Raw genomic sequence first — 55955 nt, 5'->3', positions numbered from 1 at the left:
ACCGGGAGCCGTATGGACGAGGTGATCTTCGAAGAGTTCAAGGGTACTGGTAACAGCGAGATCGTGCTTGATCGCAAGGTGGCGGACAAGCGTGTCTTCCCCGCGATGGATATTCTGAAGTCCGGTACGCGAAAGGAGGATCTTCTGGTCAATCCCAAGAACCTCCAGAAGACTTTTGTCCTACGTCGTATTTTGAACCCGATGGGAACGACGGACGCGATCGAGTTCCTGATCGGCAAGTTGAAGCAGACGAAGACGAATTCGGACTTCTTCGAATCCATGAATTCCTGACGGCACGGTCGTGTCGGAGACGATCTACGCACCTGCCACCGCGCCGGGGAAATCGGGCGTCGCAATTGTACGGATATCCGGGCCGGCGAGCATTGATGTCCTCAAGGCTCTAGGAGGCCAACCCCCCGAGCCGAGGATGTCGCGGCTCTGTCGTCTTCACGGCTCAGACGGTGAGGTGTTGGACCAAGCGCTTGTCCTGTACTTCGCTGAACGGGCAAGTTTCACAGGTGAAGACGTCGTGGAATTGCAGTGTCATGGCAGCATGGCTGTCGTGAAGGCGATCCTGACCGCCATTGGACAGACAGGCCTAGCACGCCTTGCAGAACCAGGCGAGTTCACGCGTCGGGCCCTACTCAATGATCAGCTCGACTTGACGCAGGTTCGAGGTCTGGCTGACCTGATCGACTCAGATACAGAAGCGCAGCGGCGTCACGCAATGCGCGTTTTTGACGGCGAACTGACTCGCACGGTTCAAGGATGGCGCCGCGATCTCATTCGCGCACGCGCTCTTCTCGAGGCAACGATTGACTTTGCGGATGAAGATGTTTCCGAGGATGTCCGACCGGAGGTCAAAGAGCTGATACGCGGCGTCAAGGAGTCTTTAAAGAACCAGGTACTCGCCTCCGGCGCTGCAGAACAAATACGGAACGGATTTGATGTTGCAATCATCGGAGCACCAAACGTCGGGAAGAGCACGCTACTGAATGCGCTGACGAGAAGTGACGCAGCAATTGTTTCGGAAGTTGCCGGGACAACCCGCGATTTGATCGAAGTCAGACTCGACATTGACGGGTGCCAGATTAACTTAATTGACACCGCAGGACTGAGGAAAACAGACGACCCAGTAGAGAGGATCGGGGTCGAGAAGGCACGCAACCGAGCGGAGAAGGCGGACCTCCGTGTCTTTCTATACACCTCTGACGGCGACAGCGATCCTACTCTGGCATTGCGCGATTGCGATGTCCGGCTTCGATCCAAAGTTGATCTCGCTGATGGGAATAGCGGAATTTCCGCGCTAACGGGTCAGGGTATCCCGGAACTTCTTAATTTGATATCTGAACGGGCTTCGTCCCTCTCCCGAGAAGCAGGCTTGGTAACAAGATCGCGCGATCTACAGACCGTCGACGCTGCAATCGTTGAACTCAATCGAATAGAACGTTGTGTCTCTGACGACGAGGCGGAACTCCTTGCGAGTGATGTAGGGTTCGTCACGGATCGGTTAGCTGGTATAATCGGGGGGGTTGATGTCGAAGGGATTTTAGACGAGATATTCTCGTCGTTCTGTTTAGGAAAGTGACGATGTTTCACGTGAAACAATTGGATCATGACGTCATCGTTGTGGGTGGGGGGCATGCAGGCTGTGAAGCTGCGCATGCAGCAGCGCGGTCTGGTTCAAAGACGTGTCTCATAACCTTTCGGAAGATGGACCTGGGTGCGATGTCATGTAATCCTGCAATTGGCGGGCTTGGCAAAGGTCATCTCGTTCGGGAGATTGACGCTTTTGACGGGATCATGGGGAAGATTGCTGATCGAGCAGGCATACAATTCCGTCTTCTGAATCGCAGGAAAGGTCCAGCCGTTCAGGGACCGAGGGCGCAAATGGATCGGAAGCTGTATGCTCAAGCGATGCGCGCAACGATGGAAAAGTGCCCTCGTCTGAACATCGTAGAGGGGGAGGTTGTTGATCTATCTGTACACCATAACGTCGTTTCTGGTGTGGAACTGGCGGACGGTACGGAGATTTCCGGTCGGGCAGTGATACTAACGACTGGAACTTTTCTAGGTGGAGTTATCCATATTGGAAAGGAATCCCGCGAGGGTGGGCGGATCGGTGGTGTCGCATCTAATCGCCTAGCCGCTCGGATCGGCGATTTCGGCCTTCGCATAGGGCGCCTGAAAACAGGCACGCCGCCACGTTTGAAGCGCCAAACGATAGACTTCGACTCCCTCCTGGCTCAGCCCGGTGACGAGGAACCGACGATGTTCTCGTTCGGCTGTAGGCGACCGACGGCGCGGCAAGTTCCATGCCACATCACGCATACAAATACGGATACCCACGCTATAATCAGAGAGAACATCCAAGCCTCGGCTATGTTCGGCGGGAGTATCGACGGTGTTGGTCCGCGATACTGTCCGTCTATTGAAGACAAAGTTACGCGGTTCGCGGATAAGAATTCGCATCAGGTCTTTCTTGAGCCCGAAGGACTGAGCACCGATTGGGTGTATCCTAATGGGGTATCGACATCTCTACCCGTTGAGGTTCAAGAGAGGTATATCCGTACGATAGTGGGCTTAGAGACTGCGGAAATCGTCCAGCCTGGCTATGCCATTGAGTATAGCTATATTGATCCTCGTTCTTTGGATGTCACATTCAATGTTCCAGAGTTACCAGGTCTATATTTAGCTGGACAGATCAACGGGACGACAGGCTATGAGGAAGCCGCTGCACAAGGTCTCATGGCTGGTCTAAACGCAGCGAGATACGTTCAGTTACAGGATCCTGTTCTATTCAGTCGAGCGACGTCGTATTTCGGGGTCTTGGCAGATGACCTCACGACGCGAGGTGTTACTGAACCATATCGAATGTTCACCTCACGTGCTGAGTATCGTTTGTCTCTACGTGCGGATAATGCCGATACGCGTTTAACACCCCTAGGCATAAAACTCGGTTGTGTATCGGAGTCGCGCGCGCATGCCTTCTCCAAACGGCAGGAAGAACTCGAGGCGTATCGAGCGATGCTACAGACGGAATCCGTCGAAGTTGCCGAAGTTCGACTTGGATCAACCAAATCCCTTGGGGTCTCAGCTACCAAAACGGCGTATGCTCTTATGTCGCGATACAATGTTGCACCCGAAACCATAGAGAGCGCTATACCGAAGGCGAAGGGATATTCGTTGGACGTCCGTCGGGAAATCTCGGCTGACGCGCAATATGAGCCTTATCTCGAACGACAGCAAAGGGACATTGCGGGATTCAGGCAGAACGAAAGTATCTTGATACCAGACTGGATGGACTTCGATGCCGTTGATGGTCTTTCCAACGAAATAAAGCAGAAGCTTAACCTCACGAAACCTAGGACGCTTGGGCAGGCTTCTAGATTAGAAGGTATGACACCGGCCGCATTGCTACTGCTCCTGTCAGTGGTCCGACGATCGTCTAGCCATGCCGCATGATATGTCCTGCTTGAATGTTTCACGTGAAACAACTATAAAAATTGCTCAGTACGTAAAAATTCTATTCAAGTGGAACGAAGCGATAAACTTGGTTGGATCAAGTGCGATCGAGGACGTCTGGCAGCGTCATGTTTACGAAGGAGTTCACACGTCAGGACTATCACGCAAGAACGGCGATTGGTATGATGTCGGATCCGGTGCTGGATTTCCTGGGATTGTCGTGTCGATCATCGGGGGTAGTACAAGGAAAGTAATCCTGATCGAAAGTGATTCACGGAAGTGTTCCTTTCTGCGGAGTGTTCGTCGGGAGTTGGACCTGAATATTGAAGTCATAAACGCTCGCGCAGAATGCTTGAGGGGGTATACAGCGGATACCATCAGCGCCCGTGCCCTTGCGCCCCTCAGGGACCTACTCTCCCTCACCGCGTCGTTTAGAACGTTGGATACGGAGCATGTATTTCCGAAAGGCAGAAACTGGCTTAATGAGGTTAATGAAGCTCGTATCGACTGGGATTTCTCGTTGGAGCCGGAACCGAGCCTAACAGAAGAAGGCGCCGCAATACTACGATTGACAAACGTGAGGCAAAAACGAGATGCGAGCTAAGATTGTCGCAGTCGCAAACCAGAAGGGCGGGGTCGGCAAAACGACGACAGCCATTAATCTCGGAGCCGCTCTTGCGATGAGGGGCTACCGAACCTTGATTATCGATCTCGATCCACAAGGCAACGCATCAACCGGCTTGGGGGTGGATCGGGACACCCGGCTCTTAAGCACTTACGACCTACTCCTAGGTGATGTTTCCGCAGATGCTGCTTCACAAAGTACAGCGATTGAGGGACTCAGTATCATCCCGGCAAATATGGACCTCAGCTCGGCAGACGGAGAGTTAATGGCGACCGCCAAGCGAGTCGTCCATCTCAGAAACGCTCTTCGAAGCCGAGACACGACGTACGACTATGTTCTGATCGATTGCCCCCCATCCCTTAATCTCACGACTATCAATGCTTTTGTAGCATCCGACACGATTCTGGTCCCGTTGCAGGCCGAATTTTTTGCGCTCGAAGGACTGTCGCAACTCCTGCTGACCGTTCGTGAAGTTCGCGGTTCTGCAAATACGGGTTTGCGAATTGAAGGTGTCCTTTTAACGATGTTCGATCGGAGGAACAATTTGTGTCAACAAGTCGAGGATGACGCGCGTCAAAACCTTGGAGATTTGGTTCTTCATACGAAGATCCCACGTAATGTACGGTTGAGCGAAGCTCCGAGCTACGCAATGCCGGTGATGAACTACGATCCGACCTCGCGGGGCGCCATCGCCTACCGAACGCTTGCAGGCGAGTTCCTCCAACGAAATCGGGTAAAGGAGCCGACCCATGCCTGATAGCGTACAGAAACGACCTATGCGGCGAGGCTTATCTGCGCTTATGGCAGATGTCGGCGTATCGGCGACTGAAATGGCGGACGCCCCTGCAGTCAATCCCGACCGTCTCATTCCGATTGAGGCAATTCACCCGAATCCTGATCAGCCCAGGCGGACTTTCGGCGAGGAGGACCTGTCCGATCTGGCCTCGTCGATTGCGCAAAAGGGGATACTCCAACCACTGATCGTGCGGCCCGATCCTGTCCGCCATGCGTCCTATCAGATCGTCGCGGGCGAACGACGCTGGCGTGCAGCACAGCGAGCCGGATTGCATGAGCTCCCGGTGATCGTCCGGGAACTCGACGATACGGAAGTCTTAGAGATCGCGATCGTCGAGAACATCCAAAGATCCGACTTGAACGCGATGGAGGAGGCGCAGGGCTTTCGCCAGCTCATGGATCGGTTTGGCCATACCCAAGAGCAATTGTCGAATGTCCTTGGCAAGTCCCGGAGTCACATCGCAAATGTAATGCGCCTTCTGAAACTCCCGGATGCGGTGCAGGACCATCTTCGCGAGGGCGCATTGTCGGCTGGGCATGCTCGCGCTTTGATCGGCACGAATAACCCTCAGGAACTGGCGCGGCAGGTTATCGCGCGCGGACTTTCGGTTCGCGAGACGGAACGCCTCGTCAAGTCTCGCGCAACGTCGGAATCGGATGCGCAGCCGTCCCGGACGTCGAAGGTCGTGGAAAAAGATGCCGACACACGAGCGCTCGAGGGAGATTTGGCGGCTGCGCTCGGTCTTACAGTCGATATACGGCACGATTCGAAAACGCAGGCCGGTGTCGTGACGATCCGCTATGCGTCGCTGGACGAGTTGGACAAGCTCTGTTCGCGTTTGTCGACTGTGTCAGCCTGATACGAGGCGAGCCAAGATCGTATCGAGCAGCAGCGCACCCGCTTCCGTTGTCCGCAGGCGATCTTGTTCGAAAGATAGAAATCCGTCAGTCGTCAGCTGTAAGACTTCCTGCTCGTTCAGCGATCCGCCGAGCGAGCGGAAGTGCCGAAGATCGGTGCCCTCGACCATACGCAGGCTCATGAGGAGGTATTCCTCGGCGGCGTCTGCTCCGCGGAGCCGATCCATCCGCGTCGTCGCCATAGGTCGGTCCGCCGCCTGGAGCCAGTCTTGCGGCATTCTAAGGGCCTCCGTGGCGAACCTGCCCTCTGGAAGTGTAAGACGTCCATGTGCCCCGGGTCCGATACCGACCCAGTCGCCCCCACGCCAGTAGATCAGGTTGTGACGAGCCTCTGCGCCGGTACGGGCGTGGTTTGACGTCTCATAGCGTATGAAGCCAGAATTCTGCGTGGCATCTTGGGTGACGGCCCAGAGATCCACGGCACGGTCCTCGTCCGGTAGGCCGGGCAGACGACCTGCGGAATGGCGAGCGCCGAATGCGGTCCCGTCCTCGATGGTCAACTGATAGAGTGAAAGATGCTCGCCAGCGAAGTCGAGCGCTTTGGTGAGTTCGACCTCCCAAGCCGCGACGCTCTGATCCTGACGCGCATAGATGAGGTCGAAGGAGACCCGCTCTGTCAGATCGCGCGCCACTTCGAAGGCCCTACGGCCCTCCGCGGCCGTATGCAGCCGTCCGAGCCGGCGCAGATCCGTATCATCCAAGGCCTGCAGGCCGACCGAAAAGCGGTTGACCCCGGCTGCGACGAATGCTGCGAAACGGTCCGCCTCGACGGATGTCGGGTTCGCCTCGAGCGTGACTTCGAGATCGTTGGCCGGTATCCAATATCCTCGAGCCGCCGCCACCATCGCTGCGACGGTCTCCGGCGCCATCAACGACGGCGTACCTCCTCCGAAGAAGATCGATCCAAGGACGCGGCCGGGGGTTCGCTCGGCCCATGCAGCGAGATCGCGGAGCAGGGCGGTACGCCATCGCGCCTGGTCGACCGCCGGAACGACATGCGAGTTGAAATCGCAGTAGGGGCATTTCGCGGCGCAGAAGGGCCAGTGGACGTAGAGGCCGAACCCCCCGCGCTGCCAGTTCTCCATCACCCACTCCGACTGGCCGTGCCTTCGACCTTGTAGAGCGACTCCAGTGGCGTCAGGCTGGCCATGAACATCATCGCCGCAAGACGGACTCGGCACAATTTCTCGCAGAAGACCGAGATCAGCGGGAACGCCGTGAACGGTGAGCGGGTCGAGATCGATCTACGCGCCACGTTGCGGCTCGAGGCAGGCGCGCATCCGGCGCAACGCGACGGCGCGGTGGCTCATGGCATTCTTCGTTTCCGCCGACATCTCGCCGAAGGTGAGATCGTGACCGTCCGGCAGGAAGATCGGATCGAAGCCGTGTCCCGTCGCGCCACGCATCGGCCAGACGATCCGCCCGGGAACGTCGCCTTCGAACACCGCCTCGTGCCCGTCGGGCCAGAGCAGGAGAAGCGTGGCCCGAAATCGAGCGGTGCGCGGTTCCGGGGCGTTCCGCGCCTCCAGCTCGGACCAGGCCCGGGTCATGGCGACGCGGAAGTCGCGCCCGGCGGGCGTCTCGGCCCAGTCGGCCGTATGAACACCTGGCGCGCCGTCGAGCCCATCGATCTCCAGGCCTGAATCGTCGGCGAGGGCAGGGAGGCCCGTCGCCGCGACGGCGGCGCGCGCCTTGATGCGCGCGTTGCCGACGAACGTCTCTTCCGTCTCCTCCGGCTCCGGCAGGCCGAAATCGGCGTTCGATCGACAGGTTACGCCGTAGGGCGCGAGCAACGCGCGGAACTCCTCGAGCTTGCCGCGATTGTGCGTCGCGATCAGGAGCTCGGAGCCTTCGAACCGTCTCAAGACGTGACGGCCTTCTGCGCGGCGACGAGCTCGCCGACGCCTTTCTGCGCCAGCCCCATCAGTTCGAGGAACTGGTCCTGCGAGAAGGTCGAGCCCTCGGCGCTGGCCTGCAATTCGATGACACGACCGGCGCCCGTCATGACGAAGTTACCATCCGTTCCGGCCTCGCTGTCCTCGGGATAATCGAGGTCGAGAACCGGCTGGCCGGCATAGATGCCGCAGCTCACGGCGGCGACGTGATCGGTCAGCGGATCGCTCACGATGTCGCCGGCCTTCATCAGCCTGTTCACCGCCAGACGAAGCGCAACCCAACCGCCGGTGATCGAGGCGCAACGCGTGCCCCCGTCGGCCTGGATCACGTCGCAATCGACCGTGATCTGCCGCTCCCCCAAGGCATTTCGATCGACACCGGCGCGAAGGGACCGCCCGATCAGGCGCTGGATTTCCTGGGTGCGACCGGATTGCTTCCCGGCCGCGGCCTCGCGTCGCATCCGCGTGTTCGTGGCGCGCGGCAGCATCCCGTATTCGGCAGTCACCCAACCCTGACCGGAATTGCGCAGGAACGGCGGCACCCTCTCTTCCAGCGTGGCCGTGCAGAGGACATGCGTATCGCCGCAGCGGATCATGCAGGACCCTTCGGCGTGGCGCGTCACGTCGATCTCGATTGAAATGTCACGCATCTGGTCGAGGGCTCGGCCCGAAGGTCGCATCTGTCTTCTCCTGCTCGTCTGCGCTCTGGTATCGAGGTCACATGCCTTTCGACCCTTGCCGGCGCAACCCCGCGATTGACCCGGGCAGCCACGGTTCATACATGCCTTACGCCCCGTAGCCGAGTGCCGATGCCCGACAACGCCGAAATGCTGGCCGAGATGAACGATCGCTCGCGCGAGGTCTTCCGCCGCGTGGTGGAGGGATACCTCGGCACGGGCGATCCGGTCGGCAGCCGGACGCTCAGCCGCAGCATGTCGGAGAAGGTCTCGGCCGCGACGATCCGCAACGTGATGCAGGACCTGGAATTCCTGGGCTTGCTGGAGGCCCCGCATATCAGCGCCGGTCGCATTCCGACCCAGGCGGGGTTGCGGATGTTCGTCGACGGATTGCTCGAGGCCAAGCTCGGCGACGAGGATCGCGTGCGGATCGAGGCGAGCGTCGGCGCGTCGGAGGACGACGTCACCGCGATGATGGACCGTGTGGGCAACGCGTTGTCTGGCATCACGCAGGGCGCATCGCTGGTCCTGGCCCCCAAGCGCGAGGCGCCGATCAAGCACATCGAGTTCGTCTCGCTTGCCGCCGACCGGGCGTTGGTGGTGCTCGTGTTCGCGGACGGTACCGTCGAGAACCGCGTCTTCGTTCCGCCGCCCGGTCAGACGCCGAGTTCGATGCGGGAGGCGGCGAACCTGCTCAACGCGCTGATGGACGGGCGCACCATCTCGGATCTGCGCGAGGTGATGGCGGAAGAAGTGACTGCTCGCCGGCAGGAGATCGACAAGCTCGCGCACGACCTTATCTCGAAGGGCCTCGCCGCGTGGGAGAACGAGGGCGAGCGGGCCGAGCGGTTGATCGTGCGGGGCCGGGCACATCTTCTCGACGAGGGTGCGGATGCCGAGCAGCTCGGGCGCATCCGGAGCCTGTTCGACGATCTCGAGCGAAAGCGCGACATCACCGAGTTCCTGCAGCTGACCGAAACGGGGGAGGGGGTGCGCATCTTCATCGGTTCGGAGAACAAGCTTTTCTCACTTTCCGGTTCATCTCTGGTGGTTTCCCCCTATATGAACGCGGATCGCAAAATCGTGGGCGCGGTCGGCGTGATCGGCCCGACCCGCCTGAACTACGGTCGGATCGTTCCGATCGTCGACTACACCGCTCAACTGGTCGGACGGATGCTGTCCGGCCCCGGAAGATAGAGGACGAGCATGGCAGAGCCGAAGGAAAACCCTTTCCTCGACGACCCCGAGACGATGGACGAGGAGTTCGACCTCGACGCCGCGATCGACGAGGATCCGGATGCCGGCCCCGACCGCGCCCGTGCCAGCTTCGAAGCCATCGTGACCGAGCGCGATGAGCTCAAGGACCGCCTGATGCGCGCGCTGGCCGAGACGGAGAACATCCGCAAGCGTGCCCAGCGGGACCGGATGGAGGCCGAGCAATATGCCGGCACCAAGCTCACGCGCGACATGCTATCGGTCTACGACAACCTCCGCCGTGCGCTCGACGCGGCCGGCGACGCGAACGATGCGGTGATCGAGGGCATCCAGTTGACGCTGAAGGATTTGCTCAGCGTGCTGGGCAAGCACGGCGTGACCCTCGTTTCGCCCGAGGTGGGCGAGAAGTTCGACCCGCAGGTGCACCAGGCGATGTTCGAAGCGCCGGTGCCGGACACGAAGGCCGGCGACATCATCCAGGTCGCCGCCGAGGGCTTCAAGCTGCACGACCGGCTTCTGCGGCCCGCTCAGGTCGGCGTTTCAAGCACCCCCGCCGCCAGCTAGGGCCTTCAACTCATAGACCAGCGCGAGCGCATCCTTCGGGGTGAGCTCGTCTGGAAGTATCTCGCGCAGCCGTTCGTCGGCTGCGCTTTGCGTTTTCCGCAGGGGCGCCGGAGTCGGTGTCACGCTGAAGAGCGGCAGATCGTCGATCAGCGCCTTCGGCTTTCCACCCCCGGCACGCTCGCCTTCCTCCAGCGCCTGCAGCACCTCCCGGGCCCGCGCGACCACGGCCTCCGGCAGACCGGCGAGCCGCCCCACCTGCACGCCGTAGGACCTGTCGGCGGCGCCCTCGCGAACCTCGTGCAGGAAGATCACGTCCCCCTCCCATTCGCGCACCGCGACCGTCGCGTTCTCTACCCCGTCGAGCTTGCCGGCCAGCGCCGTCATCTCGTGGTAATGCGTGGCGAAGAGCGCGCGACAGCGGTTGACGTCGTGCAGATGCTCCAGCGTCGCCCAAGCGATCGACAGGCCATCGTAGGTCGCCGTGCCGCGCCCGATCTCGTCGAGGATCACCAGCGCGCGCTCGTCGGCCTGGTTGAGGATCGCCGCGGTCTCGACCATCTCGACCATGAAGGTCGACCGCCCTCGCGCGAGGTCGTCGGAGGCGCCCACACGGGAGAAGAGCTGACTGACGATGCCGACATGCGCCGCGTCGGCCGGTACGAAGGACCCCATTTGCGCCAGCACGGCGATCAGGGCGTTCTGGCGCAGCCAGGTCGATTTCCCCGCCATGTTCGGCCCGGTCAGCAGCCGGATCGCCGCGCCGGTCCCGGCCGAGAGCCGCGTATCGTTGGCGACGAAGGGCGCGCCGTCGCGCTTCAGCGCCCGGTCGACCACCGGATGACGGCCTGCCTCGATCTCGAAGGCGCGGCTGTCGTCGACGCGGGGTCGCGCCCAATTCTCCTGCCGTGCGAGGTCGGCCAGTGCGGTCATCACGTCGAGCTCGGCCAGCGTGCGAGCGGCGGCACATATCTCGTCGGAGGCCGCCAGCATCGCGTCGCGCAGGCGGGCGAAGATCCGCTCCTCGATCTCCTGCGCGAGCCCGCGGGCGTTCAGGATGCGCGTCTCCAGCTCGGACAACTCGACGGTCGTGAACCGTACCTGGTTGGCCGTGGTCTGGCGGTGGATGAATCGGTCATCGCCATGCATCTTCCCTGCGTGGGTCGCCGTCGTCTCGATGAAGTAGCCGAGCACGTTGTTGTGCTTGATCTTGAGCGAGGCGATCCCCGTCGCGGAGACGAACTCCGTCTGCATCCCCGCAATCACGCCGCGACCCTCGTCGCGCAGCTGCCGCGCCTCGTCCAGCTCCCTGTCGAAGCCCTGCGCGATCACCCCGCCGTCGCGAAGCAGCAGCGGCGGTTCAGACACCAGCGCCTCGTCGAGCAGCGTGCGGAGTTCTTCCAGACCGACCAGCCCGCTCACGTCGAGCGGCAGATCCGTGTCCGTGAGTTGTGCGAACAGCACCTCGGCCGCCGCCAGCCCGCCCCGGATCGCCGTCGCGTCGCGCGGGCCGCCCCGGTTCAGCGACAAACGCGACAGCGCGCGGTCCATGTCCGGCGCGCGGCGCAATTCGGCGCGGATCGTCTCGGCCAGTGCTGCATTCTCCACCGCCCAGTCCACGGCGTCGAGCCGGTCCCGGATCGTGGGCAAGTCGGTCGAGGGTGCCGCCACCCGCCGCTCCAGCAGGCGGCCGCCTCCCGCCGTCACGGTGCGGTCGATGGCCCAAAGTAGCGAGCCTTCCCGTCCGCCCGACACGCCCCGAACGAGCTCGAGGTTGCGCCGCGTGGCGGCGTCGATCGTCATCAGCCGGTTCGCAGCCTCCCGCCGGGGCGGGCGCAGGAAGGGCAGCTTGCCGCGCTGCGTGATCTCCACGTATTCGACGAGCGCCCCCATTGCGCCGAGCTCCGCGCGGGAGAACGAGCCGAACGCCTCCAGCGCGCCGACGGCGAACAACCCGGTGAGCCGCCCCTCCGCCGATCCGGAATCGAAAGCGCTCCGCCCGAGCGGGGTGACGGCGGTGCCCAGTTCCTCCGCGACGACGGCGACCTCGGAATCCTCTGCTAGAACGAGTTCCCGTACGCCGAGCCGGGCGATGTCCGGTCCAAGCCGGACACGCGGGCAGGGCGCCACGTGGAACGCCCCGGTCGAGATATCCGCCCAGGCCAGCGCGCCGTCGCCCCGTACCTCGGCCCATGCGGCAAGATAGTTGTGCGCGCGCGCGTCGAGAAGCGTATCCTCGGTCAATGTTCCGGGCGTGACGAGCCGGACGATGCCGCGCCGCACCACGGCTTTCGACCCACGCTTCTTCGCCGCATCCTGGCTTTCCAGCTGCTCGGCCACGGCCACGCGGAAGCCCTTGCGGATGAGCGTCATCAGATAGCTCTCGGCCGAATGGACCGGCACCCCGCACATGGCGATATCCTCGCCCAGATGCTTGCCCCGCCTGGTCAGCGCGATGTCGAGGGCTGCCGCGGCCGCCACGGCGTCCTCGAAGAAGAGCTCGTAGAAATCGCCCATCCGGTAGAACAGGAGCGCGTCCGGCGCCTCGGCCTTGATGTCGAGATACTGCGCCATCATGGGCGTGACGCTCGTGTTCATGGCCCCTCCCATGTGCTGATGACGTCCCGAGGGCATACCAATCGCTCGGATGGGGCGAAAGGCTTGCGCAAGCGCGAACCCGCGGCTCGCGAACAAATGCTGCAGTCGCACTTGTTCCTGCTGCGGTGCAGCATAATATCCTTGGAAGGCCTTCATTCCGGAGGCTCGATTGGAGAGCTTCTCATGGTCGATATGTCCGAAATCCTGAACATGGTGCGCGAAGGTCGGTTGAGCGAGGCCACGTCCTCGATCCAGCGCCGCCTGTCGGGCGATGATGCATCCACCCCTACGGGAACGGGTCCAATGAAGGACGTGACGCCCAAGGCGCGCGTCCTGCCGGAACCGGGTCCCGCGACCGTGAAGAAGACGCGTGGCAAGTCCGTTCGACCGAAGCGCGATGCCTGGAGCGGCAAACCGCGTCGCCCCGCGACGGAGCCGCCGCTGCCGGCAGGATCGCAGTGGCTGGCCCGTGGGGGCGACCTGCCCTATCGGCTGTTCGTTCCCTCGACGCCGAAAGCCGATGCGCCTCTGATCGTGATGTTGCACGGATGCACCCAGACACCCGAGGATTTCGCGACCGGAACCGCCATGCAGGCGGCGGCGGAGGCGGCCGGGGCGTACGTGATCTGGCCCGAGCAGTCGAACCGTGCGAACATGAACCGCTGCTGGAACTGGTTCGAGCCCGCACACCAGGGACGCTCGGGTGAGGCGGCTCGGATCGTCGCGATCGTCGCGAAGGTGCTCGATGAAATCGGCGACCGGCGAACGGTCCACGCGGCGGGTCTGTCGGCAGGCGGCGCGATGGCCGCGATCCTCGGCGCGCAATATCCGGACGTCTTTACCTCGGTCGGCATCCATTCCGGCCTTCCCGCCGGCTCGGCGCAGGACGTCGGCTCGGCCTTCGCGGCGATGGGCTCGGGCGGCCGTGCCGGCGTCGCGCTGGCCGTTCCGGCGATCGTCTTTCACGGCACGGCGGATCGCACCGTCGCCTTCGCCAACGCCGCGGCGCTCCTGCCCGGCGGCAAGCTTCCGCCTGATGCGCCTCAACGCCGGGACCGGATCGGCGGACGGCAGGTCAGCGTGGCGACGGTGACGATCCCGGGCCAGTCGCATCCTTCGGAACTCTGGGAAGTTGCGGATCTGGGCCACGCTTGGTCGGGTGGCGATGCCGCCGGCAGCTATGCCGACCCCGTGGGCCCGGATGCCACCGCGGAGATGATGCGCTTCTTCTCCGGTCGGTGAGGATCAGGTAGCGGCGATCTCGACCATCAGGTCCCTGAGATCGCCGAAATATCCGCCCGAGCGGGCAGGACGGTTCGGATCGGACGTGATCGCGATAACCGTCTCCTGCTTGGGCAGGACCGCAAGCACCTGCCCCCCATAGCCGCGCGCATAGGCGGCCGGCGTGCCGGCGAACTCGGTCAGGAACCAGCCATAGCCGTAGAGATCGCCCGAGAACGGCGATCGTGCCCGCGGGGTCCAGGCACGGTCGAGCCAGTCCTCGCTGACGACTTGCGTGCCGTTCCAAGTGCCTCCGGCAAGGCACATCCGTCCGATCCGGGCGAGGCCGCGCGGCGTGACGCCCATGTCGTTGCCACCAAGATAATTGCCCTGCGGATCGGCCACCCAGGGGGCGAAGTCGATCCCCAGCGGCGCGCCGAGCCAGTCTCGCGCAAGACCGAGCAGGTCACGTCCCGCCGCCCGCGACAGGGCCACGCCGAGAAGGTGGGTCGTACCGGTCGAGTAGATGAAGCGCCCGCCCGGCTCGCCCTCGAGCGGACGGTCGAGCGCGAACCGCACCCAATTGCCGCTCGATACCCAAGCCCCGTAATTCGGACCCGACGTGCTTCCCAGCCCGGCGCGCAGGCTGAGGAGATCGCCGATCGTGATGTCGTCCCGCGCGTCGTTCGTGGGCCCGCGGCCGAGCAACGGAAGCAGGCGATCGTCGGTGGTCAGGGTGCCGCGATCGACGGCGATGCCCACGAGCAGGGACAGGATGGTCTTCGAGGCCGACTTGACGTTGGTGATCTGGTCGAGGCCCGGGCCTCGGAACGCTTCGGCAATGCGCTCTTCCCCGTCGCGGTAGACGATGAGCGAATGAAGTTGACCGTATCGCGCGGCCGCATCGCGGACGGCGTCGAATCCCTGGGCCCGAAGGACCGAAGGGGCCGCCATGGCCGCACCGATCAGGGTCAGCGCGGCCCGGCGCTTCACTGGGTCATCCCGTCCCAGAAGCCCTTCACCTTGCGGAAGAAGCTGTCGCCTTGCGGATTGTTGTCCGCATCGACCCGCTCGAACTCCCGCAGAAGCTCCTTTTGGCGGGACGTCAGGTTGACCGGCGTCTCGATCGCAAGCTCGATCATCATGTCACCGCTTCCGCCGCCACGCAGCGCCGGCATGCCCTTGCCGCGAAGCCGCATCTGCCGCCCGGTCTGGGAGCCGGCGGGCACCTTCACGCGGGAGCGGCCGCCGTCGATCGTCGGCACCTCGACCTCGCCGCCGAGCGCGGCCGACGTCATCGACACGGGCACGGAGCAATAGAGGTTCACCCCGTCGCGCTGGAAGATCGGGTGATCCGCCACCTCGATGAAGATGTAGAGATCCCCGGTCGGCCCGCCGCGAAGCCCGGCCTCGCCCTCGCCCGAGAGACGGATGCGCGTGCCGGTCTCAACCCCCGCGGGGATGTTGACCGAAAGCTGTCGTTCCTTTTCGACGCGCCCGACGCCGCCGCAGACGCTGCACGGGTTCTTGATGATCTGCCCCGCGCCGGAACAGGTCGGGCAGGTGCGCTCGACCGTGAAGAAGCCCTGCTGCGCGCGGACCTTGCCCATGCCGGAGCAGGTCGGGCAGGTCGCGGGCTCGCTCGCCCCTTCCGTGCCCTTGCCGTTGCACTTGCCGCATTGCACGGCGGTCGGCACGGAGATCGATCTCTGCTGGCCGGAATAGGCTTCCTCCAGCGTGATGCGCATATTGTAGCGCAGATCCGCCCCGCGGGTCGCCCGCGCGCGTCCGCCGCCGCGACCCTGCTGGCCGCCCATGAAATCGCCGAACAGATCCTCGAACACGTCCGAAAAGGCCGAAGCGAAGTCGCCCTGGCCCGGACCGGCTCCGGGTCCGCCGGGGCGTCGCGCACCGCCGCCCATGCCGCCTTCGAAGGCAGCATGGCCGAACCGGTCGTAGGCCGCCTTCTTTTCGGCGTCCTTCAGGACATCGTAGGCCTCGTTCGCTTCCTTGAACTGCGCCTCGGCGTTCGGGTTGTCCGAGTTGCGATCAGGATGTAGCTCCTTGGCCTTCTTGCGATAGGCCTTCTTGATCTCGTCGGCGCTGGCACCCTTCGAGACGCCCAGCGTCTCGTAGTAGTCACGTTTCGCCATGTTACACTCTCCAACAAGAAGGCCGGCCCGGTGAGACGGGCCGGCCTCGTGTCGTCAAAGGCCCGTGCGATCAGGCCCGCTTCTGGTCGTCGTCGAGATCTTCGAAATCGGCGTCGAGGATCTCGTCGTCGTCACCCTTCGGTCCCTCGGCTGTCCCGGTCGACTCGCCATCCTCGGAGGCGGCCTGCGCCTTGTAGATGGCCTCGCCCAACCGCATCGACGCCTCGGTGACGTTCTGGATGCCGGAGCGGATCTTCTCGGGGTCGTCGCTGTCCATCGATTCCTCGAGCGCGCTGACCGCGAGCTCGATCGCCTCGACGGTAGACGGGTCGACCTTGTCGCCGTGCTCCTCGACCGACTTACGGGTCGCATGGATAAGGCTCTCGGCCTGGTTGCGGGCCTCGACCAGTTCCCGGCGCTTCTTGTCCGCATCGGCATTGGCCTCCGCGTCCTTGACCATCTTGTCGATGTCCTCGTCGGTGAGGCCACCGGAGGCCTGGATCGTGATCGCCTGCTCCTTGCCGGTGCCCTTGTCCTTGGCGCTGACCGACACGATACCGTTGGCGTCGATGTCGAACGTCACCTCGATCTGCGGCATGCCGCGGGGCGCCGGCGGGATGTCTTCCAAATTGAACTGGCCCAGCATCTTGTTGTCGGCCGCCATCTCGCGCTCGCCCTGGAATACCCGGATCGTGACCGCGTTCTGATGATCCTCGGCCGTCGAGAAGACCTGGGACTTCTTCGTCGGGATCGTCGTGTTGCGGTCGATCAGGCGGGTGAACACGCCGCCCAGTGTCTCGATGCCGAGCGACAGCGGCGTCACGTCGAGAAGAACCACGTCCTTCACGTCACCTTGCAGAACGCCGGCCTGGATGGCGGCGCCGAGAGCGACGACCTCGTCGGGGTTCACGCCCTTGTGCGGCTCCTTGCCGAAGAACTTGGTCACTTCCTCGACGACCCTGGGCATGCGGGTCATGCCGCCGACGAGGACCACCTCGTCGATGGCGTCCTTCGTGAGGCCCGCATCCTTCAGCGCGGCCTGGCAGGGCTTGATCGACGCCTTGATGAGGTCGCCGACGAGCGATTCCAGCTTGGCGCGGGTCAGCTTCATCACGAGGTGCAACGGCTGGCCGTTGGAGCCCATCGAGATGAACGGCTGGTTGATCTCGGTCTGGCTGGAGGAGGAGAGCTCGATCTTGGCCTTTTCGGCCGCTTCCTTGAGACGCTGCAGGGCCATCTTGTCCTGCGTCAGGTCGGCGCCGTGCTCTTTCTTGAACTCATCCGCAAGGTAGTTGACGATCCGCATGTCGAAGTCCTCGCCGCCGAGGAACGTGTCCCCGTTGGTCGACTTCACTTCGAACAGGCCGTCGTCGATCTCGAGGATGGTCACGTCGAACGTGCCCCCGCCGAGGTCATAGACGGCAATCGTCTTCGCTTCCTTCTTGTCGAGCCCATAGGCCAGCGCGGCGGCCGTCGGCTCGTTGATGATGCGCAGCACTTCCAGACCGGCGATCTTGCCGGCGTCCTTGGTCGCCTGACGCTGGGCGTCGTTGAAGTAGGCGGGCACGGTGATGACGGCCTGCGTGACTTCCTCGCCCAGGTAGCTTTCGGCGGTCTCCTTCATTTTCTGAAGGATCAGGGCGGAGACCTGCGCCGGCGAATATTTCTCGCCGCGCACCTCGACCCAGGCATCGCCGTTGCCGCCGTTGATCACGGCGTAGGGCAGGTTCTTCTTGTCCTTGGCGAGATCCTCGTCATTGGCGCGGCGGCCGATCAGGCGCTTCACGCCGAAGACGGTGTTCTCGGGGTTCGTCACGGCCTGCCGCTTGGCGGGCTGGCCGACGAGACGTTCGGATTCGGTGTAGCCCACGATCGACGGCGTCGTCCGCGCGCCCTCGGCGTTCTCGATCACACGGGGCTGCGAGCCGTCCATGATCGCGACACAGGAGTTCGTGGTCCCGAGGTCGATACCGATGACTTTTGCCATTGCGAATGGTCCTCTCTTGGCGATTGGTTCGTCCCGAAGCCCTCTCAGGCACTCCGGTCCTCATCCCATGGTGAGTTGCGGTCGGTGCCCCGATAGGTCCCGGCCCGCGGTTCGGAGGGTATATAGGGGGCGGGTTTTGGGGTCGCAAGAACGTGAGGGGGCACAAAATTGGCGGATTGGGCCGCAAAGGAAATCCGGGGATTTCGCATCCAGGAGCGCCATCTGGACCGCGCCGCCCAGCTCGCGCTGGTCGAGGGTGTCCGCGGGATCGCCCGGGCCGCGCCGTTCCTCGTGCCCGTGACACGGCGGGGGACCGAGATGTCCGTCCGCATGACGAGCGCCGGCGCCTTCGGCTGGATCACCGACCGGCGCGGCTATCGCTATGAGCCGAAGCATCCGTCCGGCGTGGACTGGCCGCCCATTCCGGCCCGCGTACTGGATATCTGGCGCGACCTCGTGCCCGAGGCGCGCATGCCGGAGAGCTGTCTGGTGAACTGGTATCGACCCGAGGCGCGGATGGGCATGCATCAGGATCGGGACGAGGCCGACATGACCCAGCCGGTCGTCTCGGTCTCGCTCGGAGACGACGCACTGTTCCGGATCGGCAACGAGGAGCGTGGCGGTCGGACGGAAAGCGTCTGGCTTCATTCCGGCGACGTGGTGGTGATGGGCGGGACGGCCCGGCGGCGCCACCACGGCATCGACCGGATCAAGCCCGGGACGTCGGACCTGCTCGACGCTCCGGGCCGGATCAACCTGACGCTTCGGGTCGTGACCTGAACGAACCGGTCAGCGCGCCGCGAACCACGACAGCGAAGTTTGACGCCGGGTGTAGAATTCGCCCATCATCCCAATCGTCAGCAGGGCGAGGCCGCAGATGACCGGGTAGGTCCAGGTCGTGTAATGCGGGTTGTAGTTGATGAAGGTGAAGCCGCGGGCCTGATCGATCGCGTGGAAAAGGGGGTTCCAGTCGAAGAACGGCAGAAACGCCGTCGGCAGCGTGTTCGCGACGAACATCTTGCCGGACGCGACCATGTTGAGGCGGCTGTAGATCGTATTGGCGATCTGCACGAAATTCGGCGCCCAGGGCTTGATCGCCAGCAGGACCGTCCCGATCGCCACCCCGGTGAACCAGGCGAGCAGGAACATCACCGCCGCGCCGCCGGGCTGGGAGATCTCGATCGGATGCCAGGCGACATGGACCCCGCAGAGCACGATGAACATCGACAGCGTCTGCAGGTAGAGCGAGGACAGCGCCGCCGCCGCGATGGCGATGGCCGTGTTCATCGGCGCGTGCTTCATCATCGGCGAGGCGGGTCCCTCGCTGCCGACCACAGCGCCCATGGCCTTGACGTGCGTCATGAACAGGAAGACGCCGGTCATGATGTAGAGGATGAAGTCGCCGCGGATCGTTGTGGTCTTCACCGCGAGGAGCATCAGCGCGAAGGCACTGATGAAGATCAGCGTCTGCAGCACGTTCATGAACAGCGCCACCCCGCCGCTGCTCTGACCCTTGCGGATGTTGCGAACGGTCGCGTGGAACACGAGTTCCATCAGCTTGAAGGTCCGGGTCGCGGCGTTGTCGCGGCGTTCGATCCTGAACATGTTTACTCCGTCGTGACGCCTTTCCCTGCGCGGATGGATATCATAAGCCTTCGCGGCGTCGAAAGTCTTCGCTCGAGGTACCTAACGCGATGAACGTTAATGAAATGATGCCCGCGCTGCGCCGATTGGCCCTGGAAGCGGGGGACCGTATCATGGAGGTCTATCAGGCCGAGGATTTCGAGGTCCGTACGAAGTCGGACGAAAGTCCGGTCACGGAAGCCGACGAGGCTGCGGATGCGCTGATCTCTGCCGGGCTTGCGGATGCGTTCCCGGGGGCGGCGATCGTGACGGAGGAGCAATCCGCGACCCACGACCTTGAGGCGCGCGACTTCTTCATCGTCGATCCGCTCGACGGCACCAAGGAGTTCGTGCAGCGACGTGGCGATTTCACCGTCAACATTGCTTGGGTCGAGAACGGCGTTCCGATCCGTGGCGTGGTCTACGCGCCTGCAAGGGCGCGACTGTTCTGGACCCGCGACGACGGCACCTCGGTCGAGGAGGTCGGCCCGTTCGACAAGACGCGACCGGGCGAATGCCGGCCGATCCGCGTCGCCACGCCCGACGCACGCGCTCTGATGGTCGTGGCCAGCAAGTCCCACCGGGATCAGGCCACCGACGACTACATCGGCAAATATCAGGTGGCCGACATGAAATCGGCGGGCTCCTCGCTCAAGTTCTGCCTCGTCGCGACCGGAGAGGCGGATCTCTATCCGCGGCTCGGACGGACGATGGAATGGGATACGGCCGCCGGCGACGCCGTCTTGCGCGGGGCCGGCGGGTCGGTCGTGCGGTTCGACAATCACGAAACCCTGACCTATGGGAAAGCCGGTTTCGAAAACCCGTTCTTCATCGCGCACGCCCCGGGCGTGCAGCTCATGGATGAATGACCTGCACAGGATAGATCTCTCATGACCAGAAAAGTGACGAAGGCCATCTTCCCCGTGGCCGGTCTCGGCACCCGTTTCCTACCCGCGACCAAGTCGATCCCGAAGGAGATCATGACCCTCGTGGACCGGCCGCTCATCCAGTACGCCATCGACGAGGCGCGCGATGCCGGGATCGAGGAATTCATCTTCGTGACCTCGCGCGGCAAGTCCGCGCTCAGCGACTATTTCGACGACAGCCCCGTTCTCGAGGCCGAGCTGAAGCGGAAGAACAAGACGGATCTGCTCGAAGTGCTGCACGCGACGAACATGGAGAGCGGGCAGATCGCCTATGTCCGGCAGGCCGGCGCGAAGGGGCTCGGGCACGCGGTGGCCTGCGCCCGTCGCCTGATCCACGACGAATGTTTCGCCGTCATCCTGCCCGACGACGTGATCATGTCGGACAAGCCCTGCCTCGCCCAGATGATGGAGGCGCATGCCGAGACGGGTGGCAGCATGGTCGCCGCGATGGAGGTCCGCCCGGAGGAGACGTCGTCCTATGGCATCCTCGAGGTCGAGGACACGACGAGCCAGGCGATGAAGGTCCGCGGCATGGTCGAGAAGCCGAAGAGCGAGGATGCGCCGTCGAACCTCGCCGTGATCGGTCGCTACATCCTGAGCCCGAACATCATGAACAGCCTGTCCGGCCTCGGGGCCGGGGCCGGGGGCGAGATCCAGTTGACCGACGCGATCGCCCGCGAGATCGACGGCGAGGGGGTTCATGCCTACCGCTTCGAGGGTCAGCGCTACGATTGCGGCTCCAAGGCCGGGTTCCTCCAAGCGACCGTGGCCTTCGGCCTTGCGCGGGACGATCTGCGCGAGGAGCTGGGCGAGTTCATCGCCGCGCTGAACCTGAGCAGGGAACAAGACTGACAGGAATGGCTGGCGCCGCGGCGCTCTGGGCGGCTTACAGGCTGCGCTGGCGTCGGCGGTACCTTCTGGCCCGATCCTTTGCACGTTGCACGCGCCTCGTCCCCCGTTCCGACCGGACGGGCGGGATCGCCGCGGGCGCGATCCTCGCCTTCGCGGTGACCCGCAACGAGCTTGCGCGCCTGCCGGGATTTCTTGCGCATCACCGTGCTCTGGGCGTCGAGCACTTCCTGATCGTCGACAATGCCAGCGACGATGGTGGTGCCGCCTTTCTCGCGGATCAGTCGGACGTGTCGCTCTGGACGACGGCGGACACCTATCGCGGTGCGCGGTTCGGCGTCGACTGGCTGACCTGCCTGCTGGCGCGCTACGGACACGGCCATTGGTGTCTGACGCTCGATGCCGACGAGAGGCTGGTCTACGCGCACCATACTTGCCGCGACCTCCGCGCCCTGACCGACTGGCTGGACCTCACCGGCCGTCCCGCGATGGGCGCGTTGATGCTCGACCTCTATCCGCGCGGGTCCGTGAACGCGCCGATGCAGGGCGCGGACCCGCTCGATCACCTCATCTGGTTCGATGCCGGGAACTACGTCATGACGCGCCACCCGGACCGTCGGGATCTCCGCATTCAGGGCGGACCGCGCGCGCGGGCGTTCTTCGCGGACACGCCGCGTCGGGCCCCCACGCTGTCCAAGGTGCCGCTCGTCCGCTGGAACCGGCGCTACGCCTACATCGCCTCGACGCACGCGCTCCTGCCATCGCGTCTGAATCAGGCCTATGCCGTGGATGGCGGCGAGGCTCCGACCGGAGTGCTGCTCCACAGCAAGTTCTCGCCCGATATCGGCGACCGTTCCGTCGAGGAGCTCACGCGTCGGCAGATGCGGACAGGCGCCGACCTCTACGACGACTACTACCACGCTCTGCGCGACGGACCGACGCTCTGGTGCCGGGCCTCCACACGCTACGAGGGGTGGCAGCAGCTCGAGGCGCTGGGGCTGTTGTCGCGCGGCGGTTGGGAATGAGGACCGGACCGTTGCGAAATGGGTGCATCGCCCGGTGTCGACGCGGATCGTGCTTCACGCAACGTCATAAGAATGGTCAAAGATCCGTCGTGACGGCAAGGGGCGGCATGACGGGTTCGGCACGGCCAGGGCAATGGGACTGATCTCGTCCTACCGGATGCGCTTGCGCCGCAGGTATTGGCGTCTGCGCGCGCTCCGGCGCCAACGGCAGCTGACGACGGTCCGCGACCGCACGCGCACGATCGCGCCCGGCGCGATCCTCGTGGCCTCCACGATGCGCAACGAACGCATGCGACTACCCTACTTTCTCGACTATTATCGGCGCCTGGGCGCGGAGCATTTTCTCATCATCGATAACGACAGTCAGGACGGGACGCCGGACTACCTCCAAGCGCAGCCGGACGTCTCGCTCTGGACGACGAAGGCCAGCTATGCTGGTTCTGCCTACGGGGTGGACTGGCTGAACTGGGTTCTGCGTCAGAACGCGCACCGGCACTGGTGCCTGACCGTCGATGTCGACGAGTTCCTGGTCTACCCGTTCTGCGACACCCGTCCGCTCCGCGCGCTCACCGACTGGCTCGATGCCGGGCAGGTGCGCAGCTTTGGCGCGATGCTTCTCGACATGTATCCCAAGGGCCCGATCGGCCGGCGCGCCTACCGCGAGGGAGAGGATCCGATCGGGATCGCGAGTTGGTTCGACGCCGGGAACTACATGATCGAGCGCAACCCGCTCTACGGGAACCTGTGGATACAGGGCGGCGTGCGGGCGCGTCGCTTCTTCGGCAACGATCCCTGGAAGGCGCCCGCGCTCAACAAGGTTCCGCTGGTGCGGTGGCACCGCGATTATGTCTACGTCAGTTCGACCCACGCGCTCCTGCCACGAGGATTGAACTTCACCTACGATCCGGCCGGGGGGGAGAAGACGACCGGATTGCTGCTGCACGCGAAGTTCGTCAGCACCTTCCTCGACCGGGCTCAGGAAGAGGCGGGCCGGGCGGAGCATTACCGCAACGCCGCAGAATACGAAGCCTATGCCGAGGGTCTCGACGCGGAGACCGACCTGTGGTGCCGCGCCTCCGAGCGGTTCGTGAACTGGAAACAGCTCGAACTGATGGGGCTGATGTCGAAGGGGAACTGGGCATGACGCTGGGCTTCGTCATGCTGGTCCACACCGCGTTCGACCGGGCCGAGCAGGTCGCGCGCTACTTCGCGTCGCATGGTTGCCCGGTGGCCATCCATGTCGACGGCAAGGTTCCCCCACGCCGTTTCCGTGCGTTCCGCGACCGCTTCCGGACGGAGCCCCGGATCGTCTTCGCGTCGCGGACCCGCGTCGAATGGGGGACCTGGTCGATCGTGCAGGCCACGCAGGCCGCGTCGGAACGTCTTGTCGAGGGCTTTCCCGACCTTCGCCACGTCTTCCTGGCCTCCGGCTCCTGCCTGCCGCTGCGTCCGGTGGGCGAACTCGTGGCCTATCTCGACGCGAACCCGGAAACCGACTTCATCGAGAGCGTCACGACCGATCACGTCACATGGACGATTGACGGTCTCGAAGAGGAGCGGTTCACGCTCCGGTTCCCCTTTTCGTGGCGCCGTCAGCGGCGGATGTTCAATGCCTGTGTTAAACTGCAACGGCGGCTCGGCCTGACGCGCCGGATCCCGGACGGCATCGTCCCGCATCTCGGCAGCCAGTGGTGGTGCCTGACGCGGCGGACGCTGCACTCGATCCTGAATGCACCGGACCGCAAGGCGACGGACGCTTATTTCGCCGGGGTCTGGATTCCGGACGAGAGCTACTTCCAGTCGCTCGCACGGCGCTATTCCACGACGATCGAGAGCCGGTCGCTGACGCTGTCGAAGTTCGACATCCACGGCAAGCCGCACGTCTTCTACGACGACCACCTCCCGCTGCTGCAACGCTCGGACTGCTTCGTGGCGCGCAAGGTCTGGCCGCGGGCGGATGCGCTCTACCGGACCTTCCTCGATGACAACCGCCCCGTCGCGAAGCGGACGGAGCCCAACCCGGGACGGATCGACCGCGTCTTCTCCAAGGCGAACGAACGGCGGGCCTCGGGCCGGGCCGGGCTCTACTCGCAGGCCCGCTTCCCGCTGGCGCCGCACGGGAGCGTCCTCACCTGCGCCCGCTACAACGTGTTCTGCGGGCTCGACGATCTCTACGAGGAGTTCGACGGCTGGCTCGACCGGCATCTCGGCGGTTCCGTCCACGGGCATCTCTACGCGCCGGAGCGGGCCGAATTCGCGGATGGGGCGCGGATCGCGGCCGGCTGCCTGTCGGATTCGGCGACCCTGAGGGATTACCGGCCGACGCAGTTCCTCACCAACCTGCTGTGGTCGACCCGGGGCCAGCGGCAGAGCTTCTTCTTCGGCCCCCGCGACAACCAGGAAGTGGCAGGCCTGCTGGTTCACGATCCGAACGCGACGCTCGTCGTCGTGTCGGGGGCCTGGGCCGTCCCGATGTTCCTGTCCGGTCAGCCGATCGAGGAGATCAAGGTCGAGGTGGCGCGGTTGCAGCGGATCGAGCTCGACTTCCTCCGAACGTTCCGCAATCCCGGCGTGGCGGCGCGCATCCATCACTGGCCGCTTGCGGATTTCGTCGCCCAGCCGGTCGAGAAGCTGCAGAACGTCGTCGACGAGATCAACGGGGCCGGTCCACGTCGCCTGACCGACCTGCCGCAGATGCGCGACCTGCGGGGGTTCACCGACTTTCTCCAGCGGCTCCGCAATGGCGGCGTGCAGCCCAAGGTGATCGGCGACGTCGCCCTGTTCCCCGATTTCGCAGACGCCGGGCGGAAAGCGCCGTGACGTCGCGATACGACGCCTTCGTGCTTTTCGCGGAAATGCGGACAGGGTCGAACCAGCTCGAGGATTCGCTCAATGCCCTGCCGGGCGTGCAGGGTTTCGGGGAGGTGTTCAATCCGGTCTTCGTCGGCGAGCAGAACCGGACCGAGCTGTTCGGGATCGACATCGCCGCCCGAACGGCGGATCCGATGCCAATGCTGCGCGCGGTGATCGCGGCGGAGGGTCTGACCGGGCTCCGCTTCTTCCACGATCACGATCCGCGCGTCCTCGACGCGATCCTCGACGACACCCGCATCGCCAAGGTCATGCTGTCGCGCAATCCGCTCGATAGCTATGTCTCGCTCTGCATCGCGGAGAAGACGGGACAATGGCGCCTGACCAATCCGAAGATGGCGCGCCGGGCAGAGGCCATCTTCGATCCCCGGGACTTCGACGATCTCGTCGCCCGGCAGCGCGTCTTCCGCGAGCGGATCCACCGCCGCCTGCAGGAGACGGGACAGAGCGCGTACTGGATCGCCTACGAGGAGATCGGAGACTTGGCCGTATTGAACGGACTCGCGGCCTGGCTCGGTGTGCCGGACCGGCTCGATGCGGTGCCCGGACGCTTGAAGCGGCAGAACCCCGGGCCGATCGAGGACAAGATCGCCAATCCCGAGATCATGCGCGCGCATCTGGCGACGCTCGATCCGTTCCTGCTCGCGCGTCCCGTTCAGACCGAGCCGCCGCGCGGTCCCGCCGTGCCGACGATGATGACCGCCGCCGAGAGCGCGATCCTGGCCCTGCCCGTGCCCGGTGGGCCGAACGCCGCGCTGCGCGACTGGCTCACCGCGCTGGACGGCGCGCCACCGGTCGAGGGGATGACCCAGAAGACGTTGCGGCCCTGGATGCGGCGGCATGCGGGGTTCACGAGCCTGGCCGTCGTCCGGCATCCGGTCGCACGGGCATGCCATGCCTTTCAGCAAATGCGCACGGGCACGGATCCACAGGCGGACAGAATCCGGCGCGTGCTCGTCAATCAGCACGGCGTGGAACCCGACGGCGATCTGCGGGCGGCGTTCCTCGGTTTCCTGCGGTTCCTCGCCGCCAATCTGGGCGGGCAATCCGTGCTTCCGGTGGCGCCGCGCTGGGCCAGCCAGAGCGCCATCCTCGCCGGCATGGCGCAGGTCGTCCCGCCGCACCGGATCCTGCGGGAAGAGGCGGCGCAGGCCGAACTCGACGCGATTGCCGCGTCGGTCGGTCGGCCACCCGCGCGGTTCGCGGCCGGCGGATCGGTTCCCGACGGTCTGGTCGACGACGAGGTCGAGGCGGCCTGCCTCGCGGCCTATCGGCGAGACTACCTGGCCTTCGGCTTCCCGAAATGGATTGCGGGCTGAGTCCGGCTCAGGCGGCCTCGGACGCCGTGCCCTCGGTCAGGAGCGTGTAGAGCAGCGACGGGTCGGAATTGGCCCGCAGCTTCGCGCAGAGACCCGGATCGCGGAGCGTCCGGGACACGAGCGCCAGCGCCTTCAGATGCGCGACCCCGGCGCCGTCGGGTGCGAACAGCGCGAAGATCAGGTCCACCGGCTTGCGGTCCGTCGCGTCGAAATCGAGCGGCACCTCGAGGCGAACGAACACGCCATGAACCCTGTCGAGCCCGCCGATCCGCGCGTGGGGCAGGGCGACGCCGCGCCCCACGGCTGTCGTGCCGAGCGCTTCCCGGTCCTGCAGGGCCGAGAAGGCGGTGGCATAGTCGATGGCGAGCCGTTCGCGCGACACGTCCGCCAGATCGCAGAACAGGCGCTTCTTGCTCGAGGCCTTCGGCAATACCTTCACGGACCCGGGGGCCAGGATTTCGCTTACCTGCATCTGCACTGTCCTTGCTCGCGCCCCGTTCCGGGGGTCTCAGCCGCTTGCGGCAGGGTCGATCCAGCCAACGTTTCCATCATCGCGCCGGTAGACCACGTTCAGGCCGCCGCCCTTCTCGTTCTTGAACACCAGCACCGGCGCACCGGCAATCTCCATCTGCATGACCGCTTCCCCGACAGAGAGGGACTGAATCCGCGTTTCCATCTCGGCCACGATCACCGGTGCGAGGCTTTCGGGCTCCTCGTCATCGTCCTGCCCCGCTTCGGCGGCGAGGATATACGAGGCCGCACCGAAAAGTTCAACCGGCGTCGTCCGCTCCTGATGGTGGTTCTTCAGGCGGCGTTTGTAGCGCCGGAGCTGCTTGTCCATCTTCTCGGCGCAGGCGTCGAAAGCGGCGTAGATTTCGACCGCCTTGGCCTTGGCCGTCGACGTCAGGCCGGTCGAGAGATGGACCGTCGCCTCGCAGACATGCTCGTGCGCCGACTTGGAGAACACGACCTGGGCGTCGGTCGGTCTTTGCGAGTACTTTGCGATTACTTGCTCAAGTTCCGTCCGTACATGCGTCTGTAACGCTTCGCCGATGTCGATCTGCTTGCCGGTGATCTGATAGCGCATGGTTCCTCCTGGAATGACGGGACGACGACCCCGCGGGTCTGCTCGGACCTCCCATGAGGCGATGTAACGTCGCCTTGAGTCAATGGTGGAGACCCGGCACGGATGAACGCCGGTCAGCGCGAGAACGTTTCGCCGAGATAGACGCGCCGCACGTCATCGTTGGCCACGACCTCCTCGGGGGAGCCCGACATCAGCACGCCGCCGTCGTGAAGGATGTAGGCGCGATCGACGATCTGCAGCGTCTCGCGCACGTTGTGGTCGGTGATGAGCACGCCGATGCCCCGCGAGCGGAGATCCACGACCAGCGATCGGATGTCGCCGACCGCGATCGGGTCGACGCCCGCGAAGGGCTCGTCGAGAAGGAGGTAGCGGGGGTTGGCGGCGAGGCAGCGGGCAATCTCCACCCGCCGCCGCTCGCCCCCCGACAAGGCGAGGGCCGAGGCCCGGCGCAGATGGCCGATATGGAACTCGGCCAGTAGCGTCTCCAGCCGCTCGCGCCGCCGGTGGCGCCTCGGCTCGGAGATCTCGAGGATCGCCATGATGTTCTGCTCGACGGTCAGGCCGCGGAAGATCGACATCTCCTGTGGCAGGTAGCCGATCCCCGCCTTGGCGCGGCGATACATCGGCAGCCAGGTCACGTCCTGCCCGTCGAGCGTGACGCGGCCTTCGTCCGGCGTGACCAGCCCGGCGATGCAGTAGAACGTCGTCGTCTTCCCCGATCCGTTCGGCCCGAGAAGGGCGACGACCTCGCCGCGCGCCAGATCCATCGAGACGTCGCGGATCACCGGACGCTTGCGGTAGGATTTCCGCAGGTTGCGGATCGACAGCCCGCCGTCGCCCTCGGTCACCGAGAGCGTCACGGCTGCAGCGTCGTCCGTACCCGTCCCGTGACCGTTCCGGCCCCCGATGCGAGGTTTATGGCCAGCCGGTCGCCCGCGAGCGTGTTGCCGGCCTGCGTGACCAGCACGTCGCCCGTCAACAGGATCTCGGAGGTCCCCAGCGTGTAGACGGCCTCTTGCCCCTCGGCGGCGTCCTCGCCCGCGACGATCAGCACGTCGCCCGAGGCGTTCAGGCGGTCGATCCGGCGGTCTCCGGCTTCGTCGGTTGCGTAGTCGACGGTGACGGTGTCGGCGGTGAGGCGAAGCTCGCCCTGCGCGATGACGACGTTGCCCTGAAGCACCGCGCGGCCGGAAGCCTGATCCACCTCGAGGTTGTCGGCCGCCACGTCCACCGGCGCGGAGCGGTCGAACTCCCCGCGGCCGAAACCCACGGCCGTCTCCTGCGCGACGGCCGGCAAGGCGAGGAGGACGAAGGCGAGGGCGCGGAGGAGCATGCGGCGGGTCCGATCAGGTTGGAGGGCGGTATAGCAGGTTCACGCCATCGGTGAAGACCATGCGTACCGCGCCCGTCGCGTCCTCGTCGATGCGGAGCGCGCCGGCGCGAAACGTGCCGAGCGGGCCGTCGCCGGTCACCTCACCCGGCGCGACCACGTCGAGCCGGCCGAGCGTGCCCTCGATCCGGTCGGTATCCATGCGGTAGCCGGTCGAGGTTTCGATGCGGACGGCGCCGTCGAGCTCGACTTGCCGCGTGGCGGTATCGACATGCCCGTGATCCGACCGGACCTGCGCCCGACCGCCCGCCGGGTCCGACAGGACGAGCTCCATGGCGTCGGCGCTCATCCGCCGGGGATCTCCTGCATCTGGCCGGGCCACCCGGGCGGAGAGATCGAAGCTCGTTCCCTCCCGGCTGACCCCGGTGAAACGCGGCATGGTAAGCTGCCGCTCGCGCGCGCGCTCCGAGACGTCCACTTCGGCGATGGGGATCGCGTCCTCCGGGTTGACGCGGCGCGCCAGCAGGAACGTCGTCGAAAGCAGGGCGAGCGCGCTGATCGGCAGCAGGATGCGGATCAGCCGGACGATCCGGCTGTGCAGGTTGTCGGCGCGATGCGGGATCCGGGCCATTCCGGCCCTCCTGTCACGAATGGGCGAAGATGTCCGTCTCCGGATAGCCGATCAGGTCGAGCTTCGCCCGCGTCGGCAGGAAATCGAAGCAGGCCTGCGCAATCTCAATGCGCCCTTCGCGTTCCAGCCGTGCGTCGAGCTCCACCTTCAGACGGTGGAGGTAGAGCACGTCGGAGGCGGCATAGGCCAGCTGCGCCTCGGTCAGATCCGGCGCGCCCCAGTCGGAGGTCTGCTGCAGCTTGGAGATGTCCTCGCCCAGCAACTCGCTCAGAAGCGCCTTCAATCCGTGCCGGTCGGTATAGGTCCGCACCAGACGGCTCGCGATCTTGGAGCACCAGACCGGTTGGGCGAGCGCGCCGAAGGCGTGGAACATCGCGGCGATGTCGAAACGGCCGTAATGGAAAAACTTCAGCACCGAGGTATCGGTCAGGAGACGCTCGAGATTGGGGGCGGACGTCTGGCCAATGCCGATCTGCACGAGATGCGCGTCGCCGTCCCCCGCCGAGAGCTGCACGAGGCAGAGCCGGTCGCGATGCGGGTTCAGGCCCATCGTCTCGCAATCGATGGCGACGGAGGCCCCGAGATCGAGGTCATCGGGCAGGTCGTTCCGGTGCAAGGTGACGCTCATCTTCGACCTCCGGGGCGCGCGCGTGTCGGTCGGCCGAGGGGCCGGGTGCCCGGCGTTTAGACCGCGCGATCCCGTGAAGGCAAACGATGATCCATCACGTGACCGACAGGTAGGCCACGATCATGTCGCTCGCCCGGTCCGCGTGGCTCTCGAGCCAACCAGGTGAGATCGGCACCTCGAACACGGTGCTGAGCGTATGGATGTTCGAGATCGGGAAGTAGCACAGCGACGCGACGAAGATGTAGAGTTCGACCGGATCGACATCCTCGCGGAACAATCCCCGTTCCGCCCCGTGCCGCAGGATCGCGCGAAGCCGCGTCAGGAGGACGGACTGGATCTCGACCCTGTCCTCCATGTTCCGGATCGTCTCGCCGCCACGCAGGTTCTCGGTGTTGAGCATGCGGATGAACCACGGCTTCTCCCGGAAGTGGTTCATCGTGAAGCGTACAAGCGTCCGGATCGCCGCCTCCGGATCCAGCATGTCGAGTTCGAGCGCGGCTTCCCCCTCCCGGATCTGAACGTAGGCCTCGCGCAGGGCGGCGGCGTAGATCGCGTCCTTGTCGCCGAAATAGTCGTAGATCATCGGCTTGCTGACGCCCGCCCGCTCGGAGATGCGGTCGACGCGGGCCCCGGAATGGCCGACCTCGCCGAACTCCTCGAGTGCGGCCTTGAGGATCGCGGCACGCGTGACCTCGGGGTTGCGCTTCCTGCCCTTCCGGATTGGTCCCGCCTCGATCGTCATCGACCCTCTCGTCCCGTTGCGCCGCATCCGGGCCTATCGCATTTCAGCCCGCGATACGCCAGTTTCGCTGCGCCGGGCCCGTCAGCAGGCCGAGCGCCCGCGTTCCACGATCTCGGCGAGCACCTCGTCGGGGTCGCGCGTCCACCAGTCCAGCGCGGAGAAGATCTCCACCTCGTTCAGCCCGTCGAAGCCATTGGCCTCCGCCAGCCCGCGCAGGCGGGGAATGTCGATCACCCCGTCGCCCATCATGCCCCGATCCGTCAGCAGATCCCGCGTCGGCACGAGCCAGTCGCAGATATGGAACGCCATGATCCGGTTGCGGCCCGCGCGCTCCAGCTGCGCCTCGAGCTCCGGGTCCCACCAGACGTGGTAGACGTCCACGGCGCAGCCGATCCCGTCACCCAGCCGGTCGCAGATGTCGAGCGCGTGGCCCATCGTGTTCACGCAGGCGCGGTCGGCGGCATACATCGGATGCAGCGGCTCGATCGCGATCCGCACGCCCGCGTCGCGCGCGTGCTCGAGCGTCCGGGCCAACCCCTCCTCGACGAGCGACCATGCGGCGGGCAGGTCTCGGCTGCCCTTCGCCAGCCCGCCCACGACCATAACGAGGCAGTCCGCGCCGAGCGTCGCTGCCTCGTCCACCGCGCGCCGATTGTCGTCGATCACCGCGGCGTCGAGCGACCCGCTCTCGGTGAACCAGCCGCCACGGCAAAGGCCCGAAACGCGCAGCCCGGCATCGCGGATCGCCTTTGCGGCAGCCTCTAAACCCATCTCGTGCAGCTTGTCCCGCCAGGGGGAGATGCCGCCGAACCCGTGCCGGGCACAGCCCTCGATACATTCGGCGAGGCTCCACTGCTCCCGCACCGTTGCCGTATTGAGTGACAGCCGCTCGGGCCCGAGCCCACTCATGCGTCCATCCCCCGGGCCGACAGGACGATGCGCGCCCGTGCCGCGGCGCGGGCGGGATCGGTGAAGAGCCCCGCCGCGTTGGCCAGCCGCACGATCTCCGCGAGATGCAGGGTGGAGCGTGTGCTCTCCTGCCCGCCGATCATGGTGAAATGGTCCTGATGTCCGCTGAGGTAGGCCAGGAACACGACGCCCGTCTTGTAGAACCGCGTCGGCGCCTTGAAGATGTGCCGCGAGAGCGGGACGGTCGGCGCGAAGGTCTCGTGGTAGGCATCCGTGTCGCCCGCCGCGAGTTGCGACAGCGCCCGGGAGGCCGCGCCGGCGATCGGGTCGAAGATGCCCAGCAATGCGTGGGAATGGCCTTCCGCGTCGCCGGCGATCAGGTCCGGATAGTTGAAATCGTCGCCCGTATACATCAGCACGCCGTCGGGCAGGCGCCGCCGCATGTCGATTTCCTTCTCAGCCGACAGCAGGCTGATCTTGATCCCGTCGACCTTGGCCGCGTTCTCCGAGATCACCGAGACGGCGGTGTCCATCGCTTCCATGTGGTCGCCGGAGCCCCAGTAACCCTCGAGCGCTGGGTCGAACATCTCGCCCAGCCAGTGCAGGATCGCCGGCTGCTGCAGGCCCGACAGAACCCGGCCGTAGACGCGGGCGTAATCCTCCGGCCCGGTGGCGGCGCGGGCGAGCGCGCGGCTCGCCATCAGGATCACGCGGCTGCCGGTGGCTTCGACCGCCTCGCACTGCTCCTCGTAGGCGCGGATAACGTCGTCGACCGTCACGTCCGGCCCGGGCGTCAGGTGATCGGTTCCGGCCCCGCTCGCGATCAGGTGCCCGCCGGCGCGCGCCATCTCCGTCGAGCGGCGGATCAGCTCCAGCGAGGTCGGCCAGTCCAGCCCCATGCCGCGCTGCGCCGTATCCATCGCCTCGGCCACGCCGAAGCCGAGGCTCCAGAGATGCTCGCGGAAGGCGAGGGTGCGGTCCCAGTCCACGGCCACGTCGAGCCAGGGATCGATGTCGGCCAGCGGATCTGCGACGACATGCGCGGCGGCATAGGCCGTGCGCGTCCAGTCGCCCGTCGCCTCCGGCGCGGGCCCGGCGCGCAGCGTGACGGCGCCGCCGGGCAGGTTCAGCGTCGCGCTCATATGCCCAGATCCTCGAGATCGACCCACCGCCGCTCCTTGGAGCTCTGGTAGCCGGCCTGCGCGAGCTGTACGCCCTTCGCGCCCTCCTCGAGCGTGTAGGAGAACGGCGCGTCGTCCGCGACGTGGCGCAGGAACTGCTCCCACTGAACCTTGAAGCCGTTGTCGAAGACGGTGTTGTCCGGCACCTCCTCCCAGTCGTCGAAGAAGTCGAGGACTTGCGGCTGGTCGGGGTTCCAGACGGGTTTCGGCGTGTTCACACGGTGCTGGCTCAGGCACTTGTGCAGGCCCGCGACGGCGGAGCCGTGCGTGCCGTCGACCTGGAAGGTCACGAGGTCGTCGCGGCGCACGCGGGTGCACCAGCTCGAGTTGATATGGGCCACGATCTCGCCCTCCAACCCGTCGAGCAGGAAGGTCGCGTAGGCGGCGTCGTCGGCGGTCGCCCGGAACCTGTTGCCCGTCTCGTCGAGACGTTCGGGGATGTGGGTGGCGGCGTGGCAGCTCACCGACTTCACCGGCGCGATCACGTTGTCGAGGACGTAGCGCCAGTGGCAGAGCATGTCGCTGACCATGCCGCCCCCGTCCTCGGCCCGGTAGTTCCAGCTCGGCCGCTGCGGGGTCAGGTCGTCGCCGGTGAAGACCCAGTAGCCGAATTCGCCCTTCACGCTCAGGATGCGGCCGAAGAACCCGAGGTCGCGCAGACGCTTCAGCTTGATCAGGCCGGGCAGGTCCAGCTTGTCGTGGACGATGCCGTTCTTCACGCCCTTGGCCTTGGCGTGCCGGGCGATGGCGACGGCATCCTCGAGGCTCTCGCTCACCGGCTTCTCAGAATAGACGTGCTTCCCCGCGTCGATCGCTTGACGCAGGAGCCCCGGCCGCATCTGCGTGCTGGCCGCGTCGAAGAAGATCGTATCGTCCGCATTGGCGAGTGCGCCGTCGAGATCGGTGGTGAACCGCTCCACGCCATGCGCCTTGGCCAGCGCCTCGATCTTGTCGGCGTTGCGGCCCACAATGATCGGGTCCGGGACGAGCCGCGTGCCGTCGGAGAGGACCACACCGCCCTGATCGCGGATGGCGAGGACCGAGCGGATGAGGTGCTGGTTCATCCCCATCCGCCCGGTCACGCCATGCATGATGATCCCGATGCGTTCCTGTCTCACTCTGTTTCTCCTCGAATACGGTTCCGTAAGCTACCATCCGGTAGTTAATTCGGCGGATCCTGTCAACGCCGCGGCCGGCCGGACGGTGCGACGCGTTCGTTCAGACATCGCGCCACCGCCCGATCCGGCGCAGCGGCGCCATGGCGAGCCTCCGGACGGCAGGGATGTTGAACAGGATCGAAAGCACGATAAGCGCGACGAACACAGCCGAGACGGGACGCGTGAAGAACGGCAGGATTTCCCCGTCGGTGAGTGTCAAACCGCGGCGCAGGCTCTTGTCCAGGAGATCCCCCAGGATAATTCCGAGGACGAGCGGCGCCATCGGATACTTCATTTGCCGCAGCACGAAGCCGATCAGTCCGAAGGCGACCATGATCCAGACGTCGAAAAGCCGTTGGCTGAGCGCGTAGGTGCCGATCACGCAGAGCACGAAGACCACCGGCATCAGGTAGGCGTAGGGGACGCGCAGGACCTGGATGAACAGGCGCGTCATCGACAGGCCGTAGATCGCCATGAACAGGGTCGCGACGATGAGCATTGCGCCGATCAGGCCGACGAAATGCGGCTGCTCGATCATGATGAGCGGACCGGGGCGGATGCCGTGAATGAAGAGCGCGGCGATCAGCACGGCGGAACTTGCCGAACCCGGCACGGCGAGCGTGATTGCGGGGATGAGGGAGCCGGGCACGACCGCGGAATTACCCGTCTCCGCGGCGATCAGGCCCTCGTAGCTGCCGGAGCCGAACTTGTCGGCCTCCTTCGACGTGCGCTTGGCCGCGGCATAGCTGCCCCAGGCGCCGATATCCTCACCCACGCCCGGAATGATGCCCACGAGCGTACCGATGACGCCCGACCGCAGGATCGTCACCTTGTAGCGCCACAGGTCGATGAGGTCCGGGATGGTCTTGTCGCTCTTGTCCTTCGCGATGGCCAGGACGCCGGCCTTGTTCCACATCGCGGTCAGAACCTCGGCGAAGCCGAAGGCGCCGACCATCGCCGGGATCAGCGCGATGCCCGCGTTCAGGTCGGAAACGCCGAAGGTGAACCGGACATGCGCGTGGATGCCCTCCGACCCGACCATCGCGACCATCAGTCCGAGGATGCCGGCGATGTAGCCCTTTAGCGGCGTCGTGTCGGCGGTGAGCTGCCCCGAGATGAGGATGCCGAAGACCGCGAGCCAGAAGAACTCGAAGCTGCCGAAATTCAGCGCTGCCTCGGCGAGCGGCGGCGCGATCATCACCAGCATGACGATCCCGGCCAGCGTTCCGAGCGCCGACCCGGCGGTCGCCAGCCCCATCGCGTAGCCGGCCCGTCCGGCCTTGGCGAGCGGGTAGCCGTCGAGCGAGGTCGCGGCGCTGGCCGGCGTGCCGGGGATGTTGAGCAGGATCGCGCTGCGCGAGCCGCCGTAGATCGCGCCCACATACATGCAGATCAGCACGAGGATCGCGGCGTTGCTGTCGAGCGAGTAGGTCAGCGTCGTCATCAGCGCGACGCCCATCGTCGCCGTCAGGCCCGGCAGGCTGCCGACGACGATGCCGAGCAGGGTCGACCACGCCGCGTGGAACAGCATCATCGGCGTCATGAGCAGCGCGAGTCCGGCGACGAGATCCTGCAATCCGCTCATGGCAGACGCACCAGGAAGAGCTGCTCGAAGAGCAGCGCCGAGCCGTAGGCGATGCCAAGCCCCAGGGCCACCGACCCTGCGACCGCGGTCAGGCGGCTCCGCGTCGTGCCCTCGGTCGGATAGGAGAAGATCAGCGCGAAGGCGAAGGTGAAGATCGCGGTGGCCCAGAAGTAGCTGGCCCAGCCGATCAGCACGAGCGCGTAGATCACGCAGATCGCCCCCGTGATCCCCAGCCGCCACCAAGAGCCGCCCACCATGATCGGTTCCACCCCGCGCGCCGTATCGTCGAACGACGCCCGGAACAGCAGCCCCGCGCAGATCGCGAGCAATACGCCCAGGATCATCGGGACGAGGCCGGGGATCGAGGCGGGATGGATCTGCCGGATTTCCAGCCGGCTCATCGTCCAGCCCCCCACGAACATCGCCACCGCGAGCGCGAGAAGTGCGGCCGCCGTATATCGGTCGGCCTTGGCCATCAGCATGACGTCACCCAGGTTGCCGCAAAGTGAGCTCGGTGGGGTAGCTCTGCGACCCCGCCGGCCATGTCGCTATTCCGACGAGCAGTCGATCCCGATCTCGGACGGTTCGATGACCGCCTCGCCCCGGGTGACGCGCGAACAGGCTTCGGAGATCACGACCGGCATCGCCTTTTCCAGCGCGGCCTCGCCGTAATCCGGAGAGAAGACCGCGCCGTTGTTGTTGGCGTAGGTCCTGAGTTCCTCGCTGTTCATCACGTGATCCTGCCAGATCTGGTCCATCGTCTCGTAGACCTCGTCGGGCGCGCCCACGGGGATGAACACGCCGAAGTAATCGGCCGCCACCTCGAACTCGGGGAGGAAGTCCGTGATCGGCGGGACGGGGTCGATCCCCTCCACTTCGAGCGCGCTGTCCGAGAGAACGGTGAGAGGGCGCAGCCGGCCGCCCCGGATCATTTCGGTCTGTTCTACGGCGAGCTGCGTGGTCATGTCGACCTCGCCGCTCGCGGCGGCGATCACGGCCGGGTTGCCCCCGTCGTAGGTGATCATCCGGGCACCGCCCAGCTCCCCGTCCGCGCCTTCCTTGAGCGCCGCGAGCGCCATGCCGCCCGAGCTGTTTATGCCCGCGGTGCCGACGGTGACGGACCCGTCCTCCATCGCGGCGAGCAGCTCGTCGAAGGATTGGTACGCCGTGTCGGCGTTGACGCTGACAAGCGGCACGTTCGCGACATGCAGATAGATGTGATAGTCCTCGATCGAGGTATCTTCGACGAGGCCGGTAATCGAATAGGTCGCGTTGTTGGCGATCGCGTTCGCGGTCCAGGTGTATCCGTCGCGCGGCGCATTGAGCGCGGCCTGCGTGCCCGTCGAGCCGGAGGCCCCGGGCTGGTTGACCACCACGACTTCCGTGCCGAGCGCCTCCTCGATGATCGGCGCGACGACCCGCGTGACCTGATCGGTCGAGCCCCCGGCGGCCCACGGCACGATGATGTTGATCGGACGGTCCGGCTGCCAGCTGTATTCCTGCGCGACGGCTGGCGCGGCGATCAGCGCGGCTGCGAGCGACACGGCGCAATACGATGCCCTCATGGTATATCCTCCCGTTTCTACCAGTCGGTAGGAAGCCTGTGCGATCGGCTTCTGTCAAGGGGATGCTGCTGCGAGCGCATCAGGCCGACCGGAATGAATACGATTGCAGAGAATGGCAGGCGTGCGTAACGTTTCGCTTGCCAAAACTTTTCCCCGACAGGATTCTCGTATGCTTTCGTTGACTTCCCGCTTTCCGGGCGTTCGCCAAATTCGCGCTCCGCGGCAGGACATCGGGTTGAACATGGGCGAGATCGAGGGGATCGTGAGCGGTGTCCTGGAAGACGTGCGCACCGCGGGGGACGCAGCGGTTGCCCGTTACGCGCGGAAGTTCGACCGCAGCGACGCGACCGAGTTCGAGGTCGGACCGACGGACCGGGAGGCCGCCCTCGATGCGCTCGACCCGCAGACGCGCGCGGATACCGAGTTCGCCATCGACAACGTGCGCGCCTTCGCAGAGGCGCAGCGTGCAACGATCGCACCGCTCGACATGGAGATCCGGCCCGGCGTCCATCTCGGCCACCGTGTCATTCCGATCGCGCGGGCCGGGGCCTACGTGCCGGGCGGGCGTTATCCGCTCCTGTCCGCGCCGATCATGACGATCGTGCCGGCCAGGGTCGCGGGCGTGGACGAGGTGATCGCCTGCCTGCCGCCCAACGCGCATCCCGCAATGATCGCGGGCTGCCACCTCGCCGGGGCGGACCGTATCTTCCGGATCGGCGGGGCGCAGGCGATCGCGGCGATGGCCTACGGGACGGAGACGGTGCCCGCGGTCGACAAGATCGTCGGCCCCGGCAACGCCTTCGTCAACGAGGCCAAGCGACAGGTCTTCGGCACCGTTGGCATCGACCAGCTGGCCGGACCGTCCGAGATCTATATTCTCGCCGACGAGAGCGGCGACCCGGAGATGATCGCGACCGACCTGCTCGCGCAGGCGGAGCACGACGTCCGCACGCGGGTCGGGCTCATCACCACCGACGAGACCTTGGCCCGCGCCGCCGAGGACGAGGTCGCCCGACAGCTGAACAAACTCGCCACCGCCGATGTGGCCGCGGCGGCCTGGGACGATTACGGCGAGATCGCCGTCTGCGAGGACGAGGCGGCGATGATCGCCTATTCCGATCACATCGCGGCGGAGCATCTGCATATCCATACGGTCGACCCGCACGCGCTTGCCGGGCGGCTGCGGAACTACGGCTCGCTCTTCATCGGTCCGCTGGCCAGCGTGGTCTATTCCGACAAGTGCTGCGGCACGAACCACACGCTGCCGACGATGGCGGCCGGGCGCTATACCGGCGGGCTCTGGGTCGGGGCCTTCCTCAAGGTCGCGACGCATCAATGGCTGGAGCCCGAGGGCGTCGCGGCGGTCGCCCCCCCGGCCGTGCGTCAAAGTCGGAGCGAGGGGCTGGACGGGCACCGCCGCGCGGCGCAGCTCCGGCTCGATCGCTTGCAGATCGGGTAGGGCTACCCAGCCGCGCGGCCCGCCGTCTCGAAGGCGGAGGCGAGCGCGAGGATCGTGGCCTCGTCCCCGTGGCGGCCGACGATCTGCAACCCCATCGGCATGCCGTCGATCTTGCCCATCGGGACGGTGATGGCCGGATGGCCCGTCATGTTGAACGGGATGGTCCGCATCGCCGTCCAGACCACGCCGCTCGCGGCGAAGTCCGCGAAGTCCGCGAAGCGCGGGGCCGGGGCCATCGTCGTCGGCAGGATCAGCGCGACGTGTCCGTCCAGCGCGGCGTCGACGGCGCGGCGCGTTTCTGCGGCGCAAGCCCGGGCAGCGGCTAGTGCGTTCGCGTCGAGCGCGTACCCGGACCCGAGGGTTTCCCGCGACATCGGGCCGAACCGCTCCGGATGATCACGCAGCGCCGCGCCGTGGATGGCGAGCTGCTCCGTCTGGATCAGGACGAGGCCCGCTTCCTCGATGGCCGCGTAATCCGGCAGGGCGACGACATCGACCGGATGCCCCGCCTTCGCAAGACCGCGCGCCGCGTCGTCGAGCAGGGCGAGCAGATCGGTCGCGTCCCCCGCCCAACCTCGCACGTAGCCGATCCGCCCTTGGATCGTCCCCGTGGCTGACCCGCCGAGGGCGCGCCAGGCATGGACGGCGTCCGCAGCCGTGGCCGCGAGGATGCCGACATGGTCGAGGCTCGGCGACAGCGGCAGGACGCCCTCGGTCGAGAGCGCGCCGAAGGTCGGCTTGAGCCCGGTCACGCCGCAATAGGCAGACGGGCTGCGGACGGAGCCGCCGGTGTCGGTACCGAGCGCCAGTCGCACCATTCCCGCCGCGACGGCCGCTGCCGAGCCGGAGGAGGAGCCGCCCGTGATGCGGTCCGTCGCGCGGGGGTTGCGCGGCTGCGGGTAGAGCGCGCCCGGGTCGGGACCGACCGTCGCCAGCTCGTAGGTCGCGACGAGGCCCAGCGGAACCGCGCCGCCGGCGAGAAGGCGCGCCACGACGGGCGCCGTGCGGGCGGCGATCCGGTCCGCATAGAGCCGCGACCCGCCGCGGACAGGCCAGCCACCGACGTCGATCAGGTCCTTCACCGCGAAGGGAATGCCGTGAAGCGGTCCCAGATCGCGGCCGTCCGCGAAGGCGGTATCGGCCCGCGCGGCGGCGGACAGGGCGTCCTCCGCGGCGAGGTGAACGAAGGCCCGGATCGCCCCGTCGCGTATGGCGATCCGGTCGAGATGCGCGCGCGTCAGCTCGACGGCGGAGAGCCGCCCGGCCCGCAGGTCATGGGCGATCTCGCTCAGCGGAACGTCGGCGGGATGCGTCACGCGTCGAGCCAGCGTGCAAGCGCGGTACTCGTCGTCTCCGGTTGCTCGATCGTCGGCAGATGGCCCGCGCCGTCGATCACCGTGAGCGTGCTGCCGGGCATCAGGGCGTGCATGAGCTCGTGCCGATCGAGAGGGCAGAGCGTGTCCTCCCGTCCGCAAAGCACGAGCGCCGGCACCTGCACCGTCCGCAGCGTCTCCTGCTGGTCGGGACGGTCCCGCAGGGCGCGGGACTGGCGCAGAAAGACGTCCGGCCCGAGCGCCGTCGCCATCGCCATGCAGAGGTCGAGGATCGGCCCGCGATCCGGTCCCTCGGCAAGGTAGCGCGGCTTCATCTCGTCGCGTATCACGGCCACGAGGCCGCCGCTTTGGACGCGGGCCATCTGCGGGCCGCGCGCGGTCGCGACCTGGGGCGCCTCGGCCTTCGGATTGCTGTCGAGAAGCGCGATCCGCTTCACCCGCTCCGGCGCCTGTCGCAGTATCTCCATCGCCACGATCCCGCCCATCGACAGGCCGGCCAGCGCGAAGCGCGGCGGCGCATGGGCCAGAACTTCCGCCGCGAGCGCGGCCATCGTGTCGTGGCCACCCACGGGCGCGACCTGCACGGCACGCTCCGCCGAGAACCGTGCGATCTGCGGTGCGAAGAGGCGGGCGTCGCACATCATGCCGGGCAGGAGGAGAAGCGGCGTCATGCGGCGCGGGACGCCCCTTCGGCCATTGCCGCGAGCTTTGCCCAGCAAATCTCCGGATCGACGGCACCGAACCCCGCGAAGGTTCCGAAGCCGCAATCGGAGCCCGCGACGACGCGCTCGGCCCCCACGATGTCGACGAAGCGGCGCAGGCGCTCGGCCACGAGGTCGGGATTCTCCACGAAGTTCGTCGTCGTGTCGACCACGCCGGGGACCAGCACCTTGCCCTCGGGAATGTCGGCGGCCCGGTCGCGGAACGCCGCCCATTCGTGCCCGTGCCGCGGGTTCGACGTCTCGAACAGGACATAGCGCGACTTCGTGGACATCAGCGTGTCGAACATCTTCGCCATCGGGATGTCGCAGACATGCGGCCCCTCGTAGTTCCCCCAGCAGATGTGGACCCGGATGCGCTCCTCCGGCACGTCGGCGAGCGCGTGGTTCAACGCTTCGACATGGGCGCCGGCGATCCTTACGAACTCCTCGTCCGAGAGGTCCGCGAAAAGCATGTGCCGCGACAGCGCGAGATCCGGGCAGTCGAGTTGCAGGTCGAGCCCGGCGGCCACGATGGTCTCGTATTCGGCCTTCATCGCGTCGGCGAGGGCGGCGAGATACGCGTCGCGGCTGGGGTAGAAGTCGTTCTGCAGGAAGAGGGAGATGACGCCGGGCGAGGCCGCGTTCATGAAACCGCGCGTTGCCCCGTGCGCCGACATCGCCGCCTTCAGGTTGGCGATGTCGGTCTCGAGTTCGCCCTGACCCTTGGAACGAACCTCGCCCACGCACATCGGGCGCGCGTATTTCGGCGTTCCACCTTCCTTCGCGATGCGTTCGAGAAACGAGGGGAAGAGCTTCAGGTCGGCGGGCGCGTTGCGCGGACTGTCGCCGTCGAAGCCGGTGTAGCGGTCCTTGACGTAGGTGGCGTAGCTGATCTTCGACGTCTCACCGTCGGAGACGATGCCCACGCCGGCGGCGACCTGACGGCGGACGGTCTCGTCCACCGCTTCCGTCATCGCGGCGTCGAAGGCCGCGCGGTCGTAGGCCTCGCCCCGCTCGCGCGCGAAGATGTAGTCCACGACCGTCTGCGTGCGGGGCAGGGATCCGGCATGGGTGGTCAGGATGGTCATCGGTCGGGTCCTCGTGATCTCGCCATCAGGACGGAATGACGGTCGCAATCCGGGTCCTCGGCGATGAAGGCGGTGAGCCGCAGGCCTGCCTCCTCGAGGATGCGGGCGTAATCGGCGGGCGAGAGGCTCGCGTGGTAGACGGGCTCGTCTCCGACGGTGCCCGTGACCTCGTTCGCGTCGGGGCCGACCGTGACGAGGATCGCGCCGCCGGGCGATAGATGCCGGGCCATCGCGGGAAGACAGGCGCGCTGCGCGTCGGGGGTCAGGTGGAAGAAGCTGTCCCAGGCCACGATCCCGTCGAACCTTTCAGCGAGATCGAGGTGGCGCATGTCGGCGCGGCGCCAGTCGCCGTCGGGCCAGCGGCCGCGGGCAAGGGCGAGCATGGCCTCAGAGATGTCGACGCCGGTGACGCGGAACCCGGCCTCGATCAGCCATCGGGCGATCGGTTCGCCCGCGCCACATCCGAGGTCGAGGACACGGCCGCCCGGGGGGAGGATCGTAGCGAAGCGTTCGAGCCAAGCCGCCTCGAACAGCGCGCGGGTCCGCGCCGCGTCCCAAGCCCGGGCCTGCCGCTCGTAGATCCCGGCGATGGCGTCGGGATCGGCCGTCATCCGCGCCAGGTCGGGCCTGCCGGGTCGTCGGTCGCGACGACGTGGAACAGCGACGCTTCGCCGGTCATCGAGGGGACGGCAGTGTGCTTCAGGTTCTCCGGCACGCTCATCGTGTCGCCGGGGGCCAGGACGGCTTCGTGCGTGCCGCCGTTCTCCCACGTCACCTTCCAGTGACCCCGCATCGGCATCAGGACCGACGGACGGTCGTGCCGGTGCATCTCGGTCGTCGCCGAGTTGTGGTTGAGCAGGCCGACCTCGAAGCCCGGCCGGTCGCGCAGCATACCCGTCTCGCCGATCACCAGCGCGGGCGTCTTGTCGGCGAGGCTCATCATGTCCCAGTAGCGCGCGACGTGGTTCGGCACGACTTCCTTCGCCGTGGGCTCCGGGTAGTCATCCAGCTCCGCCTCGGTCAGGGTCTTCATCGGCCCGATGCCCTCGGGCAGGGACTGGCCCTGCTTCGTGTCGTAGAGCTTGCCGTTCTCGCCCAGGACCAGACCGTGATCGGCGGCGTCCTCGATGACCTGCGGCGCCCAGAGCACGCCGCCTCCGGCATCGTCGCCGCCGAGCACCGCCATGATCATCCCGTAATCGGTGCCGATGTTCTCGAACCCCCGGAAGATGCCCGTGGGGATGTTGATGATGTCGCCTTTCTCCAGCACGACCTCGCCCGCATCGCCCCGACGGCCCCAGAAAAAGCGCCAGCGACCCTTGAGGACGAAGAACACCTCCGCCGTGCGGTGCGAGTGCAGCGAGTTCCGGCAGCGGGGCGGCTGGCCCGCGGCGCCGATGTTGAAGCCATGCGGGATGGAGATGTGGACGTGCTGGTCCGCGCTTTCCGAGACGCCGCCGCCGATGATCGTGAAGTTCTCCTTCCGGTTCGAGCCCGGGGTATGGGCGTCGATGAAGGCGGTCTTGCAGGGCTTGAGCTCGCCGTAGCGGACGATGCGCGACGCCATCGCCGCCTCGCTCGTGTCGGTGCGGTCCATTTCCGGACTATCCATCATGCGTCTCCGGTCTTGAGGAGGATCTGCTTCCAGATCGCGGTTTCGTCGAAGAGCACCCATTCCCGGCGCAGGCCCCACGGTCCGAATTCGGCGTGGGAGATGCCGAGGACGTAGATCTCGGCGCCGCTCGGTCGGCCGAAGGCGCCCCAGCCGGAATGCGTGCCGTGGAGCGACCAGCGGATCGCGGCGCGGGGTGGCATCATCGGATCGTCGCGGCCGATCACGTGGTGGATCTCGAACCAGGCGTCGGGCAGCGCCGCCCGCAGGCCGAGCCAGAAGCGGTCGGCTGCCCCCCGGCCATGGCCCGTGACGCCGCCCGGATGTTCGAGCTGGCAGGCGCGGTCGTAGGTCTGCTCGATCAGCGAAAACTCCGCGCCCATCACCCGAGTCAGGATTTCGGCGTAGCGAAGGCCCCATTCGTCGTCGTTGCCACGCCCGGTATAGACCGGCGGTACGTCCGACTCTGGCGTGAGCGGTCTGACGCAGGCTTCCGGCCCGCCCTCGCGCGCGATCAGGTCGCGGGCGTAGTCCCACGGCTCCTGCCCCATCTGCCGGACGATCGCGCCCTGGTCGCGGATCAGCCATTCATCGTAGATCGTGTCGTCCCGGACGGCGCAGTCGGCGATAATCCGGTAACGGAGCTTTGTGCCGGTGGTGCGGCCGTAGACCCCGTCGCCCGAATGGGTCGCGGTGGAGAGCAGGCGGTGCGAGGACAGGTACCCCGCGTCGCCGCCATCGCTCCAGATCACGTCCTCGCCCAGAAGCGTCCGGTCGGGAAACTCCGCGAGCGTCGCCATCGTCGCGGCGATGACGCCCTGGTTGCCAACCACCACCCCGGCGGGCGACCGGACGGGCATGTCCCGTCCGTAATAGCGGTGCAGGGTGTCGATGCCGCGATCCTCCCAGATCTCCCTGGTGATCCTGAGGATGTAGTCGGGCAGGTCTTTGAACCGTTCGGACAGGCCCGTCATCTGCTTTCCTCCCGCGCCGGATGCGTATCGTTCGCGTCGCGCCGTCCTGCCCGGGTGGAACTGCGCACGATCAGCTCGCCCGGGAGGCGGATGCGACGCGGTGGCGCCTCCTTCTCGGCGATCCGGTCGAGAAGCGTCTCGACGGTCTGCGCCACCATGCGGCGGATCGGCTGACGGAAGGTCGTGAGGTCGTAAGCCGGCCAACCGGCGATGGGCACGTCGTCGAACCCGGCCACCGCGACGTCGTCGGGGATGCGCAGGCCGAGCTCGCTGCGCAGCGCGTCCATCACCGCGAAGGCCATCTGATCGGTGCAGACGAAGACGGCATCCGGTCTGGCCGTGTCGGAGAACATCGCAAGCGCCGCGGCGCGCGCCTTGTCCCGGGCGAAATCACCGACTTCGCGCGCCGCGAGTTCGAGGCCGGCAGCCGCGAGCCCGTCGCGAAAGCCCCGCTCCCGGTCGCGCTGGGTCGAGGCGTTCTCGAACCCCGCGATGTAGCCGATCCGCCGGTGGCCGCATTCGACGAAATGCGCGGCCACTGCGCGTCCGCCGGCATGATTGTCGGTCGTCACCGCGCAAAGGCGCGGATCGTCCTGATCGCGATTGAAGAGCACGACCGGTATGCCTGCCTCGTCGCATCGCGCCGCGAGGCCCGAGGACATGGAGACCGAGGCGAGGATGAGGCCGTCGACCTGATAGTCGAGGATGTCCTGCACGATCGTCTGCACGTCGCCCACGGTCGGCGTCGCCATGAAGACGAGGATGTGGTAGCCCCGCTCCTGCAACGCAACAGAGAGGCGCTCGATCGCGTCCGGGTAGAAGTAGTTGTCGAGATAGGCGACGACGAGGCCGATGATCCGGGTCTTTCCGGTGATCATCGCCCGGGCCAGTACGTTCGGGCGGTACCCGAGCTGCGCGGCCGCCGATTGCACCTTCGCGCGCGTCCGCTCCGACACGCTGGCGCCGGGCGTGAAGACGCGGCTGACGGCGGATTGGCTGACGCCGGCCAGCCGCGCGACCTGGATCGAGGTGACGCGCTCGGTCGCCATCAGCCCGCCGTCCAGCCGCCGTCGACCATCAGCGCGGTCCCGGTCACCATCGCGGACGCGTCGGCGGCGAGATAGAGCACGGCGCCCATGATGTCCTCGACCTCGCCCACGCGGCCGAGCTTGATCTTCTCGGCGATCCACGCGGCGCGCTTGGGGTTCTCGAAGGTCGGCGCGGTGAGCGGCGTGCGGATGAAGGTCGGGCAGATCGTGTTGATCCGGATGTTCCGGGGCCCCCATTCGATCGCCATGGTCTTCACCATGCCTTCGAGCCCGTGCTTCGTCGCGCAATAGACGGCCCGGTCGATGCCGCCGACATGGCCCATCTGGCTTCCGATATGGATGATCGTGCCGCCCCGCTCCGGCATCCTGCGTGCGGCGTGGGTCGAGAGAAAATAGGCGGCGCGGAGGTTCAGGCCGAGAACGGCGTCGAAATCCTCGGACGTGGTGTCGAGCGCCGGCCCGTGGCGCCCCATACCGGCGGAGTTCACCACCACGTCGAAGGGCGCGTGCGTCTCCATCGCGGCAGCAAGCGCGTCGAGATCGGCCAGGTCGAGCGGCAGCGCCTCGGCCGATCCGCCTTCCGCCGTGATCGCGTCCACGAGCTCTCGCAGCGCCTCTGCCCGCCGCGCCGCGCAGACGACGTGCGCGCCGGCCTCGGCCAGTGCGGCAGCGCAGGCCAGCCCGATGCCGGAGGACGCGCCGGTGACGAGCGCGCGGCGGCCGTCGAGCCGGAGGGACGGCGTGCGGGGCAGGCTCACTCGGCGGCATCCCGATAGGGCGCGGGCCCGCCATAGGGCACGTTCGCCTTGCCATAGCGCCGCACGCGCAGGTTGCATTGCTCGGCGTGACCGACGAAGCCTTCGAGCAGGCAGAGCCGCGAGCCGTAGGCGCCGATCTCGGCCGCGGCCGCGTCGGTGGTGATCTTCTGGTAGCTGTGGGTCTTGAGGAACTTGCCCACCCAGAGCCCGCCCGTATAGCGCCCGGCCTTCTTCGTCGGCAGGGTGTGGTTCGTGCCGATCACCTTGTCGCCGTTGGCGACGTTGGTGCGCGGCCCGAGGAACAGCGCGCCGTAGCAGGTCATGTTCTCGAGGAACCACTCGTCGCGGTCGGTCATCACCTGCACGTGCTCGGAGGCGATGTCGTCCGCCGTGGCCAGCATCTCGTCGTAGTCGCCGCAGAGGATGACCTCGCCGTAATCCTCCCAGCTTTTCCGCGCCGTTTCCGCCGTCGGCAGGATGTCGAGGAGGCGGTCGATCTCGGCCAGCGTCTCCCGGGCCAGCCGCTCCGAGTTCGTGACGAGGATGGCGGGCGAGTCGTAGCCGTGCTCCGCCTGTCCGAGCAGGTCGGTCGCGCACATCTCCGCGTCGACGGTCTCGTCGGCGATGACCATCGTCTCGGTCGGCCCGGCGAAGAGGTCGATGCCGACGCGGCCGAAGAGCTGCCGCTTGGCCTCCGCGACGAAGGCGTTGCCGGGGCCGACGAGCATGTGGACGGGTTCGATGCTTTCGGTGCCGAGCGCCATCGCGCCGACCGCCTGAATGCCGCCCAGGACGTGGATCTCGTGCGCACCGCCCAGATGCATGGCGGCGATCACGGCGGGGTTCGGCTCGCCCCTGAAGGGCGGGGTGCAGGCGATGATCCGCGGTACGCCCGCGACCGATGCGGTGGCGACCGACATGTGGGCGGAGGCGACCATCGGGAACTTGCCGCCCGGCACGTAGCAGCCGACGGAGCGCACCGGGATGTTGCGGTGCCCGAGGATCACGCCGGGCATCGGCTCCACCTCGATGTCGCGCATCGAGTCGCGCTGCGCCTGCGCGAAGTTGCGGACCTGTGCCTGCGCGAACTTCAGGTCGGCCAGGTCGCGCTCGGGAACGCGGGCGATCAGCGCGTCGATTTCCTTCGGGCTCAGGCGATAGCTGTCGCGCGCGTAGCCGTCGAACCGCTCCGACATCTCCCGCACGGCGGCGTCGCCGCGCGCCTCGATTTCCTTCAGCGCCGCCTCGACGATCTCCCGGGTCCGGGCGTCGTCGGCGGCGCGGTCGGCCTCGGACCGGGCGGTCTTCAGATGTCGGATCGTCATGGTGCAACGCCTCCCTCGGGACGGGGCGGCACGCGGCTGCCGTCGTCGAAATGCTCCCAGCCATGGCCGTCGAACACGTCGCGGCCGAGCTGCGCCAGGACGGCGGCGAAGTCGACCGAGACCCAGTTGTCCGCGATCCGCCCGTCGCGGACCTGCCAGAAATCCATGTAGGGGATCGTCACGCGCTTGCCCGTCGCCGCGATGCCCATGAACGTGCCGCTATGCGTGGCCTCGATGTGGCCGAAGCAGGAGGCCCACTCGTCCTCGCAGATGAACCGCTCGGTCCTGTACTCCCGCTCGGTGAACGCGGCGCGCAGCGGAAGCTGCCAATTGTCGCGGAAGGCCCGCAGGTCCGGCTTGGTGCCGCAACCCTGGTTGCCCATCCAGCGGAAATCCTCGTGGAAATGGGTCGCCATGTCGTCGGAGTTTTCCGCCAGCGCCGCCTCCATCCGCAGGATCACCTGCCGCGTCGCCTCAACCCGCTCGGTCGGGGTCACGCCGGGATCCTCTCACCACTGGCGGTGTCGAACAGGTGGCAGATCCCGGCGGGGATGCGGGCGCGGACGATGTCGTCGATCTCGGCGCGGTACTCCTTGCCCGCCTTTACCGAGACCAGCGCGCCGCCGAGCCGCCACGTGATCATCGACGCCTCGCCCAGAAGCTCGATCGAGTACATCGGCGCGGCGATCTGGCCGCCCTCCGGCACGATCTCCGCGTCCTCGGCCCGGAACCCCAGCGTGACGTCGCCGGAATGGCGTGCGGGCAGCCCCTCGACGCGCACTCCCTCGGCCTCGAACGTGCCGTCCACGAGCCGCCCCTCCACGAGGTTCATCGCCGGCGAGCCGATGAAGCTCGCCACGAAGACGTTGGCGGGGTGGTCGTAGATGTCGGTGGGCGTGCCGACCTGCTGGATGCGGCCCGCGTTCATCACCACGACGCGGTCGGCGAGGGTCATCGCCTCGATCTGGTCATGGGTGACGTAGACGGTGGTGGTCTTGAGCTTCGATTGCAGGTTCTTGATCTGCGCCCGGGTGGAAACGCGCAGCTTGGCGTCGAGGTTCGAAAGTGGCTCGTCCATCAGGAAGACGGTCGGCTTGCGGACGATGGCACGGCCGAGCGCCACGCGCTGCCGCTGCCCGCCGGAGAGCTCGGCCGGGCGACGGTCCATGAACGCCTCGAGCTCGACCATGCGGACGGCCTTCATCACCATCTCGTCGTGGCTTTCCTTCGGGACCTTCCGGACGCGGAGCGGGAAGCGGATGTTCTCGTAGACGGACAGGTTCGGGTAGAGACCGTAGGACTGGAACACCATCGAGATGTCGCGGTCCTTCGGCTCCAGCTTGTTGACCATCCGGTCGCCGAGCCAGATCTCCCCCTCCGTCACGTCCTCGAGCCCCGCGATCATCCGCATCATCGTGGACTTGCCGCAGCCCGAGGGGCCGAGCAGGACGAGGAACTCCTGGTCGGCGATGTCGAGGTCGAAATCCTTCACCCCGACGAAGTCGCCCCACCGCTTGTTGACGTTCTTGAGCTGCAACCGCGCCATGCCGTCCCCTATCCCTTTACCGCGCCGGCGGTCAGCCCGCTGACGATCTGGCGCTGGAAGAACAGGATCAGCGCGAAGAGCGGCACGATGGCCGACACCACGGCGGCGACGGCGTACATCACCTTGCCCTCCTCCTGCGTCGAGCCGAGGAAGGAGTTGATCTTCGGGATCATGGTCGTGTTCTCCTGCGTGAGAAGCATCGAGGTGACGGTAAAGTCGTTGTAGGCCAGCAGGAAGCTGAACAGCCCCGTCGTCACCACGCCCGGCCACATCACCGGGATCACCGCCAGCCGGAACGCCTGGAACCGGGTGCAGCCGTCGACCATCGCGCTCTCGTCGAGATCCTTCGGGATCGACAGGAAGAAGCTGTGCAGCATCCAGAGCGTGAAGGGCTGGTTGATCGCCACGAGCACGATGATCGTGGTCGGCAGGAAGCCCCAGATGTTGAGCTCGAAGAACGGGAGCAGGTAGCCCGAGACGAGCGTCACGTGCGGCATGGCGCGAAAGACGAGCGCCGCCATCAGGAGCCAGAACGTGTACTTGAACCCCGACCGGGCCAGCGCGTAGCCGCCGAGCGTGCCGAGAGTGAGCGAGATCACGACGACGGAGACGGTCACGATCGCCGTGTTGACGACGGCGCGCCAGAATTCCTGCGCGATCCACGCGCCCTCGTAGCCGGCATCGGTGAAGGGCGATCCGGTCTGCCGTTCGGTGATCGGGCCGGTGATCGCGTTCACCCAGTTCACGCGGGAGAAGAAGTCGCCCTCGACCTTGAACGACCCCCACATCGTCCACAGGAACGGGAAGGCGGCGACGATCAGCCAGAAGATCACGAAGCCGGTCGAGAGGACCGCGAGGGGCAACGGCTTGCGTTGTGACGGGTTCGACATCGGCGCGGCCTCCCTCAGACCTTGCGGCTGAACTCGCGCCAGTTGCGATGAAGCACCGGCAGGAGAAGGATGATGACGCCGATTATGGTCAGCATCGACGTGGCGGCCGCCGACCCGAAGAGGGGCGAGTTTCCGGCCCGCAGGTCGCTGTAGATGAGGTAGCTGAGCGAGGTCGCGCTGGCAGCGGCGGAGAAGCCGATGATCGGCTCGAAGATGCGGAAATTGTCCATGAGCTGCATCAGCGCGATGAAGCTCGCCAGCGGCAGGAGGTAGGGCATCACCACGAAGCGGATGCGCTCCCACCGGCTGGCGCCGTCGACCATCGCGCTCTCCAGCGTGTCGGTCGGCACGGTCTGGAGCCCGGCGTAGAAGACGACGAAGGCGAAGGGCGCCGAATGCCAGACGCCGTAGACGAAGAGGGTGACCCAGGTGAGCATCGGCGAGGCCTTGAGCGACAGGGTCGGGTCGCCGAACAGCGCCTGCAGCCCCGCGCCGATGATGCCGCGGCTGTCGATCATCCAGAACAGGACGAGCGAGCCGACGAGCGGCGTCACCAGCATCGGCAGGAGCGAGAAGAAGATCACCGGCCCCTTCAGCATCTGCGGGATCGAGTTCACGACCACCGCGATGACGAAGCCCAGCACAATCACCAGCGGGGTGACGATGAAGGTGTAGGCCAACGTGAAGATGAGCGCCTTGTAGAAGGGCAGGTTCATGATCCGGTTGCGGATCTCGTTGAAGTTCTCGCTGCTGGCGACGATCGCAGCGATCTCGTCCGTGGCGAGGTGGCTCGCGTTGGTATAGGTGCCGAGCCCGTTGTAGCGGCCCGCTGGCTGCTCCTCCACCAGTCGCGCCATCGCGGCGCGGTCGACGCTGACCGATGAGGTACAGCCGAAGGGGCCGCAATTCTCCGATGTGACGAGGATCTGCTCGTGCTCGATATAGAGCGACTGGTAGGCAACCGAGATGATCGGGATCGCGATGAACAGGATCATCGCCAGCAGCGAGGGCCAGATGAAGGCGAGGAAGGTCCTGTGCGGCATGCCCGTCTCCTTCCGGACCGCCTTGCGGCGCGGGTCTATCGGGTCGAAGCGAACGGGGCCGGCAGCGCGGCCCCGTCAGGCTCGGCTCAGTTCAGGAACCCGGCTTCCCGCGCGGCCGTCGTATAGGCCGCGGTCACGTCGGCCAGGGCTTGCTCCGCGCTCTCGTTGCCCTGCAGGTATTCGGTCAGGTTGTCGCCGAGCGCCGTGTGCAGCAGGCCCATATAGGGCAGCATCGGAAAGGATCGCGCGCCGCCCTGCAGATCGGCGATCACGCCTTCCGAAGCGGGCGTGGGCTCATAGCCGTCGATCAGCCAGACCGCCGCGTCGGCATTCTCCTGCATCATCTCGGGGGAGATGCCCTCCATCATCGCGATGAACGATGCCTCCGCGTCCTCGTCGGAGATGTTCTTCGCGATGGTGAATCCGTCCCACCACATCGCCACGGCCGGGATCGAGTTGCCCGCGATCGTCGGGGAGGCGGCGAAGGCCGTGGCATCGGCGATCTCGGGGGCCGGACTATCGTCGGCGATGTAGGCCCCGGCGCGCGAGCCCCACTGAATCGCCAGAGCGACGTCACCGGCATCCCAGACGGGTTTCTGACCGTTGCTGTCGTAGGTCGCCCAGTCGGCATCCATGTAGTCGACCATCTGCTTCATGGTCTCGAGCGTGCGCAGCCCGTCCTCGTTGTCGATGGCGAGCTCGGCGGAGCCGGGGGCGAAGAAGTCGTTGCCCGTGCCAAGATAGGTGTTCACGAACTCCGCGCCGAGGTCCCAGCCGGGCTTGTAGCTCGCCGCGAGCGGCGTCTCCATCGCGCCGGCCTCGCGCAGGGTTTCCGCCGCGGCGAAAACCTCCTCGTAGCTGGTCGGGACCGCGATGCCGTGCTCTTCAAGGACGTCCTCGCGGTAGAACAGGTGCTGGGCGTTCGCCATGAAGGCGATGGCCATGATGTTGTCGCCGACACGGATCAGCTGCTGCTCGGTCAGCTGTTGCCCGTGCTCGGCCACGAGGTCGTCGAGCGGGCGAATCAGGTCGTCGTTGAGGAGCGGCACGATCGAGTTCGTGGCAATGACCGCGACCGTGTAGGTTGCCGGATCGATCGACAGCGCCGGAACCTGGATGTTCTTGTGCTCTTCCGTCTGGTTCTTCGTCACCTCGACCGTGTCGCTGGCGCAGGTCTGCGCGGCATCGGCGACGGCGTGGAGGGCGGCGAAGTCGTTCGAGAGGATGCGGACGGAGCCGCTCTCGATCCCGCATTCGGCCGCGGCCAGACCGGTCATCGAAAGGAGGGCGCAAACCGCAATGCCCGACCTTGTGATAGTGCTCATTCCATTCTCCCCGTCAGAGCTGGATGGCCGGTGACCCGGCACGTTTTGGATGACGCTAGCGTCGCTTGAATACGACTGCAACAATCTTAACCACCCGTTTGAATGCTGCGTCAGTATTCCCGCCCGTAAGCCCTAGCGAACACAATCGGGCAAATCCACGCAGGTTGTTGCAAGCGTATGCAAGATATGGTTCCATACCTGCGACGATATGTCAGATTCTGGGTGCAACATGGGTGTAAAGAGCAACGTAGCTGATGGAGAAGGCGTCCTTGTTGCCCGAAACATCCTCCAGGCCGAGCGGCGGGACTTCGTCGATCTCGTTCCGAACGACCGGCCGCGTGCCCAGCCGATGCGCGGCTTCGACGCCTGCTACACCGACATCGTCGATTACATCATTCGTTGCACCCACAGGATCTGGGACGAGCGCGACGTCGGCCTCATCTACACGCACTACACGCACGATTGCGTCGTCTACAGTTCGACCGGCACGACCTACACGCGCGAGGAGGTCGTTCAGAACACGATCCAGCGCCTGTTCATGCTGCCCGAGCGGCGGGGCATGGCGACACAGGTGATCTGGTCCGGCAACGAGGATGACGGATTCTACACCTCGCATCTCGTCACGGGAACAGGACGCCACACCCAGCCAGGCATCTACGGCAAGCCCAGTGGCCGCACCTACACCGCCCGCACGATCGCCGATTGCCTGATCCACGAGAACAGGATCTACCGCGAATGGCTGGTGGTCGATTCCATGGCGCAGGTCGTGCAGATCGGACTCGACCCGCAGGTCTATGCCCGCGACCTCGCGCATTCCTACTTCGAGCGCGGCCTCCTCGCCGTGGACATGGGCGAGAACGGTCGCCTGATCGGGCAGTATCCGCCCGCCAGCGAACCGGACCTCTCGCTGGCCGGCAACGAGGTCGAGCGCGAGACGCTGGAATGGCTGCACGACGTCCACAACCGCCGGATGTTCGGCCGCGTCAAGCGGGCCTACGCGCCGACCGTGGCCTATCACGGGCCGCTCATGAAGGAGCTCAACGGCCACGCCGCGATCACGCATCAGATCGTCGGCCTGTATGCCGCCTTCCCGGACGGCTTCTTCCTGCCGCAGCACATCTGCTCCGTGCCCAGCGAGGAGGGCGGCACCAAGGTCGCCGTGCGCTGGATCATGGAGGGGCATCACCTGGGATGGGGCGTGATGGATTCGCTCGGCGCGCCCACCGGCAAGCGGGTGCAGGTAATGGGTATGAGCCATTTTCACGTGAAGGAGGGCCGCGTCGTCGAGGAATGGACGAACTACGACGAGATGTCCGTCCTGATGCAAATCAAGCTCGCCCAGATGGCCGACAAGACGGCTATCGACGAGATCGAGATCCCGCCCGAGGCCTGACCGTCAGGGCGAAAGCCCGGCAAGCACGTCGACGCCCTGCATGTTCAGGAAATGCAGCAGGTCGATGAAGATCCAGTTCTCCGCCAGCTTGTCGCCCTCCCGGCGGTAGAGGTCGACCACGCGCATGTCGGCCCGCGTCGTGCCGTCGCCGTCGACGCCGAGATAGCGACCGGCATTCGTGAGGGTGAGGTTGGGCCAGCCGAAAAAGCCGCCGTAGCTCCCTTCGGCGACACGCGCGACATGGCCGTTGAAGGCGCGGTCCGACAACTCTTCGCGGAACGGGCGCTGGTGCTGCGCGATATAGCGCGGGATCGTGTAGGTCGCGCCGATCCCCTCCGGCCCCCACCAGATCATGTCGTCGTGCCAGCTTCGGGCGAGCTCTACCTCCGGCGCTGCGAACCGCTCGCGCGAGTCGATGTCGCCGATCATCGTCTCGATCAGCGCAAGCGTCGAGGCGCCCTCGGCCGGATCGGCATCCGCCAGCAGGAGCCCGTCATGCGTGCGCGGCCCGGGCTGCACGAGATGCTGCGCCGTCTGCTCGGGGAACGGGTCGAGGCCGGCCTGTCGCATTAGGTGCGGCAGGTCGCAGAAGAAGGCGGTTTCGACGATCCGGTCTCCCTCGACCCGGTTGAACTCCACGTAGCGCAGCATCGCGATGCGGTACGTGGGCGGGATGCCGAGGAAGGGCGCGTCGAGCAGACCCATCAGGTGCCCCATCTGCACGACCCAGACCCCGCCGGCCGCGAGCTCGTTGCGGCCGGCGAAGAAGATGTCGGGGCGGCGCTGGACAGTTGACATGGCCCGAAGGAACGGGGTCCAGAAGCTGCGCGCGACGGCGTCCGCGCCGCGCTGCTCGTGGAACGGATGCATTCCCCGCCAGAGCCAGTCCGGCGAAGTGCGCGCGGCGAGGATGGCGGCCACGTCGTCCAGCCTCGCACGGTCGAGCGCCGCGTGATGCGCCAGTACGAGTGCCTTCTCGGTCTGAAACGACATGCCCGGTTTCCCTTTTTCACCTTGGTAATGGATCGGTCGCGCCGATGGAACGTCATCGCGTCATGCGGAGCGAGTGGACATTCCGGCGCGCGGGTCCTTGAGGATCAAGTCGGACTTGTCTTAGCCGATTGTGATCGCAGTCGCATTGGTGTTGCCCAAAACGACCTTCGACATGGTCGCACGGTCGGCGACACGGAGCCCTCCACTCCCCGAACCTGCAGGCGCGGTCCGACGACGGCGCCCGCTTGGAATGGCTGCTGGCTTCCAGATTCCGATCGACAACCGCGCTCCGTTCACCTGCACCGGCGCAGACAGGATGTATCCAAGCTCACTCGATCTGCGGCGACCGCCCTGTCGGAACTGATCGTAGCCAACGCGCCGGCCGGTTGGCGCGGCCTCAGCCCGCCGCGCCGCGCACGTTCACGGTGAGCGCGTAGAGCGAGGTCGCGCCGGTGATGAACAGACGGTTCAGCAGGCGCCCGCCGAAGGCGAGGTTGGAGACCCGTTCGGGCACGAAGACCTTGCCGAGCAGCGTGCCGTCCGGCGCGAAGACGTGCACCCCGTCCTCCGCACTCGACCACAGCCAGCCGTTCTCGTCGATCGCCATGCCGTCGCAGCAGCCCGGCGCGATGCGGGCGAACTCGCGTCCGTTCGACAGGGCGCCGTCCTCGGCCACGTCGTAGACCCGGATGAAGCGGTCGGGATCGGGTAACGACTCGTCGCCCGTTTCGGACACGTAGAACCGTCGTTCGTCGGGCGAGAATGCGAGACCGTTCGGCCCGACGAGGTCGTCCACCATCCGTTCGGGCCGGTCGGAGCCGGGCGGAATGCGGTAGACGGCCGGCCGCTGTTCGCTCGGCCGCCGACCGCCCTCGTAGTCGGACAGCAGACCGTAGAGTGGGTCGGTGAACCAGATCGCGCCGTCGC

56 protein-coding genes (2 of these 56 only partly in view) are annotated in these 55955 nt (G+C 66.0%); 18 read left to right on the top strand and 38 right to left on the bottom strand.

What is annotated here, in order from left to right:
- The 6 genes in view from rho to Q1A87_RS07225 are tightly spaced (at most 10 nt apart) and all read left to right on the top strand, a layout consistent with a single transcriptional unit that may run on beyond the window.
- Window positions 1-291, top strand: partial view of a transcription termination factor Rho gene (gene rho, locus Q1A87_RS07245; RefSeq protein ID WP_299648966.1) — the 3' portion only. Its footprint begins 1026 nt before the window's first position; the window shows 291 of its 1317 coding nt (coding positions 1027-1317); its start codon lies off the left edge, out of view; it ends in the stop codon at window positions 289-291.
- A gap of 10 nt (window positions 292-301) precedes the next feature.
- On the top strand, window positions 302-1588 hold the full coding sequence (gene mnmE / locus Q1A87_RS07240; protein WP_299648963.1) for a tRNA uridine-5-carboxymethylaminomethyl(34) synthesis GTPase MnmE: 1287 nt from the start codon (window positions 302-304) through the stop codon (window positions 1586-1588).
- A gap of 2 nt (window positions 1589-1590) precedes the next feature.
- Window positions 1591-3465 (top strand): tRNA uridine-5-carboxymethylaminomethyl(34) synthesis enzyme MnmG, encoded by a 1875-nt coding sequence (gene mnmG, locus Q1A87_RS07235; RefSeq protein WP_299648960.1) that lies wholly within the window; start codon window positions 1591-1593, stop codon window positions 3463-3465.
- Window positions 3455-4069, top strand: coding sequence for a 16S rRNA (guanine(527)-N(7))-methyltransferase RsmG (gene rsmG / locus Q1A87_RS24160; protein WP_363322961.1), 615 nt, complete (start codon window positions 3455-3457; stop codon window positions 4067-4069). The genes mnmG and rsmG overlap by 11 nt, the downstream gene beginning before the upstream one ends.
- A complete protein-coding gene (locus Q1A87_RS07230) occupies window positions 4059-4847 on the top strand; it encodes a ParA family protein (RefSeq protein WP_299648957.1) in 789 nt (262 codons plus the stop codon). The genes rsmG and Q1A87_RS07230 overlap by 11 nt, the downstream gene beginning before the upstream one ends.
- Window positions 4840-5745: a ParB/RepB/Spo0J family partition protein gene (locus Q1A87_RS07225; protein ID WP_299648954.1), complete on the top strand. Its 906-nt coding sequence runs from the start codon at window positions 4840-4842 to the stop codon at window positions 5743-5745. Before Q1A87_RS07230 ends, Q1A87_RS07225 begins: the two co-directional genes overlap by 8 nt.
- Here Q1A87_RS07225 and hemW read toward each other — a convergent pair.
- The 4 genes from hemW to rph are packed head-to-tail and all read right to left on the bottom strand — an operon-like array spanning window position 5737 to window position 8378.
- Window positions 5737-6888, bottom strand: a complete 1152-nt coding sequence (hemW, locus tag Q1A87_RS07220; protein WP_299648951.1) for a radical SAM family heme chaperone HemW — start codon at window positions 6886-6888, stop codon at window positions 5737-5739. The genes Q1A87_RS07225 and hemW overlap by 9 nt on opposite strands.
- Window positions 6888-7058 carry a hypothetical protein gene (locus tag Q1A87_RS07215; RefSeq protein ID WP_299648948.1) on the bottom strand — a complete coding sequence of 57 codons (171 nt, stop codon included), beginning with the start codon at window positions 7056-7058 and terminating at the stop codon, window positions 6888-6890. Before Q1A87_RS07215 ends, hemW begins: the two co-directional genes overlap by 1 nt.
- A complete protein-coding gene (rdgB, locus tag Q1A87_RS07210; protein ID WP_299648945.1) occupies window positions 7048-7668 on the bottom strand; it encodes an RdgB/HAM1 family non-canonical purine NTP pyrophosphatase in 621 nt (206 codons plus the stop codon). The genes Q1A87_RS07215 and rdgB overlap by 11 nt, the downstream gene beginning before the upstream one ends.
- On the bottom strand, window positions 7665-8378 hold the full coding sequence (rph, locus tag Q1A87_RS07205) for a ribonuclease PH (RefSeq protein ID WP_299648942.1): 714 nt from the start codon (window positions 8376-8378) through the stop codon (window positions 7665-7667). Before rph ends, rdgB begins: the two co-directional genes overlap by 4 nt.
- A 129-nt stretch (window positions 8379-8507) precedes the next feature.
- Between rph and hrcA the strand changes: the two genes are divergently transcribed.
- Both hrcA and Q1A87_RS07195 read left to right on the top strand, forming a co-directional pair.
- Window positions 8508-9572, top strand: a complete 1065-nt coding sequence (gene hrcA / locus Q1A87_RS07200; protein ID WP_299648939.1) for a heat-inducible transcriptional repressor HrcA — start codon at window positions 8508-8510, stop codon at window positions 9570-9572.
- Window positions 9573-9581: 9 nt separating this feature from the next.
- A complete protein-coding gene (locus Q1A87_RS07195) occupies window positions 9582-10154 on the top strand; it encodes a nucleotide exchange factor GrpE (protein ID WP_299648936.1) in 573 nt (190 codons plus the stop codon).
- On the opposite strand, the gene mutS is transcribed toward Q1A87_RS07195, so the two are convergent.
- Entirely contained in the window at window positions 10131-12749 is a 2619-nt protein-coding gene (mutS, locus tag Q1A87_RS07190; protein ID WP_299648933.1) for a DNA mismatch repair protein MutS, read from the bottom strand. The two genes, Q1A87_RS07195 and mutS, sit on opposite strands and share 24 nt — an antisense overlap.
- A 183-nt stretch (window positions 12750-12932) precedes the next feature.
- Here mutS and Q1A87_RS07185 point away from each other — a divergent pair, with 183 nt between their 5' ends.
- Window positions 12933-13991 carry a PHB depolymerase family esterase gene (locus tag Q1A87_RS07185; RefSeq protein WP_299648930.1) on the top strand — a complete coding sequence of 353 codons (1059 nt, stop codon included), beginning with the start codon at window positions 12933-12935 and terminating at the stop codon, window positions 13989-13991.
- 3 nt (window positions 13992-13994) lie between these two features.
- Here Q1A87_RS07185 and Q1A87_RS07180 read toward each other — a convergent pair whose 3' ends face one another.
- The 3 genes from Q1A87_RS07180 to dnaK all read right to left on the bottom strand — a co-directional run bounded on the left by Q1A87_RS07180 (window position 13995) and on the right by dnaK (window position 18110).
- Window positions 13995-14963 carry a serine hydrolase gene (locus tag Q1A87_RS07180; RefSeq protein WP_299648927.1) on the bottom strand — a complete coding sequence of 323 codons (969 nt, stop codon included), beginning with the start codon at window positions 14961-14963 and terminating at the stop codon, window positions 13995-13997.
- Window positions 14960-16123, bottom strand: coding sequence for a molecular chaperone DnaJ (dnaJ, locus tag Q1A87_RS07175; RefSeq protein ID WP_299648924.1), 1164 nt, complete (start codon window positions 16121-16123; stop codon window positions 14960-14962). Before dnaJ ends, Q1A87_RS07180 begins: the two co-directional genes overlap by 4 nt.
- A 70-nt stretch (window positions 16124-16193) precedes the next feature.
- A complete protein-coding gene (gene dnaK / locus Q1A87_RS07170) occupies window positions 16194-18110 on the bottom strand; it encodes a molecular chaperone DnaK (RefSeq protein WP_299648921.1) in 1917 nt (638 codons plus the stop codon).
- A gap of 168 nt (window positions 18111-18278) precedes the next feature.
- Between dnaK and Q1A87_RS07165 the strand changes: the two genes are divergently transcribed.
- The gene (locus Q1A87_RS07165) at window positions 18279-18890 is read left to right on the top strand and encodes an alpha-ketoglutarate-dependent dioxygenase AlkB (protein WP_299648918.1); all 612 of its coding nucleotides are present in this window, start codon (window positions 18279-18281) and stop codon (window positions 18888-18890) included.
- A 9-nt stretch (window positions 18891-18899) separates the two neighbouring features.
- On the opposite strand, the gene Q1A87_RS07160 is transcribed toward Q1A87_RS07165, so the two are convergent.
- On the bottom strand, window positions 18900-19715 hold the full coding sequence (locus Q1A87_RS07160) for an ABC transporter permease (RefSeq protein WP_299648915.1): 816 nt from the start codon (window positions 19713-19715) through the stop codon (window positions 18900-18902).
- An 89-nt stretch (window positions 19716-19804) separates the two neighbouring features.
- Here Q1A87_RS07160 and cysQ point away from each other — a divergent pair, with 89 nt between their 5' ends.
- The 6 genes from cysQ to Q1A87_RS07130 all read left to right on the top strand — a co-directional run bounded on the left by cysQ (window position 19805) and on the right by Q1A87_RS07130 (window position 26723).
- The gene (gene cysQ / locus Q1A87_RS07155; protein WP_299648913.1) at window positions 19805-20602 is read left to right on the top strand and encodes a 3'(2'),5'-bisphosphate nucleotidase CysQ; all 798 of its coding nucleotides are present in this window, start codon (window positions 19805-19807) and stop codon (window positions 20600-20602) included.
- A 21-nt stretch (window positions 20603-20623) separates the two neighbouring features.
- Window positions 20624-21511, top strand: a complete 888-nt coding sequence (gene galU / locus Q1A87_RS07150; protein ID WP_299648910.1) for a UTP--glucose-1-phosphate uridylyltransferase GalU — start codon at window positions 20624-20626, stop codon at window positions 21509-21511.
- Window positions 21512-21516: 5 nt separating this feature from the next.
- Window positions 21517-22533, top strand: coding sequence for a glycosyltransferase family 2 protein (locus Q1A87_RS07145; RefSeq protein WP_299648907.1), 1017 nt, complete (start codon window positions 21517-21519; stop codon window positions 22531-22533).
- A gap of 133 nt (window positions 22534-22666) precedes the next feature.
- Window positions 22667-23677 carry a glycosyltransferase family 2 protein gene (locus tag Q1A87_RS07140; RefSeq protein ID WP_299648904.1) on the top strand — a complete coding sequence of 337 codons (1011 nt, stop codon included), beginning with the start codon at window positions 22667-22669 and terminating at the stop codon, window positions 23675-23677.
- Complete coding sequence (locus Q1A87_RS07135; protein ID WP_299648901.1) at window positions 23674-25353, top strand: beta-1,6-N-acetylglucosaminyltransferase; 1680 nt, start codon at window positions 23674-23676, stop codon at window positions 25351-25353. The genes Q1A87_RS07140 and Q1A87_RS07135 overlap by 4 nt, the downstream gene beginning before the upstream one ends.
- On the top strand, window positions 25350-26723 hold the full coding sequence (locus Q1A87_RS07130) for a nodulation protein NodH (protein WP_299648898.1): 1374 nt from the start codon (window positions 25350-25352) through the stop codon (window positions 26721-26723). Before Q1A87_RS07135 ends, Q1A87_RS07130 begins: the two co-directional genes overlap by 4 nt.
- A 7-nt stretch (window positions 26724-26730) precedes the next feature.
- Here the strand turns inward: Q1A87_RS07130 and Q1A87_RS07125 are convergent, their stop codons facing one another.
- The 13 genes from Q1A87_RS07125 to Q1A87_RS07065 form a co-directional block, all read right to left on the bottom strand.
- Window positions 26731-27195 (bottom strand): PTS sugar transporter subunit IIA, encoded by a 465-nt coding sequence (locus Q1A87_RS07125; RefSeq protein WP_299648895.1) that lies wholly within the window; start codon window positions 27193-27195, stop codon window positions 26731-26733.
- Between the two features lie 36 nt (window positions 27196-27231).
- A complete protein-coding gene (gene raiA / locus Q1A87_RS07120; protein ID WP_299648892.1) occupies window positions 27232-27810 on the bottom strand; it encodes a ribosome-associated translation inhibitor RaiA in 579 nt (192 codons plus the stop codon).
- 113 nt (window positions 27811-27923) lie between these two features.
- Window positions 27924-28670: an LPS export ABC transporter ATP-binding protein gene (gene lptB / locus Q1A87_RS07115; protein ID WP_299648889.1), complete on the bottom strand. Its 747-nt coding sequence runs from the start codon at window positions 28668-28670 to the stop codon at window positions 27924-27926.
- Window positions 28667-29143, bottom strand: coding sequence for a lipopolysaccharide transport periplasmic protein LptA (lptA, locus tag Q1A87_RS07110; RefSeq protein ID WP_299648886.1), 477 nt, complete (start codon window positions 29141-29143; stop codon window positions 28667-28669). Before lptA ends, lptB begins: the two co-directional genes overlap by 4 nt.
- A gap of 13 nt (window positions 29144-29156) precedes the next feature.
- The gene (lptC, locus tag Q1A87_RS07105; RefSeq protein ID WP_299648883.1) at window positions 29157-29771 is read right to left on the bottom strand and encodes an LPS export ABC transporter periplasmic protein LptC; all 615 of its coding nucleotides are present in this window, start codon (window positions 29769-29771) and stop codon (window positions 29157-29159) included.
- A gap of 13 nt (window positions 29772-29784) precedes the next feature.
- Window positions 29785-30399, bottom strand: coding sequence for a ribonuclease D (locus tag Q1A87_RS07100; protein WP_299648880.1), 615 nt, complete (start codon window positions 30397-30399; stop codon window positions 29785-29787).
- A gap of 94 nt (window positions 30400-30493) precedes the next feature.
- The gene (locus Q1A87_RS07095) at window positions 30494-31141 is read right to left on the bottom strand and encodes a TetR family transcriptional regulator (RefSeq protein ID WP_299648877.1); all 648 of its coding nucleotides are present in this window, start codon (window positions 31139-31141) and stop codon (window positions 30494-30496) included.
- A gap of 81 nt (window positions 31142-31222) precedes the next feature.
- Entirely contained in the window at window positions 31223-32050 is an 828-nt protein-coding gene (locus tag Q1A87_RS07090; RefSeq protein WP_299648874.1) for a sugar phosphate isomerase/epimerase family protein, read from the bottom strand.
- Window positions 32047-33192 (bottom strand): dihydrodipicolinate synthase family protein, encoded by a 1146-nt coding sequence (locus tag Q1A87_RS07085; RefSeq protein ID WP_299648871.1) that lies wholly within the window; start codon window positions 33190-33192, stop codon window positions 32047-32049. The genes Q1A87_RS07090 and Q1A87_RS07085 overlap by 4 nt, the downstream gene beginning before the upstream one ends.
- Window positions 33189-34349, bottom strand: coding sequence for a Gfo/Idh/MocA family oxidoreductase (locus Q1A87_RS07080; protein ID WP_299648868.1), 1161 nt, complete (start codon window positions 34347-34349; stop codon window positions 33189-33191). Before Q1A87_RS07080 ends, Q1A87_RS07085 begins: the two co-directional genes overlap by 4 nt.
- 100 nt (window positions 34350-34449) lie before the next feature.
- Window positions 34450-35973 (bottom strand): tripartite tricarboxylate transporter permease, encoded by a 1524-nt coding sequence (locus tag Q1A87_RS07075; protein WP_299648865.1) that lies wholly within the window; start codon window positions 35971-35973, stop codon window positions 34450-34452.
- The gene (locus tag Q1A87_RS07070; protein WP_299648862.1) at window positions 35970-36455 is read right to left on the bottom strand and encodes a tripartite tricarboxylate transporter TctB family protein; all 486 of its coding nucleotides are present in this window, start codon (window positions 36453-36455) and stop codon (window positions 35970-35972) included. The genes Q1A87_RS07075 and Q1A87_RS07070 overlap by 4 nt, the downstream gene beginning before the upstream one ends.
- Window positions 36456-36521: 66 nt before the next feature.
- A complete protein-coding gene (locus tag Q1A87_RS07065) occupies window positions 36522-37538 on the bottom strand; it encodes a tripartite tricarboxylate transporter substrate binding protein (RefSeq protein ID WP_299648859.1) in 1017 nt (338 codons plus the stop codon).
- A 241-nt stretch (window positions 37539-37779) separates the two neighbouring features.
- Between Q1A87_RS07065 and hisD (Q1A87_RS07060) the strand changes: the two genes are divergently transcribed.
- Window positions 37780-38997 carry a histidinol dehydrogenase gene (gene hisD / locus Q1A87_RS07060; protein ID WP_299648856.1) on the top strand — a complete coding sequence of 406 codons (1218 nt, stop codon included), beginning with the start codon at window positions 37780-37782 and terminating at the stop codon, window positions 38995-38997.
- 2 nt (window positions 38998-38999) lie between these two features.
- On the opposite strand, the gene Q1A87_RS07055 is transcribed toward hisD (Q1A87_RS07060), so the two are convergent.
- From Q1A87_RS07055 to Q1A87_RS06990, 14 genes are all read right to left on the bottom strand, one after another.
- Complete coding sequence (locus Q1A87_RS07055; protein WP_299648853.1) at window positions 39000-40313, bottom strand: amidase; 1314 nt, start codon at window positions 40311-40313, stop codon at window positions 39000-39002.
- Complete coding sequence (locus Q1A87_RS07050; protein ID WP_299648850.1) at window positions 40310-41002, bottom strand: alpha/beta fold hydrolase; 693 nt, start codon at window positions 41000-41002, stop codon at window positions 40310-40312. Before Q1A87_RS07050 ends, Q1A87_RS07055 begins: the two co-directional genes overlap by 4 nt.
- Entirely contained in the window at window positions 40999-42120 is a 1122-nt protein-coding gene (locus Q1A87_RS07045; protein ID WP_299648847.1) for a cobalamin-independent methionine synthase II family protein, read from the bottom strand. The genes Q1A87_RS07050 and Q1A87_RS07045 overlap by 4 nt, the downstream gene beginning before the upstream one ends.
- On the bottom strand, window positions 42117-42731 hold the full coding sequence (locus Q1A87_RS07040) for a class I SAM-dependent methyltransferase (RefSeq protein WP_299648844.1): 615 nt from the start codon (window positions 42729-42731) through the stop codon (window positions 42117-42119). The genes Q1A87_RS07045 and Q1A87_RS07040 overlap by 4 nt, the downstream gene beginning before the upstream one ends.
- Window positions 42728-43732 carry a cupin domain-containing protein gene (locus Q1A87_RS07035; protein ID WP_299648841.1) on the bottom strand — a complete coding sequence of 335 codons (1005 nt, stop codon included), beginning with the start codon at window positions 43730-43732 and terminating at the stop codon, window positions 42728-42730. The genes Q1A87_RS07040 and Q1A87_RS07035 overlap by 4 nt, the downstream gene beginning before the upstream one ends.
- Entirely contained in the window at window positions 43732-44706 is a 975-nt protein-coding gene (locus Q1A87_RS07030; protein WP_299648838.1) for a nuclear transport factor 2 family protein, read from the bottom strand. Before Q1A87_RS07030 ends, Q1A87_RS07035 begins: the two co-directional genes overlap by 1 nt.
- Window positions 44703-45755 (bottom strand): LacI family DNA-binding transcriptional regulator, encoded by a 1053-nt coding sequence (locus tag Q1A87_RS07025; protein WP_299648833.1) that lies wholly within the window; start codon window positions 45753-45755, stop codon window positions 44703-44705. The genes Q1A87_RS07030 and Q1A87_RS07025 overlap by 4 nt, the downstream gene beginning before the upstream one ends.
- Complete coding sequence (locus tag Q1A87_RS07020; RefSeq protein WP_299648830.1) at window positions 45755-46513, bottom strand: SDR family oxidoreductase; 759 nt, start codon at window positions 46511-46513, stop codon at window positions 45755-45757. The genes Q1A87_RS07025 and Q1A87_RS07020 overlap by 1 nt, the downstream gene beginning before the upstream one ends.
- The gene (gene hisD / locus Q1A87_RS07015) at window positions 46510-47838 is read right to left on the bottom strand and encodes a histidinol dehydrogenase (protein ID WP_299648827.1); all 1329 of its coding nucleotides are present in this window, start codon (window positions 47836-47838) and stop codon (window positions 46510-46512) included. The genes Q1A87_RS07020 and hisD (Q1A87_RS07015) overlap by 4 nt, the downstream gene beginning before the upstream one ends.
- The gene (locus tag Q1A87_RS07010; protein ID WP_299649249.1) at window positions 47835-48287 is read right to left on the bottom strand and encodes an ester cyclase; all 453 of its coding nucleotides are present in this window, start codon (window positions 48285-48287) and stop codon (window positions 47835-47837) included. The genes hisD (Q1A87_RS07015) and Q1A87_RS07010 overlap by 4 nt, the downstream gene beginning before the upstream one ends.
- Before the next feature lie 44 nt (window positions 48288-48331).
- On the bottom strand, window positions 48332-49384 hold the full coding sequence (gene ugpC / locus Q1A87_RS07005; protein ID WP_299648824.1) for a sn-glycerol-3-phosphate ABC transporter ATP-binding protein UgpC: 1053 nt from the start codon (window positions 49382-49384) through the stop codon (window positions 48332-48334).
- Between the two features lie 8 nt (window positions 49385-49392).
- The gene (locus Q1A87_RS07000; RefSeq protein ID WP_299648820.1) at window positions 49393-50274 is read right to left on the bottom strand and encodes a carbohydrate ABC transporter permease; all 882 of its coding nucleotides are present in this window, start codon (window positions 50272-50274) and stop codon (window positions 49393-49395) included.
- Between the two features lie 14 nt (window positions 50275-50288).
- Entirely contained in the window at window positions 50289-51317 is a 1029-nt protein-coding gene (locus Q1A87_RS06995) for a sugar ABC transporter permease (RefSeq protein ID WP_299648817.1), read from the bottom strand.
- 86 nt (window positions 51318-51403) lie between these two features.
- Window positions 51404-52642: an extracellular solute-binding protein gene (locus tag Q1A87_RS06990; protein ID WP_299648814.1), complete on the bottom strand. Its 1239-nt coding sequence runs from the start codon at window positions 52640-52642 to the stop codon at window positions 51404-51406.
- Between the two features lie 229 nt (window positions 52643-52871).
- Between Q1A87_RS06990 and Q1A87_RS06985 the strand changes: the two genes are divergently transcribed.
- On the top strand, window positions 52872-54035 hold the full coding sequence (locus Q1A87_RS06985; protein ID WP_299648811.1) for an ester cyclase: 1164 nt from the start codon (window positions 52872-52874) through the stop codon (window positions 54033-54035).
- Between the two features lie 3 nt (window positions 54036-54038).
- Here Q1A87_RS06985 and Q1A87_RS06980 read toward each other — a convergent pair whose 3' ends face one another.
- Both Q1A87_RS06980 and Q1A87_RS06975 read right to left on the bottom strand, forming a co-directional pair.
- A complete protein-coding gene (locus Q1A87_RS06980; protein ID WP_299648808.1) occupies window positions 54039-55028 on the bottom strand; it encodes an ester cyclase in 990 nt (329 codons plus the stop codon).
- Between the two features lie 397 nt (window positions 55029-55425).
- A protein-coding gene (locus Q1A87_RS06975; RefSeq protein WP_299648805.1) for an SMP-30/gluconolactonase/LRE family protein crosses the window boundary here: on the bottom strand, window positions 55426-55955 show its 3' portion. It continues 409 nt past the right edge of the window; only the last 530 of its 939 coding nucleotides appear in the window; its start codon lies off the right edge, out of view; it ends in the stop codon at window positions 55426-55428.

This window comes from uncultured Jannaschia sp. (assembly GCF_947494055.1).
Taxonomy (GTDB): Bacteria; Pseudomonadota; Alphaproteobacteria; order Rhodobacterales; family Rhodobacteraceae; genus Jannaschia.
Note: the sequence above shows the minus strand (reverse complement) of the source record. Positions and strands in the feature narration are given on the sequence as shown.

Bases quoted from the DNA above. Each gene is read 5' to 3' on its own strand.
- mnmG (WP_299648960.1), top strand. From the start codon at position 1,591: ATGTTTCACGTGAAACAATTGGATCATGACGTCATCGTTGTGGGTGGG.
- rsmG (WP_363322961.1), top strand. From the start codon at position 3,455: ATGCCGCATGATATGTCCTGCTTGAATGTTTCACGTGAAACAACTATA.
- Q1A87_RS07230 (WP_299648957.1), top strand. From the start codon at position 4,059: ATGCGAGCTAAGATTGTCGCAGTCGCAAACCAGAAGGGCGGGGTCGGC.
- Q1A87_RS07225 (WP_299648954.1), top strand. From the start codon at position 4,840: ATGCCTGATAGCGTACAGAAACGACCTATGCGGCGAGGCTTATCTGCG.
- hemW (WP_299648951.1), bottom strand. From the start codon at position 6,888: ATGGAGAACTGGCAGCGCGGGGGGTTCGGCCTCTACGTCCACTGGCCC.
- rph (WP_299648942.1), bottom strand. From the start codon at position 8,378: ATGCGACCTTCGGGCCGAGCCCTCGACCAGATGCGTGACATTTCAATC.
- hrcA (WP_299648939.1), top strand. From the start codon at position 8,508: ATGCCCGACAACGCCGAAATGCTGGCCGAGATGAACGATCGCTCGCGC.
- Q1A87_RS07195 (WP_299648936.1), top strand. From the start codon at position 9,582: ATGGCAGAGCCGAAGGAAAACCCTTTCCTCGACGACCCCGAGACGATG.
- mutS (WP_299648933.1), bottom strand. From the start codon at position 12,749: ATGAACACGAGCGTCACGCCCATGATGGCGCAGTATCTCGACATCAAG.
- Q1A87_RS07185 (WP_299648930.1), top strand. From the start codon at position 12,933: ATGGTCGATATGTCCGAAATCCTGAACATGGTGCGCGAAGGTCGGTTG.
- dnaJ (WP_299648924.1), bottom strand. From the start codon at position 16,123: ATGGCGAAACGTGACTACTACGAGACGCTGGGCGTCTCGAAGGGTGCC.
- dnaK (WP_299648921.1), bottom strand. From the start codon at position 18,110: ATGGCAAAAGTCATCGGTATCGACCTCGGGACCACGAACTCCTGTGTC.
- Q1A87_RS07160 (WP_299648915.1), bottom strand. From the start codon at position 19,715: ATGTTCAGGATCGAACGCCGCGACAACGCCGCGACCCGGACCTTCAAG.
- cysQ (WP_299648913.1), top strand. From the start codon at position 19,805: ATGAACGTTAATGAAATGATGCCCGCGCTGCGCCGATTGGCCCTGGAA.
- galU (WP_299648910.1), top strand. From the start codon at position 20,624: ATGACCAGAAAAGTGACGAAGGCCATCTTCCCCGTGGCCGGTCTCGGC.
- Q1A87_RS07145 (WP_299648907.1), top strand. From the start codon at position 21,517: ATGGCTGGCGCCGCGGCGCTCTGGGCGGCTTACAGGCTGCGCTGGCGT.
- Q1A87_RS07140 (WP_299648904.1), top strand. From the start codon at position 22,667: ATGGGACTGATCTCGTCCTACCGGATGCGCTTGCGCCGCAGGTATTGG.
- Q1A87_RS07135 (WP_299648901.1), top strand. From the start codon at position 23,674: ATGACGCTGGGCTTCGTCATGCTGGTCCACACCGCGTTCGACCGGGCC.
- Q1A87_RS07125 (WP_299648895.1), bottom strand. From the start codon at position 27,195: ATGCAGGTAAGCGAAATCCTGGCCCCCGGGTCCGTGAAGGTATTGCCG.
- raiA (WP_299648892.1), bottom strand. From the start codon at position 27,810: ATGCGCTATCAGATCACCGGCAAGCAGATCGACATCGGCGAAGCGTTA.
- lptA (WP_299648886.1), bottom strand. From the start codon at position 29,143: ATGCTCCTCCGCGCCCTCGCCTTCGTCCTCCTCGCCTTGCCGGCCGTC.
- lptC (WP_299648883.1), bottom strand. From the start codon at position 29,771: ATGGCCCGGATCCCGCATCGCGCCGACAACCTGCACAGCCGGATCGTC.
- Q1A87_RS07100 (WP_299648880.1), bottom strand. From the start codon at position 30,399: ATGAGCGTCACCTTGCACCGGAACGACCTGCCCGATGACCTCGATCTC.
- Q1A87_RS07095 (WP_299648877.1), bottom strand. From the start codon at position 31,141: ATGACGATCGAGGCGGGACCAATCCGGAAGGGCAGGAAGCGCAACCCC.
- Q1A87_RS07090 (WP_299648874.1), bottom strand. From the start codon at position 32,050: ATGAGTGGGCTCGGGCCCGAGCGGCTGTCACTCAATACGGCAACGGTG.
- Q1A87_RS07085 (WP_299648871.1), bottom strand. From the start codon at position 33,192: ATGAGCGCGACGCTGAACCTGCCCGGCGGCGCCGTCACGCTGCGCGCC.
- Q1A87_RS07075 (WP_299648865.1), bottom strand. From the start codon at position 35,973: ATGAGCGGATTGCAGGATCTCGTCGCCGGACTCGCGCTGCTCATGACG.
- Q1A87_RS07070 (WP_299648862.1), bottom strand. From the start codon at position 36,455: ATGCTGATGGCCAAGGCCGACCGATATACGGCGGCCGCACTTCTCGCG.
- Q1A87_RS07065 (WP_299648859.1), bottom strand. From the start codon at position 37,538: ATGAGGGCATCGTATTGCGCCGTGTCGCTCGCAGCCGCGCTGATCGCC.
- hisD (WP_299648856.1), top strand. From the start codon at position 37,780: ATGGGCGAGATCGAGGGGATCGTGAGCGGTGTCCTGGAAGACGTGCGC.
- Q1A87_RS07050 (WP_299648850.1), bottom strand. From the start codon at position 41,002: ATGACGCCGCTTCTCCTCCTGCCCGGCATGATGTGCGACGCCCGCCTC.
- Q1A87_RS07045 (WP_299648847.1), bottom strand. From the start codon at position 42,120: ATGACCATCCTGACCACCCATGCCGGATCCCTGCCCCGCACGCAGACG.
- Q1A87_RS07040 (WP_299648844.1), bottom strand. From the start codon at position 42,731: ATGACGGCCGATCCCGACGCCATCGCCGGGATCTACGAGCGGCAGGCC.
- Q1A87_RS07035 (WP_299648841.1), bottom strand. From the start codon at position 43,732: ATGGATAGTCCGGAAATGGACCGCACCGACACGAGCGAGGCGGCGATG.
- Q1A87_RS07030 (WP_299648838.1), bottom strand. From the start codon at position 44,706: ATGACGGGCCTGTCCGAACGGTTCAAAGACCTGCCCGACTACATCCTC.
- Q1A87_RS07025 (WP_299648833.1), bottom strand. From the start codon at position 45,755: ATGGCGACCGAGCGCGTCACCTCGATCCAGGTCGCGCGGCTGGCCGGC.
- hisD (WP_299648827.1), bottom strand. From the start codon at position 47,838: ATGACGATCCGACATCTGAAGACCGCCCGGTCCGAGGCCGACCGCGCC.
- Q1A87_RS07010 (WP_299649249.1), bottom strand. From the start codon at position 48,287: ATGGAGGCGGCGCTGGCGGAAAACTCCGACGACATGGCGACCCATTTC.
- ugpC (WP_299648824.1), bottom strand. From the start codon at position 49,384: ATGGCGCGGTTGCAGCTCAAGAACGTCAACAAGCGGTGGGGCGACTTC.
- Q1A87_RS07000 (WP_299648820.1), bottom strand. From the start codon at position 50,274: ATGTCGAACCCGTCACAACGCAAGCCGTTGCCCCTCGCGGTCCTCTCG.
- Q1A87_RS06995 (WP_299648817.1), bottom strand. From the start codon at position 51,317: ATGCCGCACAGGACCTTCCTCGCCTTCATCTGGCCCTCGCTGCTGGCG.
- Q1A87_RS06990 (WP_299648814.1), bottom strand. From the start codon at position 52,642: ATGAGCACTATCACAAGGTCGGGCATTGCGGTTTGCGCCCTCCTTTCG.
- Q1A87_RS06985 (WP_299648811.1), top strand. From the start codon at position 52,872: ATGGGTGTAAAGAGCAACGTAGCTGATGGAGAAGGCGTCCTTGTTGCC.
- Q1A87_RS06980 (WP_299648808.1), bottom strand. From the start codon at position 55,028: ATGTCGTTTCAGACCGAGAAGGCACTCGTACTGGCGCATCACGCGGCG.